Source organism: Plantactinospora endophytica (genome assembly GCF_016862915.1).
Lineage (GTDB): Bacteria > Actinomycetota > Actinomycetes > Mycobacteriales > Micromonosporaceae > Plantactinospora > Plantactinospora endophytica.
In genome coordinates this window covers 1-56,428 of the sequence record NZ_BONW01000011.1, presented here as the reverse complement: position 1 = coordinate 56,428, position 56,428 = coordinate 1, and the positions used below count along the sequence as shown (strand labels likewise).

50 protein-coding genes and 1 pseudogene (1 of these 51 cut by a window edge) are annotated in these 56,428 nt (G+C 73.2%); 22 read left to right on the top strand and 29 right to left on the bottom strand.

Annotated features, from left to right (window positions below; translation table 11 throughout):
* Positions 1-692, top strand: partial view of a LysR family transcriptional regulator gene (locus Pen02_RS11975; RefSeq protein WP_203866053.1) — the 3' portion only. It extends 280 nt beyond the left edge of the window; only the last 692 of its 972 coding nucleotides appear in the window; its start codon lies beyond the left edge, outside the window; it ends in the stop codon at positions 690-692.
* A 139-nt stretch (positions 693-831) separates the two neighbouring features.
* Here Pen02_RS11975 and Pen02_RS11970 read toward each other — a convergent pair whose 3' ends face one another.
* Complete coding sequence (locus Pen02_RS11970; protein WP_203866052.1) at positions 832-2,130, bottom strand: MFS transporter; 1,299 nt, start codon at positions 2,128-2,130, stop codon at positions 832-834.
* A gap of 463 nt (positions 2,131-2,593) precedes the next feature.
* Here Pen02_RS11970 and Pen02_RS11965 point away from each other — a divergent pair, with 463 nt between their 5' ends.
* Both Pen02_RS11965 and Pen02_RS11960 read left to right on the top strand, forming a co-directional pair.
* A complete protein-coding gene (locus tag Pen02_RS11965) occupies positions 2,594-4,090 on the top strand; it encodes a S1 family peptidase (protein WP_239140512.1) in 1,497 nt (498 codons plus the stop codon).
* A gap of 236 nt (positions 4,091-4,326) precedes the next feature.
* A complete protein-coding gene (locus tag Pen02_RS11960) occupies positions 4,327-4,563 on the top strand; it encodes a hypothetical protein (RefSeq protein WP_203866051.1) in 237 nt (78 codons plus the stop codon).
* A gap of 45 nt (positions 4,564-4,608) precedes the next feature.
* Here the strand turns inward: Pen02_RS11960 and Pen02_RS11955 are convergent, their stop codons facing one another.
* The 3 genes from Pen02_RS11955 to Pen02_RS11945 form a co-directional block, all read right to left on the bottom strand.
* Positions 4,609-4,959 carry a DUF3140 domain-containing protein gene (locus tag Pen02_RS11955; protein WP_203866050.1) on the bottom strand — a complete coding sequence of 117 codons (351 nt, stop codon included), beginning with the start codon at positions 4,957-4,959 and terminating at the stop codon, positions 4,609-4,611.
* Positions 4,959-5,126 (bottom strand): hypothetical protein, encoded by a 168-nt coding sequence (locus Pen02_RS11950; protein WP_203866049.1) that lies wholly within the window; start codon positions 5,124-5,126, stop codon positions 4,959-4,961. Before Pen02_RS11950 ends, Pen02_RS11955 begins: the two co-directional genes overlap by 1 nt.
* A gap of 122 nt (positions 5,127-5,248) precedes the next feature.
* Positions 5,249-7,825 (bottom strand): ATP-dependent Clp protease ATP-binding subunit, encoded by a 2,577-nt coding sequence (locus Pen02_RS11945; RefSeq protein WP_203866048.1) that lies wholly within the window; start codon positions 7,823-7,825, stop codon positions 5,249-5,251.
* A gap of 111 nt (positions 7,826-7,936) precedes the next feature.
* On the opposite strand from Pen02_RS11945, the gene Pen02_RS11940 reads away from it, so the two are divergent.
* The 5 genes from Pen02_RS11940 (at position 7,937) to Pen02_RS11920 (ending at position 13,181) form a co-directional block, all read left to right on the top strand.
* On the top strand, positions 7,937-8,341 hold the full coding sequence (locus Pen02_RS11940; RefSeq protein ID WP_203866047.1) for a PIN domain-containing protein: 405 nt from the start codon (positions 7,937-7,939) through the stop codon (positions 8,339-8,341).
* A 238-nt stretch (positions 8,342-8,579) separates the two neighbouring features.
* On the top strand, positions 8,580-8,840 hold the full coding sequence (locus Pen02_RS11935; protein WP_107259179.1) for a hypothetical protein: 261 nt from the start codon (positions 8,580-8,582) through the stop codon (positions 8,838-8,840).
* A gap of 9 nt (positions 8,841-8,849) precedes the next feature.
* Positions 8,850-9,716 carry a hypothetical protein gene (locus tag Pen02_RS11930; RefSeq protein WP_203866046.1) on the top strand — a complete coding sequence of 289 codons (867 nt, stop codon included), beginning with the start codon at positions 8,850-8,852 and terminating at the stop codon, positions 9,714-9,716.
* Positions 9,709-12,516 (top strand): FtsK/SpoIIIE domain-containing protein, encoded by a 2,808-nt coding sequence (locus Pen02_RS11925; RefSeq protein ID WP_239140510.1) that lies wholly within the window; start codon positions 9,709-9,711, stop codon positions 12,514-12,516. Before Pen02_RS11930 ends, Pen02_RS11925 begins: the two co-directional genes overlap by 8 nt.
* Positions 12,513-13,181, top strand: coding sequence for a hypothetical protein (locus Pen02_RS11920; protein WP_203866045.1), 669 nt, complete (start codon positions 12,513-12,515; stop codon positions 13,179-13,181). The genes Pen02_RS11925 and Pen02_RS11920 overlap by 4 nt, the downstream gene beginning before the upstream one ends.
* A 167-nt stretch (positions 13,182-13,348) precedes the next feature.
* On the opposite strand, the gene Pen02_RS11915 is transcribed toward Pen02_RS11920, so the two are convergent.
* From Pen02_RS11915 to Pen02_RS11905, 3 genes are all read right to left on the bottom strand, one after another.
* Entirely contained in the window at positions 13,349-14,728 is a 1,380-nt protein-coding gene (locus tag Pen02_RS11915) for a cupin domain-containing protein (RefSeq protein ID WP_203866044.1), read from the bottom strand.
* Between the two features lie 15 nt (positions 14,729-14,743).
* The gene (locus Pen02_RS11910; RefSeq protein WP_203866043.1) at positions 14,744-15,046 is read right to left on the bottom strand and encodes a hypothetical protein; all 303 of its coding nucleotides are present in this window, start codon (positions 15,044-15,046) and stop codon (positions 14,744-14,746) included.
* Positions 15,047-15,307: 261 nt separating this feature from the next.
* The gene (locus tag Pen02_RS11905) at positions 15,308-16,330 is read right to left on the bottom strand and encodes a LacI family DNA-binding transcriptional regulator (protein ID WP_203866042.1); all 1,023 of its coding nucleotides are present in this window, start codon (positions 16,328-16,330) and stop codon (positions 15,308-15,310) included.
* A gap of 260 nt (positions 16,331-16,590) precedes the next feature.
* On the opposite strand from Pen02_RS11905, the gene Pen02_RS11900 reads away from it, so the two are divergent.
* The gene (locus tag Pen02_RS11900) at positions 16,591-18,123 is read left to right on the top strand and encodes a glycoside hydrolase family 43 protein (protein ID WP_203866041.1); all 1,533 of its coding nucleotides are present in this window, start codon (positions 16,591-16,593) and stop codon (positions 18,121-18,123) included.
* A 12-nt stretch (positions 18,124-18,135) separates the two neighbouring features.
* On the opposite strand, the gene Pen02_RS11895 is transcribed toward Pen02_RS11900, so the two are convergent.
* The 11 genes and pseudogenes from Pen02_RS11895 to Pen02_RS11845 all read right to left on the bottom strand — a co-directional run bounded on the left by Pen02_RS11895 (position 18,136) and on the right by Pen02_RS11845 (position 27,165).
* Positions 18,136-19,113 carry a GNAT family N-acetyltransferase gene (locus Pen02_RS11895; protein ID WP_203866040.1) on the bottom strand — a complete coding sequence of 326 codons (978 nt, stop codon included), beginning with the start codon at positions 19,111-19,113 and terminating at the stop codon, positions 18,136-18,138.
* A 150-nt stretch (positions 19,114-19,263) separates the two neighbouring features.
* Positions 19,264-19,716, bottom strand: a complete 453-nt coding sequence (locus Pen02_RS11890) for a YbhB/YbcL family Raf kinase inhibitor-like protein (protein WP_203866039.1) — start codon at positions 19,714-19,716, stop codon at positions 19,264-19,266.
* 272 nt (positions 19,717-19,988) lie between these two features.
* Positions 19,989-20,459 carry a hypothetical protein gene (locus tag Pen02_RS11885; protein ID WP_203866038.1) on the bottom strand — a complete coding sequence of 157 codons (471 nt, stop codon included), beginning with the start codon at positions 20,457-20,459 and terminating at the stop codon, positions 19,989-19,991.
* Positions 20,460-20,662: 203 nt separating this feature from the next.
* On the bottom strand, positions 20,663-21,838 hold the full coding sequence (locus Pen02_RS11880; RefSeq protein ID WP_203866037.1) for a winged helix DNA-binding domain-containing protein: 1,176 nt from the start codon (positions 21,836-21,838) through the stop codon (positions 20,663-20,665).
* 126 nt (positions 21,839-21,964) lie between these two features.
* A complete protein-coding gene (locus Pen02_RS11875) occupies positions 21,965-22,264 on the bottom strand; it encodes a putative quinol monooxygenase (RefSeq protein WP_203866036.1) in 300 nt (99 codons plus the stop codon).
* Positions 22,265-22,556: 292 nt separating this feature from the next.
* Entirely contained in the window at positions 22,557-23,168 is a 612-nt protein-coding gene (locus Pen02_RS11870) for a dihydrofolate reductase family protein (RefSeq protein WP_203866035.1), read from the bottom strand.
* Positions 23,169-23,458: 290 nt separating this feature from the next.
* Positions 23,459-24,259 (bottom strand): SDR family NAD(P)-dependent oxidoreductase, encoded by an 801-nt coding sequence (locus tag Pen02_RS11865; protein WP_203866034.1) that lies wholly within the window; start codon positions 24,257-24,259, stop codon positions 23,459-23,461.
* Positions 24,260-24,623: 364 nt separating this feature from the next.
* Positions 24,624-25,196 (bottom strand): hypothetical protein, encoded by a 573-nt coding sequence (locus tag Pen02_RS11860; RefSeq protein WP_372445601.1) that lies wholly within the window; start codon positions 25,194-25,196, stop codon positions 24,624-24,626.
* A gap of 182 nt (positions 25,197-25,378) precedes the next feature.
* Positions 25,379-25,699: pseudogene (locus Pen02_RS43215) on the bottom strand (hypothetical protein); the annotation flags it as partial.
* On the bottom strand, positions 25,609-25,989 hold the full coding sequence (locus tag Pen02_RS43210; RefSeq protein WP_203866032.1) for a hypothetical protein: 381 nt from the start codon (positions 25,987-25,989) through the stop codon (positions 25,609-25,611). The pseudogene Pen02_RS43215 and the gene Pen02_RS43210, both read right to left, overlap by 91 nt.
* A 108-nt stretch (positions 25,990-26,097) precedes the next feature.
* Positions 26,098-27,165, bottom strand: a complete 1,068-nt coding sequence (locus Pen02_RS11845) for an Acg family FMN-binding oxidoreductase (RefSeq protein ID WP_307837711.1) — start codon at positions 27,163-27,165, stop codon at positions 26,098-26,100.
* 263 nt (positions 27,166-27,428) lie between these two features.
* On the opposite strand from Pen02_RS11845, the gene Pen02_RS11840 reads away from it, so the two are divergent.
* Positions 27,429-28,067 carry a response regulator gene (locus Pen02_RS11840; protein WP_203856750.1) on the top strand — a complete coding sequence of 213 codons (639 nt, stop codon included), beginning with the start codon at positions 27,429-27,431 and terminating at the stop codon, positions 28,065-28,067.
* 62 nt (positions 28,068-28,129) lie between these two features.
* Here the strand turns inward: Pen02_RS11840 and Pen02_RS11835 are convergent, their stop codons facing one another.
* Positions 28,130-29,758 carry a GAF domain-containing sensor histidine kinase gene (locus Pen02_RS11835; protein WP_203866083.1) on the bottom strand — a complete coding sequence of 543 codons (1,629 nt, stop codon included), beginning with the start codon at positions 29,756-29,758 and terminating at the stop codon, positions 28,130-28,132.
* A 320-nt stretch (positions 29,759-30,078) separates the two neighbouring features.
* Here Pen02_RS11835 and Pen02_RS11830 point away from each other — a divergent pair, with 320 nt between their 5' ends.
* The 6 genes from Pen02_RS11830 (at position 30,079) to Pen02_RS11810 (ending at position 37,202) form a co-directional block, all read left to right on the top strand.
* Positions 30,079-30,852 (top strand): SIR2 family NAD-dependent protein deacylase, encoded by a 774-nt coding sequence (locus tag Pen02_RS11830; RefSeq protein WP_203866031.1) that lies wholly within the window; start codon positions 30,079-30,081, stop codon positions 30,850-30,852.
* Positions 30,853-31,061: 209 nt separating this feature from the next.
* Positions 31,062-32,588: an OFA family MFS transporter gene (locus Pen02_RS11825; RefSeq protein ID WP_203866082.1), complete on the top strand. Its 1,527-nt coding sequence runs from the start codon at positions 31,062-31,064 to the stop codon at positions 32,586-32,588.
* The gene (locus Pen02_RS42520) at positions 32,585-32,707 is read left to right on the top strand and encodes an MFS transporter small subunit (RefSeq protein WP_275413568.1); all 123 of its coding nucleotides are present in this window, start codon (positions 32,585-32,587) and stop codon (positions 32,705-32,707) included. The genes Pen02_RS11825 and Pen02_RS42520 overlap by 4 nt, the downstream gene beginning before the upstream one ends.
* A 289-nt stretch (positions 32,708-32,996) precedes the next feature.
* The gene (locus Pen02_RS11820) at positions 32,997-34,745 is read left to right on the top strand and encodes a hypothetical protein (protein WP_203866030.1); all 1,749 of its coding nucleotides are present in this window, start codon (positions 32,997-32,999) and stop codon (positions 34,743-34,745) included.
* A complete protein-coding gene (locus Pen02_RS11815; protein ID WP_203866029.1) occupies positions 34,742-36,211 on the top strand; it encodes an NADH-quinone oxidoreductase subunit NuoF family protein in 1,470 nt (489 codons plus the stop codon). Before Pen02_RS11820 ends, Pen02_RS11815 begins: the two co-directional genes overlap by 4 nt.
* An 88-nt stretch (positions 36,212-36,299) precedes the next feature.
* Positions 36,300-37,202 carry an inositol monophosphatase family protein gene (locus Pen02_RS11810; protein ID WP_203866028.1) on the top strand — a complete coding sequence of 301 codons (903 nt, stop codon included), beginning with the start codon at positions 36,300-36,302 and terminating at the stop codon, positions 37,200-37,202.
* Positions 37,203-37,267: 65 nt separating this feature from the next.
* Here the strand turns inward: Pen02_RS11810 and Pen02_RS11805 are convergent, their stop codons facing one another.
* From Pen02_RS11805 to Pen02_RS11795, 3 genes are all read right to left on the bottom strand, one after another.
* Positions 37,268-38,962, bottom strand: a complete 1,695-nt coding sequence (locus Pen02_RS11805) for a cholesterol oxidase substrate-binding domain-containing protein (protein ID WP_203866027.1) — start codon at positions 38,960-38,962, stop codon at positions 37,268-37,270.
* Positions 38,963-39,202: 240 nt separating this feature from the next.
* The gene (locus Pen02_RS11800; protein WP_203866026.1) at positions 39,203-40,468 is read right to left on the bottom strand and encodes an MFS transporter; all 1,266 of its coding nucleotides are present in this window, start codon (positions 40,466-40,468) and stop codon (positions 39,203-39,205) included.
* Positions 40,465-41,748: a GH1 family beta-glucosidase gene (locus Pen02_RS11795; RefSeq protein ID WP_203866025.1), complete on the bottom strand. Its 1,284-nt coding sequence runs from the start codon at positions 41,746-41,748 to the stop codon at positions 40,465-40,467. The genes Pen02_RS11800 and Pen02_RS11795 overlap by 4 nt, the downstream gene beginning before the upstream one ends.
* 116 nt (positions 41,749-41,864) lie before the next feature.
* Here Pen02_RS11795 and rnhA point away from each other — a divergent pair, with 116 nt between their 5' ends.
* From rnhA to Pen02_RS11780, 3 genes are all read left to right on the top strand, one after another.
* On the top strand, positions 41,865-42,353 hold the full coding sequence (gene rnhA / locus Pen02_RS11790) for a ribonuclease HI (RefSeq protein ID WP_203866024.1): 489 nt from the start codon (positions 41,865-41,867) through the stop codon (positions 42,351-42,353).
* Between the two features lie 102 nt (positions 42,354-42,455).
* Positions 42,456-43,232 carry a Clp protease N-terminal domain-containing protein gene (locus Pen02_RS11785; protein WP_203866023.1) on the top strand — a complete coding sequence of 259 codons (777 nt, stop codon included), beginning with the start codon at positions 42,456-42,458 and terminating at the stop codon, positions 43,230-43,232.
* On the top strand, positions 43,229-44,533 hold the full coding sequence (locus tag Pen02_RS11780; RefSeq protein ID WP_203866022.1) for an MFS transporter: 1,305 nt from the start codon (positions 43,229-43,231) through the stop codon (positions 44,531-44,533). The genes Pen02_RS11785 and Pen02_RS11780 overlap by 4 nt, the downstream gene beginning before the upstream one ends.
* A gap of 81 nt (positions 44,534-44,614) precedes the next feature.
* Here the strand turns inward: Pen02_RS11780 and Pen02_RS11775 are convergent, their stop codons facing one another.
* Positions 44,615-46,117: a PQQ-dependent sugar dehydrogenase gene (locus Pen02_RS11775; protein ID WP_203866021.1), complete on the bottom strand. Its 1,503-nt coding sequence runs from the start codon at positions 46,115-46,117 to the stop codon at positions 44,615-44,617.
* Between the two features lie 635 nt (positions 46,118-46,752).
* Here Pen02_RS11775 and Pen02_RS11770 point away from each other — a divergent pair.
* Together Pen02_RS11770 and Pen02_RS11765 are read left to right on the top strand one after the other, a co-directional pair.
* A complete protein-coding gene (locus tag Pen02_RS11770) occupies positions 46,753-49,299 on the top strand; it encodes a beta-xylosidase/alpha-l-arabinosidase (protein ID WP_239140506.1) in 2,547 nt (848 codons plus the stop codon).
* A gap of 214 nt (positions 49,300-49,513) precedes the next feature.
* Positions 49,514-50,278: a DUF72 domain-containing protein gene (locus Pen02_RS11765; protein ID WP_203866020.1), complete on the top strand. Its 765-nt coding sequence runs from the start codon at positions 49,514-49,516 to the stop codon at positions 50,276-50,278.
* Positions 50,279-50,395: 117 nt separating this feature from the next.
* On the opposite strand, the gene Pen02_RS11760 is transcribed toward Pen02_RS11765, so the two are convergent.
* The 6 genes from Pen02_RS11760 to Pen02_RS11735 form a co-directional block, all read right to left on the bottom strand.
* Complete coding sequence (locus Pen02_RS11760) at positions 50,396-50,824, bottom strand: DUF2267 domain-containing protein (RefSeq protein ID WP_203866019.1); 429 nt, start codon at positions 50,822-50,824, stop codon at positions 50,396-50,398.
* Between the two features lie 218 nt (positions 50,825-51,042).
* Positions 51,043-51,912: a DUF72 domain-containing protein gene (locus Pen02_RS11755; protein WP_203866018.1), complete on the bottom strand. Its 870-nt coding sequence runs from the start codon at positions 51,910-51,912 to the stop codon at positions 51,043-51,045.
* A 73-nt stretch (positions 51,913-51,985) separates the two neighbouring features.
* Positions 51,986-52,384, bottom strand: a complete 399-nt coding sequence (locus Pen02_RS11750; protein ID WP_203866017.1) for a TraR/DksA family transcriptional regulator — start codon at positions 52,382-52,384, stop codon at positions 51,986-51,988.
* A gap of 195 nt (positions 52,385-52,579) precedes the next feature.
* A complete protein-coding gene (locus Pen02_RS11745; protein ID WP_203866016.1) occupies positions 52,580-53,218 on the bottom strand; it encodes a nucleoside/nucleotide kinase family protein in 639 nt (212 codons plus the stop codon).
* 86 nt (positions 53,219-53,304) lie between these two features.
* Complete coding sequence (locus Pen02_RS11740) at positions 53,305-54,144, bottom strand: ABC transporter permease subunit (protein WP_203866015.1); 840 nt, start codon at positions 54,142-54,144, stop codon at positions 53,305-53,307.
* A complete protein-coding gene (locus tag Pen02_RS11735; protein WP_203866080.1) occupies positions 54,141-55,145 on the bottom strand; it encodes an ABC transporter ATP-binding protein in 1,005 nt (334 codons plus the stop codon). The genes Pen02_RS11740 and Pen02_RS11735 overlap by 4 nt, the downstream gene beginning before the upstream one ends.
* A gap of 114 nt (positions 55,146-55,259) precedes the next feature.
* On the opposite strand from Pen02_RS11735, the gene Pen02_RS11730 reads away from it, so the two are divergent.
* The coding region (locus Pen02_RS11730; protein ID WP_239140503.1) for a sensor histidine kinase at positions 55,260-56,428 on the top strand (1,169 nt) is incomplete at its 3' end.

Genomic DNA, 56,428 nt, shown 5'->3' with positions numbered 1-56,428 from the left:
TGACCCGGTTCCGGTTCGGCGGGGTGAACAGCCCGATCCTCGGTGGACTGGTGCACCGGCTCGCCGCCGACCAGCCACACGCGCAGATCAGCACCCATGCCTCGTGGTCGGTGGACGAGCTGGCCCAGATGGTGCTCAGCGGCCGGCTCGACTTCGTCCTCTCCGGCGTCTGCGGGGACGCCGTTCCGTCGGCGGAGTTCGGGCTGACCTGGCGGGCGGTGGCGGTCGACGCGGTCTTCGTACTGTTGCCGGAGGCACATCCGCTGGCCGCGAACGCCGAGGTGCACCTGGCGGCGCTCGCCGACGAGCGCTGGGCGGCGGCGCCCGGCGACGGCTGCTTCGCCGACTGCTTCGTCGCTGCCTGCGCCCGGGCCGGTTTCACCCCGGCGAAGATCTACGAGACCGACATCCGGAGCTGCATCGACCTGGTCGAGGCGGGCGAGGCGATCGCGTTGGCCCAGGCGACCTTCCGGCCGGTCTCCGGGCTGGTCACCCGTCCGCTGGCGCACACGCCGCTGCGCTGGCGGCTGCTGCTCGGCTGGCATCCGGACGCTCCGGCGGCCGACATCGCCGACCGGGTGCTCGGGCACGCCATCGCCGCCTACACCGACTCGCTGTCCCGCAACCCGAACTACCTCGCCTGGCTGTCCCGCAACCCGAACTTCGGCGCCCAGGACCTCGCCGCCGCCTGACCGCTCGGCCGCGTCGCGGGTCCGTCCGGAGCGGCGCCGCTCCGTCCAGCGTCCGACGCTGCCGGCGCTCCGCCCTCGGCAGTCCGAGGTAGGCGCCGAGGGCCGCCGGCGCGCGGCGGGGCGCGGGGGCCGGAAAGGCTCAGGCCGGCTGCCGGGCCGGGGTGATCCGTCGGGCCAGTCGCCACCAGATCGCGAGTTGGCCGACCGCCAGCGTCACGGCGAACGGCAGCAGGGTCCACACCCCGATCCCCTGGGCGACCGCGCCGGCCAGCCAGGGGAAGACCGCACCGCCGAGCACCGAGACGCCGTTCATCAGGCCGATCGCGGTCGGCACCAGGCGGGTCGCGGTCAGCCGGGGCACCATCGCCATCGCGGTCGGGAAGAGCGGCCCGAGGAAGAACCCGAGCAGTACCAGCCCGACGCTGGCCACCGCCGCGACCGGTACCAGCCAGGCCAGTACCGCGCTGACCGTGACCCCGACCAGGCAACCCATGCTGGTGGCGACCGGGGTCAGCCGGGCCCGGGTGGCCAGCGGACTGATCAGGAACCGGCCCGCCGTCAGGCCCAGCCAGTAGCCGCTGACCGCGTAGCCGGCCAGCACCCCCGACTGGCCGTACCCGTCGACCAGCAGGCTGAAGGCCCAGTTGCCGACGCTGATCTCGAGGCCGACGTAGACGGCGAGGAAGACCGCCGCCAGCACCACCGCCGGCTGCCGCAGCGCCGCGCCCAGCAGGCTGCCGTTGCCGTTGCCGCTGCGGGACCGGCCCGGCGGGGCGTCGGGTGCCGGGGCCGCGCCGTCGGTTGCCGGAGCGCCGGGTGCCAGCCTGCCGTCCGCCGGACCGCCGTCGTCGGCCACCGGGTCCGGTCCGTCGGCGGCGTGCCGGCGCGGCGGGTACGCCAGCAGGAAGCCGGCGACCAGCGGCAGACAGGCCAGCGCGAGTACCAGCCACACGGCCGTCCACGGCAGCGACCGCAGCAGCCAGGCGGCCAGCGCGGGCGCCAGCAACGCCCCGACGCCGAAGAAGGCGTGCAGCCGGTTCAACAGCGTGGTGGCCCCGGACAGCTCGCTGAGGTGGGCGTTGAGCACCGACTCGAGTACCCCGATGCCGTAGCCGGCCAGCACCTGCACGGCCACGAAGGCCAGGAACGGCGGGCGGACCGCCGTGTAGAGACCGGCCAGGACGAAGGCACCGGCGCCGACCGCCAGCGCGGCCCGGGTACCGAGGCGGTCGATCAGCCCGCCGGTGGTGAATCCGGCCAGCAGGAAACCGGCGGAGAAGGTGAAGAAGGTGACGCCGATGGTCGCCTTGTCCACCCCGTAGTCGTCGATCTGGGCCGGCAGCAGTACCCCACCGACCCCAGCGCTCAGGCCGACCAGGACGAACGCGGCGTAGGCCAGCAGGACCACCGGCCGCCGGGCAGGTCGGGGAACGGACACGGCGGCTCCTCGTCGGTGGCGGCGGGGACGCCGGTGCGACCCGGCCGATGGTGGTCGACGGGCGCCAAGATTACGAGGTACCGCCGGTACGCGAAAGCCCTGCCAGCAGGCAGCGGTATGAGCTAGGCGGGATATCCCTCGGTCGATTGTGGCCGGTTACCTTAACCATGCCCTGACCGACCCAGACCCGCTGGTACGGCGACCGTCGACATCGCCACCACCGGTGGGGCTGACCCCCGGTCGGCGGGGCACCGGCCACCGTGCGCCGTCCGGTTCCGGGCCGGGCGGTGCACGGGCCGCCCGGCCTTCTGCTGACTTCCGGCACCCCCGGAGCACGCCGTGTCGTGCCCGTGGGTCGGCCGGCGCTGCCGTTCGCCGGTACGTCCCACCCCGGCCGGCCCGACCCCCGATCACCTCCCGGGCCGGCCGTCCCCCACCGAAACCCCCCCGAAGGAGACTCCGGATGAGACGAAGACTCGCCACGTTGGCGGCGGTGACCCTGCTGCCCGTGGGGATCATCGGCGCCGTGGCCACACCCGCCGCCGCGGCGCCCGACGGCACGATCCCGGCCCCGGCGCCGGCCACCGCCGAAGCCGCCGCCCCAGAGATGCTCGCCGCGATGCAGCGCGACCTCGGACTCACCGCCGCGCAGGCCAAGACCCGGATCAGTCGGGACGAACAGGCCAGCCGGACCGACGCCGGGCTGCGCAAGTCGCTCGGCCGGGCGTACGCCGGCGGTTGGATCGCGCCGGGCAGCGGCGACCTGGTGGTGGCGGTCACCGACCGCGCCCAGGCCGCCCGGGTGACGGCGGCCGGGGCCCAGCCGAAGTTGGTCGCCCGGAGCGCCGCCCAGCTCGACGGGATCAAGTCCGCCCTCGACCGGGCCGCCGCGAAGGCACCCGCCAAAGCGGTCCCCGGCTGGTACGTCGACGCGCCCACCAACAGCGTGGTGGTACTGGCCAGCGGCGGTACGGCCACCGCGACCGCGTTCGTCGCGGCCAGCGGGGCGGACGCGGCGGCGGTACGGATCGTGGCGAGCACCGAGGCGCCCCGGCTCTACTACGATGTCCGGGGCGGCGACGCCTACTACATGGGCGGTCGCTGCTCGGTCGGCTTCGCCGTCACCGGTGGCTTCGTCACCGCCGGCCACTGCGGGACGACCGGTACCGCCACGCAGGGCTACAACCAGGTCGCCCAGGGCACCTTCCGGGGCTCGTCCTTCCCGGGCAACGACTACGCCTGGGTGCAGACCAACAGCAACTGGACGCCGCAGCCGTGGGTCAACAACTACGCGGGCGGCAACGTGACGGTCGCCGGCTCGACCGAGGCCGCCGTCAACGCCGCGATCTGCCGGTCCGGTTCCACCACCGGCTGGCGCTGCGGCACCGTGCAGGCGAAGAACCAGACCGTCAACTACGCCGAGGGTGCGGTCACCGGCATGACCCGGACCAACGCCTGCGCCGAGCCGGGTGACTCGGGCGGCTCGTGGCTCTCCGGGCAGCAGGCCCAGGGCGTCACCTCCGGCGGCTCCGGCAACTGCTCGTCCGGCGGCACCACGTACTTCCAGCCGGTCAACGAGATCCTCTCGGTGTACGGGCTGACCCTGCGGACCAGCGGAGGCGGTCCGGGTGAGCCGCCGCCGACCGGCACCTGCACCGGGTACGCCAGCACGTTCAGCGGCTCGCTGGCCGCCGGCGGGGTGCAGTACCAGCCGAACGGCAGCTACTACCAGACGACCCGGTCCGGCACCCACCGCGGCTGCCTCGACGGGCCGTCCGGAGTGGACTTCGACCTCTACCTCCAGCGGTGGAACGGCAGCGCCTGGGCGACCGTGGCCCAGGGCACCTCGGCCGGGCCGGACGAGACGGTCTCGTACTCCGGCGCGGCCGGGTACTACCGGTACGCGGTCGACGCGTACAGCGGGTCGGGCAGCTACACCCTGGGCGCCACCGCGCCCTGACCGGCGGGCCGGGTGACCGCCACCGGCGGTCCCGCCCCGATCGGACCGGGCTCCCCGCGCGCGCCACGCGGGGAGCCCGGCGGCGTTCCCGGAGCCCAGCAAGGTCGACCGGGCGTGGCCACGTCCGCCATCTCGACCGGACACGGCCGGTTCAGCTGGTTCGTGGCAGGCGTGGTTCGGGCAGCTACCTCGGTCGGGTCGGTGCGAAGCGGCGGGAAGCGGGTACCGGTAGCGGTATGACCGACATGATCCCGCCGGCGGACGACCGGGAGACCGCACGGCAGATCGCCGCCGCGCACACCGCCGCCTCCCGCGACGTGGAGGCCTTCCTGCGTCAGGTCCCGGAGCTGCCCAGCCCGGAGGACGTCGCCGAGTACGCGGCGCTGCTGGCCCGGGAGGAGGCGCTCCGCACCGAGCGGACCGACGCCGCCGAGGCGGCCGGACTGGGCGTCCCGACCATCGGCGGCGCGTAGGCAGGTACCGGAAGAGGCCGGCCGGCAACCCGCCGGCCGGCCCGGCTAGCGTGCGGTCAGCGGGTCGTGCCCGAGGTCGAGCAGGGACCGGCGCCAGTTCTCGTCGGTCAGCCCGCCGTCCGGCCGGGTGTCGAGCAGGTCCTGGATCTCGTCGACCGTCTCCCGCATCACCTGGATGTCGTCGCCGGTCAGGTCGACCTTGCGCTTGCCGAGGATGGCGAGGATCCGCCGGCCCGGCTCCGGCAGCCCGAGATCCGGGTCGGCGCCGAACGCCTGCTCGCCCGACCCCTGGGTGAGCAGCCAGCTACGGAGCTGCTCCGAGGTGACGTTGACGCGGGCGTGGAAGTCCTGCCACAGCTCCTCCACCTCCGGCTCCACCCGTTGCTGTCGGGCCATCACGCCTCCTCCTCCGGCTGCGACGCGGGCGGGGTCGGCTCGTCGGCGGTACGCGGCCGGGTGCCCTGCGGTGGCCGGGGCCGCGCCGGCCCGGGGGTGGCGGCCGGTGGTCGCAGTACGGCGTCGGTCTTGGCGCTCTTCTCGCGGTTCTCCTCGGGCTGGCTCACGCCACTCCCCTCCTCTCGTCCCGGCGGGCTACCGGGATGACTCGGACCGCTGCCGGGACGGCTCGAACGGCTACCGGACGGCTCAGGCAGCCGCCGGGGTGACCGTCCGGCGCCGGGGCGGCTCAGCGGCCGTGCGTCGCGGTGGCCGGGCTACGGCCGCCGGACCGCTCCTCCGTCGACACGTCGAAGGTCAACTCGCCCTGCCGGGCGCCGACCGTGACCCGCTGTCCCGGCGTCACGGTGCCGTCCAGCAGCATCCGGGAGAGCCGGTTGTCGACCTCCCGCTGGATCGTCCGGCGCAGCGGCCGGGCGCCGAACTGCGGCTCGTAGCCGTGCTCGGCGATCCAGTCCACCCCCTCGGTGGTGAACTCGACGCCGATGTCCTGGGCCCGCAGCCGCCGCCGGGTCTCGCCGAGCAGCAGTTCGGTGATCTCCCGGAGCTGCTGCTCCTCCAGCCGACGGAAGATGATCACCTCGTCGATCCGGTTGAGGAACTCGGGACGGAACTGCTCCTGCAACCGGCGCATCAGCCGGTCCCGCAGCTCGTCGTTCTCCTCGTCGGCGCCGCCTCCCGCACCGCCGCCGAAGCCGACGCTGCGCTGCGTACCGGTGATCAGCTCGGAGCCGAGGTTGCTGGTCATGATCAGCACGCTGTTCCGGAAGTTCACCGTCCGGCCCTGGCTGTCGGTGAGCCGCCCGTCCTCGAGTACCTGCAACAGGATGTTGAAGACGTCCGGGTGCGCCTTCTCGATCTCGTCGAGCAGCACCACCGCGTACGGGCGGCGCCGGACCGCCTCGGTGAGCTGCCCCGCCTCCTCGTACCCGACGTAGCCGGGCGGAGCCCCGACCAGCCGACTCACCGTGTGCCGCTCCTGGAACTCGCTCATGTCCAGCCGGACCATCCGGTCCTGCTCGCCGAAGAGCGCCTCGGCCAGCGCCCGGGCCAGTTCGGTCTTGCCCACCCCGGTCGGGCCGAGGAACAGGAAGCTGCCCATCGGCCGGTCCGGGTCGGCCAGCCCGGTACGGGACCGCCGGACCGCCTCGGCGACCGCGCTCACCGCGTCGTCCTGACCGACCACCCGCTCGTGCAGGTGCCCCTCCAGCCGGAGCAGTCGGTCCCGTTCCTCCTCGGTGAGCTGGCTGGCCGGGATGCCGGTGGCCCGGGAGACCACCTCGGCGATCTCCTGCGGCCCCACCTCGGGCACCGCCGGCTGGTCGCCGTTGCCGTTCGCCGTGTGCAGCCGCTCGCGGATGTCGTGCAGCCGGTCGCGCAGGTCCGAGGCGCGCTCGTACTGCTCGTCGGCGACCGCCTGGTCCTTCTCCCGCCGTACCTCCTCCAGTTCCCGTTCCAGCTCGCGGACGTCTCCGGCGGGTGTCCGGGTACGCAGCCGGACCCGGGCACCGGCCTGGTCGATCAGGTCGATCGCCTTGTCCGGCAGGAACCGGTCGGTGACGTACCGGTCGGATAGTTCGGCGGCGGCGACCAGCGCCTCGTCGGTGAACCGGACCTGGTGGTGCGCCTCGTACCGGTCGCGCAGCCCGCGCAGGATGGCGACGGTGTCGTCCACGGTGGGCTCCGGCACCAGGATCGGCTGGAACCGCCGGGCGAGGGCAGCGTCCTTCTCGATGTTGCGCCGGTACTCGTTCAGCGTGGTGGCGCCGACCACCCGCATCTGGCCTCGGGCCAGCGCCGGCTTGAGCATGTTGCTGGCGTCCATCCCGCCCTCGGCACCGGCCCCGCCCGCGCCGACCAGGGTGTGCAACTCGTCCAGGAAGATGATCAGCTCGTCGCTGTGCGCCCGGATCTCGTCGAGCAGCTTCTTCAGCCGCTCCTCGAAGTCGCCCCGGTAGCGGGTGCCGGCCACCAGCCGGGCGAGGTCCAACTGCACCACCCGCTTGCCGATCAGCGTCTGCGGTACGTCCCCGTCGGCGATCCGTTCGGCGAGTCCCTCGACGATCGCGGTCTTGCCGACCCCGGCCTCGCCGATCAGCACCGGGTTGTTCTTGGTACGCCGGGACAGGATCTCCACTGCCTGCTCGATCTCGTCCATCCGGCCGATCACCGGGTCGATCTCGTCGGCCCGGGCCAGGTCGGTGAGGTCCTGGCCGTACTGGTCGAGGGTCGGGGTGCCCCGGTCCGGCTTCGCACCGCCGTTGCCGCCGCCGCCACCGCTGGCGCTGGCGGCCTGCAACGACTGCGGCTGGATCCGGCCCGCCGCCAGCATCCGGCCGGCCGGTGACTCCGGGTTGAGCGGCAGGGCCATCAGGATGTGCTCCGGCCCGATGTAGGAGGCGCTCATCGCCCGGGAGAGCTGGTGCGCGTCGAGCAGCGCCCGCTTCGCCGCCGGGGTGAGCGACATGTTCGACGGCACCTGGCCGTGCTTGGCCGGCCGTTCCACCCGCTGCTCGCCGCCGAGCGCGCCGAGCAGCGCCTCCGGGTCGGCGCCGGCCCGGCTTATCAGGTCCCGCAGCGGTTCCCGTTGCAGGGCCGCCCAGAGCAGGTGGTCGGTGTCCAGGTCACTGCTGTTGGCCTGGGCCGCTCGACGTGCCGCGTCCGCCAGCATCTCCCGCGCGTCCGCCGTCATCAGCCGGGTGATGTCCACCCGCTGCCCCTGCCGGCGGTTCTCCCCCCGGCCGAAGTACCGGGCGAGAAACTCGTCCCACGGGTCGGGGCCGAGGTCGCCGGGTCCCTGCGTCATCTTCGTCCCCCTCACGGGCGCGGGCGCTGGCGTCACCTCGGCTACCCGGCGGAAGGCCCGACAAACGCGGCGTAACCACAGGTGCGGCGGTCGGGGTGGCAGGCTGGGCGGATGGTTGCCGAACCTCTCCTCGTCGTGGACGCCGCCAACGTGGTCGGCTCCCGGCCGGACGGCTGGTGGCGGGACCGGGCCGGGGCGACCGTCCGGCTGCGGGACCGGCTGGCGCCGATCTCCCGGTACGGCCTGCCCGGGCTGGCGCCGCCGGTCGAGGTGGTACTGGTGGTGGAGGGCGCGGCCCGCCGGGTGGAGCCGGCCGAGGGGGTCCGGGTGGTCGCGGCGGAGGGCTCCGGCGACGACGCCATCGTCGGCCTGGTCCGGGCCGAGCGCGCCGACCGGAGCTGCGTCGTGGTCACCGCCGACCGGGCGCTGCGGGACCGCGTCACCGCCCTCGGTGCGCAGGTACGCGGACCGCGCTGGCTGCCCGACCGGCCGACCGGTACGGCGACGCCGGAGTGATCCCGCCAGCCGGAACTTCCACGGTTGAGCCGGATCTCGCCGGTTCGGCCAGACAACTGTCAGGGATCCGACTGAGTAACCGCCCGGTGGCCCAAAGTGGGAGGAAGGTCGGCCTATGTCCGCTGTCGGCCGGACCACCTGGGATCGGACAGCCGGGCAGCAAACGCCCGGGGCGCTGTGGACCGCTGATCGGGATAAGCTCTAATAAGAGCCCTCCCCGCCCCCTGGAGGTTTCGCCGTGGCGAGTGTCGCCGAGCTGAAAGCGGCCATCGACGCCGCACTGCAGCAGATCGGTGACGGCCAGGCTGCGGTGCAGGCCGCCAGCGACAAGCTCGCCGAGGCGCAGCAGACCCTGGCCGGGGCGTTGGAGGGAAGTGGACACTCCACTGTCGACGCCGCGCAGGCGTCGCTCTCGCAGGCCGCCCAGGAGTTGGAGGAGTGCCTCGCCGCGACGCTGGCCGCCGTCGAACACGCCCAGCTCTACGTCTCGACGCTGTAGAGCACGCGGATGTCCATCATCGAGGAGTTGGGCGCCCGGGTCCGGGCCGCCTCCGACGAGCTGCCGGTCGAGTTGGTGATCAAGGCACTCGACCACCTCAAACTCGCCTCCGAGCGGCTGCGCTGGGTCCGGCAGGAGTCGGCCGACCCGATGGGCGTACCCGAACTCTCGGCCGCCACGGAGCACCTGGAGACCGCCGGTCACGCCCTGCGGCTCGCCCAGGACCAGTTCGCGACCTACCTGGCGGCGATCGGCCTGGCCCGGGACGGCAGCCCCGCCCCCGGGCCGGAGCGACCGCCGCCCAGCCGCGGCGCCGGTACCGCCGACGACTCGTCCGGGCCGGTCCGCAAGGTCGCCCCGGCGGCGACCGGCGGCTGGTGGTCGGTCCGGGTGGCCGAGCTGTTCGACCGGCGGGACACCCCGGCACCGAAGCCGGACCACGAGATCACCGACGCCGAGGAGTTGCTCCGCCGGGTGACCGACGGGGTCCGTTCCGGCGACCGGACCCGGCTGCACACCGAGCTGCGGGCGGTGGAGGCGAACGTCGGGCTGGGACTCGCCTCGGTGGCCCCGCCGATGCTCCGCGACCTGGCCGGCGCGCTGCTCGGCCACCAGCCCCGGGCGGCCGACCTGCCGAGGCTGCGCCGCGAGGTCACCGGGCAGGTCCAGGAGCTGGTGCCCAACCTGCCGCCGGGGGTGCTGGACACCCTGCTCAGCCGGGTCTGCCGGATGCCGCCGCCGAAGGAGCCGGTGGAGCAGCCGCATCCGGCCGATCCGGCGGTCGCCGCCGGGGTCCTCACCGGACTGCTGATGCGCCGGCTCGGCGTCGACCAGCGTCCGGTCACCGCTCGCGCACCCCGGGACACCCATGCCTGACGTACGGACCCAGCTCGTCGACCGGGTCCGCACCATGCTGTCGCACGCGCTGGGCGCGTCCCGGTCCCGCCTCGCGGCGGCGCGGACCGAACTCGGCAGCGCCGAGGAGCGGCTGCGCCGGATCCGGGACGCCGCCACCCGGGTACCCGCCCGGGTCGGTGCGGAACGGGACCGCCGGATCGCCGACCTGGCCGACCGGTACGGGGCGGAGATCACCCGGCTCGCCGCCCGGGCCGCCGACGCCGCCACCCGGGAGGCACCCGGCGCCGCCGGCACCGACTGGCAGGGCTGGCGGCCCACCCCCGTGGTCCGGGGCGAGGCACCGGGACCGTTGCGGATCGGCACCGTGCACCTGCCCGGCAGCGTGCCGGTACCCGCGCTGGTACCGCTGCTCGACGCCGGGCACGTGCACCTGTCCGGGGCCGACCGGGCCGGCTCCGACGCCGTCGTCGCCGCGCTGCTGCTCCGGTCCCTCGGCCGGGCCGATCCCGGCTCGGTACGCCTGGTCGGCTACGACCCCGAGCACCTCGGCGGCGGGCTGGCCGGGTTCGCCCCGCTCTCCACCGCCGGGCTGCTGACCTTCGTCGGGCCGGGCGGGCTGGCCCGACTCCTCGACGACCTCGTCGACCAGATCCGCCGCATCAACGAAACCGTGCTGGCCGGCGAGTACGCCTCGCTGCGCGAGCTGGCCGCCGCGACCGGCCGGCGCCCCGAACCGTGGCGGGTGGCGGTACTGCTCGGCGGCGACGAGTTGTCCCGGCACGAACGGGGGCAACTCGACCGGGTGGCCCGGACCGGCGCCGCCTGCGGCGTACACCTGGTGGTACGCGGCATCGCGCTGCCCGACGAGCCGGACGTGCACCGGGCGGTGGTCGACGGCGACGGCGCCCGGCTGGACACCTGCCCCGACCTCCTCGTCCGCCCCGACCCGGCGCCGCCGGCCCACCTGGTCACCGAGACCTGCCGGGAGGTGGCGACCCGGGTGAACGCCGGCCCGCCGCCGACCCCCTTCACCGACCTGCTGCCGCCGCTCGACGAGATGTGGCGGGAGGACTCTGCCGTCAGTCTGGTCGCACCGATCGGGGACGGTCCGCAGGGCCGGCCGGTGACGCTGACCCTCGGCGACTATCCGCCGCACGCGTTGATCGGCGGCCCGTCCGGCACCGGCAAGACGAATCTGATCTTCGCCTGGATCGGCTCGCTCGCCTCCCGCTACTCCCCAGCCGAGCTGGAGTTCTATCTGCTCGACTTCAAGGAGGGGGTGTCCTTCGCCCGGTTCGCCCAGGGCCGCCGCGACCCGAGCTGGCTGCCGCACATGCGGCTGGTCGGGATCAATGTCAACACGGACCGGGAGTTCGGGCTGGCCCTGCTGCGGTTCCTCGCCGAGGAGCTGCGCCGTCGGGCGGACGCCGCCAAGCGGCACGAGGTGACCAAGCTGTCCGAGCTGCGGGCGGTGGACCCGACCGGCCGCTGGCCGAGGATCGTCGCCGTGGTGGACGAGTTCCAGATGCTGCTCGCCGGCCGGGACGCGGTGGCCCGGGAGGCCGCCGACCTGCTGGAGGACCTGGCCCGGCGGGGCCGCTCCCAGGGCATCCACCTGGTGCTGGCCTCGCAGGACGTCCGGGGCATCGAGGCGCTGTGGGGCCGGCCGGCGCTGGTCGCCCAGTTCACGTTGCGGATCGCGCTGCCCAAGGCACTGCGCATCCTGGCCGAGCGCAACGACGCCGCCCAGGTGCTGCCCCGGCACCACGCGATCGTCAACGCCGAGTCCGGGATGGCCGAGGGCAACCAGGTGGCCCGGATCCCGGCGGCCAGCGACTGGGGTACCTGGAGCGATCTCCAGCACCGGCTGTGGCGGATGCGACCGCCGGACGCGGCGCCGGCCCGGCTCTTCGACGGCGACGCGATCCCCCGGCTGGACGAGGCACCGGACTTCGTCGCGCTGCGTCCGGCCGGCGAACCCGTACCGGCCCGTGCCGGCGACCGCGCGGCCGGCGGGGCGATCTGGCCCGAGGGGGTGGGGCCGGAGCACACCGCACCGCCGACCGGCGCCGACCGGCCCGGCGGACCGGAGCGGACCACCGGCGGGGCGCGCGGCCCGGTGGCGCTGCTCGGCGAGATCATCGACGTGCAGGCCAGGTCGGCCGGGCTGCGGCTGCCGCGGGCACCGGGACGGAACCTGGCGGTACTCGGCACCGGAGTGGACGAGGCGTGCGCCGTGCTGGACGCGGCGGCCCGGTCGCTGCGCCGCCAGCACCGGCCCGGTACCGCCCGGTTCTCCATCGCCTGTCTGGACCCGGACGCCGACACCGCCGCCCGGGCACTCTACGAGGCGCTCGGCACCGACGCCGCCTGGTACTCCGAGGACGACATCGGCGAACTGATGGCCGAGACGGCCAACGGGCTCGGCTCCGGCAGCGCCCCCGGCGAACCGCACTACCTGCTGCTGTACGCGGTCGACGCGGCAGCCGGCCAGCTCGGCACCAGCGTCGGCGGGCGCTCCGGACTGGACCACCTACGGCACGTGCTGCACAACGGGCCGGAGCGGCGTACCCACACGCTGGCCTGGTGGCGTGGGGTGGCCCGGATGCGGGTGGACCTCGGCGGCCCGGCGTCGCGTACCGACCAGATCGGTGCCTGGGTGGCGCTCGACGTGCAGGGTGCGGAACTCACCTCCGCGCTCTACCCGGGAGCCGGCGGCGGCCCGGACTGGTACCCACGGCCGTGGCGCGGGCTCTTCTTCGACCGTTCGGTGCACCGCACCGGCCAAGTGATCATCCCTTATGGACCGTCCCGATGAGCGGTGACCTGGAACGCGACCTCAGTTACGCCCGGGCGATCCGGCGGCTCGCCGAGCTGACCGGCCGGGCCGAGGCGGAACGCGCCGAGGCGGACGGCTGGTACGACCGCCAGTGCGCCGCCGCCGACCGGGCGGTGCACGACGCGGAGCAGTCGGTACGCCGGGCCGAGGCGGAGGTGTCGGCGGCCCAGGAGGAGGTCGACCGTACCGAGGCCGAGTCGGTGCACCTGTGGAGCATCCTGCGCGGCCAACTCGGTGCGAACGACCGGCGCGTCGGCGAGCCGCCGGTGCCCCGCAACGGCGTACCGGCCGACGTGGAGGCGCTGCTCGACGGGGTACGGGAGCTGTTGGACCGGGCTCGGAACCCGGGCGAGCTGCCGCCGGCCACCCGGCCGTTGCTGGCGCTGTTCGGCGTGCTCGGCGCCGCCGCCGCGTACGCCCTCGGGTTGGCCGCCCGGGCGCTCGGCACCCGGTACGGCGGCGACCTGGCGGTGGCGATGCCGGTGCTCGGACTGCTGGTGACGCTGGTCGGCCCGGTCGTCGGGCTGGCGCCGGCCCGGGTACTCGCCGACCGCCGGCACGCCGGCCTGGACGTACGCTCCGCCCTGACGGTCGTGGTCGCCGGGCTGGTCACCACCGGGGCGCTGTTCGGCCTGCTCCGCTGACTGCCACGCGGCGCACGGCCGGCCCGGTTTGCCGAGGTCGAGGCCGGCCGTGCAAGGCGGGCCGGCACGGTCGCCCAGGTCGAATCGGACCGGTTGCCCACGCCGGACGGCACGGCGGGTCGGGCCGGCTGCGCACGGCGGACGGCACCGCGGGACGGCACGGCGGCTCAGGTCGGGACGGCGACCGCCTCGCGGAGCAGGCGCCGGGCCAGCACGATCCGGTCGGCGTCGTCGTCGAGTCCGGGCAGGTCACCGACCCGGTGCACTCCGCCTGCGAGGAACGCCCGGACGGCCAGCGCGCACTGGGCCGGAAAGGTCAGCGTCCGGTCGAAGAGCGCCAGCAGCACCTCACCCGGGCCGTCCGCCCCGTCCGGCGGCTGGGCCGTCAACTGCCAGCGCAGGCCCTCCCGAGGGGCGATCCGGGTGTCGACGTGCAGCGTCCGGATCGCCGCCGCCTGGGCGAGTGGACGGATCGGCGCGGGGCGGGCCGCCGGCCAGGCCCGGTTCCGCAGCCGGGCGGCGACCGCGGCCGGATCGGCCCGGAGCAGCCAGTCCCGCAGCGCCTCGACGGTCTCGGTGAGTTCCGGTTCGACCTGGTCGACCTCGGCGACGTCCATCCCGAACGGCAGCGGGGCGCGCAGTCGCCGGTCCTCGGCGGCCAGTTCCAGCAGCGCCTCGACCATCGCGTACCGGGTGAGTGCCCGGACGCCGACGGTCAGGTGCAGGCTGCTGTCGTCCTGCGCCCGGGCGCTGTGCAGCCAACCCCGGGGCAGGTAGAGCGCGTCACCGGGGCCGAGTACCACGTCCAGTGCGGGTGGCCCGTCGGCGACCGCCCCGACCTCGTCGGCCCGGCCGCCCCACGGCTGCCGCTCCAGCGGGTCGGGCAGCACCGGCTCGTGGATCTGCCAGTGCTTGTGCCCGTCGACCTGGAGCACGAAGACGTCGTGGGTGTCGTAGTGGGTGGCGAAGCCCTGGTTTCCCGGCGGGGTCAGGTAGGCGTTCACCTGAAGCGGTTGGCCGAGGACCAGGCTCAGCTCGCGGGTGAAGTCGATCAGTGGCGGCCAGGTCCGGTGCAGTCCCTGGAGCACCAGCGTGGCGCCGTCGGCGTAGAGGCCGAGGACCCGCTCGTCGAGTACCTGGTCGGCGATCTCGGCCCCGGCACCGCCGCTACCGGTGTACTGCCCGGTCGGCAGCACCTGCCCGTTCTTCGCCGCCCGCAGGAACGGGGTACGCAGTCCGCGCCGGCTGAGCAGTTCGTCGGCGTCGGCCGGGCCGAGCAGGTCGGTGAACCCGTCCGGGTTGCCGAGTTCGGCGGCCCGGGACAGCAGCGGCGCCCGCCCCCAGTACGCGGCGGCGAACTTCGTCGGCTCGACCGCCACGCATCGGGCCAGCGCGGGTCGACCGGGGCCGGTCCGCACGGCCGGGCCGGTGGACCGGGACAGTAGGGGTACCCGGTCCACCGACAGCGCGTCCGGCAGGCCCGCCTGCGGCGCGTCCGGCGGGCGTTCTTCCGCGACCGTGCCGGTCGACCCGTCGTACTCGGTCATCTCGGGTGGCCGGCGTTACCGGGCGCCGCTGTCGGCGCCGCCGTCCTGCCGCCCCGGGGTCGCGCCCGCGTCGGCCGGGCCCTCGGCGCTGCCGTCCGCCCCGCCGTCGTGCTGGCCCGGGGTCGCGCCACCGTCGGCCGGTCCTTCGGCGCTGCCGTCGGCTCCGCCGTCGTGCTGGCCCGCCGTGGCTCCGGCGTCGGCCGGACCCTCGGCGGCACCGTCGGCGCCACCGTCCCGGCCCATCGGGTTGGCCCCGCCGTCGGCCGGACCCTCCCCGCCGCCGCCCGTGGTCCGGATGTCGTCGTCGTCGAGTCTCATCGGGTGCTCCCTCGGGTCCAGCGCCCGCCTTCGCGCGGCCGGGCGTCGCTACGGCGGTGGTGGTACCCCGCGCCCGATCACCTCTAACCCGGCAAACCGGTCCGCTCCGCTGCTGGGGTGACTCCGCGACCCAGCGGACCGCTGGCGGGTGCCGTGGTACGGCAGACAGCACGGTCCGGGGCAAATGGCATCCCGAGTTCTACCGGAAATCTCCCGGTAATTTGATCCACGGCCGCCGGCACCGGTCCGGCGACGCCGGGATCACTTGCCGGCGTACGGCGCCGAGCTGTCCCGGACGACCAGGTCGGTGGAGAGTTCGATGCGGGGGGTGTCGAGCGACTCGCCCTGGGCCAGCCGGAGCACCGTGCGGGCGGCCAGCAATCCCATCTCGGCCAGCGGCTGCCGGACGGTGGTGAGCGGGGGTGACGCCCAGCGCGCCTCCGGCAGGTCGTCGAAGCCGACCACGCTGACGTCGTCGGGAACCCGGAGCCCGCGCCGCCGGACCGCCTCGTACGCGCCGAACGCCATCTGGTCGCTGGAGGCGAAGATCGCCGTCGGCGGCTCGTCGAGGTCGAGCAGCGCGGCGCCGCCGGAGTATCCGGACTCGTGGTAGAAGTCGCCGGGCACGATCAGCTCGTCGCGCATCGGAATGCCGGCGGCGTCCAGGGCGGCCCGGTAGCCGTCCAGCCGGGCCCGGCTGCACAGCAGTCGCGGCGGGCCGGCGATGAAGCCGATCCGGCGGTGCCCGAGCGAGAGCAGGTGCTCGGTGGCGCGCAGCCCGCCGGCCCAGTTCGTCGCGCCGATCGTCGGTATGTCCAGATTGGGCACTCCGGCCGGGTCGACGAGCACCATCGGCACGTTCAGCCGACGCAGCTCGGCGTGCACCGGCGGGGCGAGATCGCTGGCGACCAGGATCACGCCGTCGGTGGCCCGGGTACGCAGGTTCTGCAACCACTGCCGGGTGGAGGTCGACCGGCGGTGGATCGCCGAGACAACGGTGCCGACCCCGGAGGCGTGCGCGACGTCCTCCACACCTCGGATGATCTCGACCGCCCAGGGGCTGTCCAGGTCGTTGAAGATCAGGTCGATCAGGCTCGCGCCGGCCCGGGGTCGGGTCGCCCGACGGCGGTAGCCGTGCCGGCGGAGGAGTTCCTCCACCCGTTCCCGGGTCTGCGGCGCCACGTCGTTGCGGCCGTTGAGTACCCGGGAGACCGTCGGCACCGACACGCCCGCCTCCTGGGCGATGGCGGTGATGGTAATCCTGCGTCCTTCGTCGACCGTCACGAGGCAGCTCCTTCGTTGAGGCTCCAGCCTACGACCGAAACAATTTCGAGGCTGCACCGGCGTCCGTCGCGCGCCCTCCCAGTATTTTGCCCCAGATTCCGGGGTTGACTGACCGGACGGAGGGCCATAACGTTCCGATCGAGTTACGGAATAGTTCCGGAAAGTTTTCGCCGGAGAGGATCGTCAATGCACCCTCCCGCCGCCGCGCCCACGATCGCACCGGCCCGGACGACCGACGATCCGGCCGAGTCCGACATCTGATGGCGACCTCCAGCGAGCCGGTCGTCGCCGGCTTCTACCCGGACCCGAGCGTCTGCCGGGTCGGCGACGACTACTACCTGGCGTGCTCCAGCTTCGAATACTTCCCGGGCGTACCCATCCTGCACAGCCGGGACCTGGTCAACTGGACCCAGCTCGGCAACGCCCTCGACCGGCCCAGCCAACTCGTCCTGCCGCCCGGCACCCCCTCCTCCGGCGGGGTCTACGCGCCCACACTGCGGCACCACGACGGCCGGTTCTGGCTGATCACCTCGAACGTCCCGCACGGCGGCACCCTGCTGGTCACCGCCGAGGACCCGGCCGGTCGCTGGTCGGAGCCGGTGCACCTGCCCGACGTGCTCGGCATCGACCCGGACCTGGCCTGGGACGACGACGGCACCTGCTGGTGCACCGTCGCCGGCATCGACCAGTTGCGGATCGACCCGGTCCGGGGGACGGCGCTGAGCCGACCGAAGCGGATCTGGTCCGGCACCCCCGGCGCGCAGGCCCCCGAGGCGCCGCACCTCTACCAGGTCGACGGCACCTGGTATCTGCTGATCGCCGAGGGGGGCACCGAGCGCGGCCACGGCATCTCGGTGGCCCGGGCGCCGGCCCCGGACGGCCCGTTCGAGCCGTGCCCGGCCAACCCGATCCTCAGCCACCGCAGCACCGACCACCCGATCCAGAACACCGGACACGGCGACCTCGTCCAGGCCGCCGACGGTTCGTGGTGGCTGGTCTTCCTCGGGGTACGCGCCCGCGGCGGCACGCCCGGCTGGCACGTACTCGGCCGGGAGACCTTCCTCGCCCCGGTCACCTGGTCCGACGGCTGGCCGGTGGTCGGGCCGATCGCCACCGGGCCGCGTACCCCCGCCCGGTTTCCCGCGCCGGTGGGTGCCGCGCCGGCGCGGGACGACTTCGACGGCCCGGACCTGCACCCCTGTTGGATCTCGGTCCGGACCCGACCGCCGGAGGACGTCTCGCTGATCGAGCGCCCCGGCTGGCTGACCCTGCGGGCAAGGGGTGGATCGCTCGACGACCCGACGGTGACCTTCCTGGGACGCCGGCAGGACCGGCACGACGTCCGGGTACGCGCACTGGTCGACCCCGGGGCCGGCCGGGGTGGCCTGGCGGTACGCCTCGACGAGGCGCACCACTACGCCGTGGAGCTGGGCGGCGGCAAGGTCTGGGTACGCGCCCGGATCGGGCCGCTGTCCCAGCGGATCGGGAGCCGTCCGGTCGACGGTCCGGTGGTGCTGCGCGTCGAGACCTGGTCCTCGGGGCCGGGGATGGACCATCCCCGGCAGGAGCCGGACGTGGTGCGGCTCGGCTACGAGGCCCCGGACGGCGGGTTCGTCGTCCTCGCCGAACTCGACGGCCGCTACCTCTCCACCGAGGTCGCCGGCGGCTTCACCGGCCGGGTGATCGGCTGCTACGCGACCGTCGACGCGATCGGAGTCGACTGGTACGACTACCGCTGCCTCGGCTCGCTGGACCGGGCCGAGGTGGTCGACGACGACCTCGTCGACGCCTGACCCGAGCCGCTCCTACCCGGCGTCGGGGACGGCCGCGCGCACCGTCCGTTCGAAGACGACCGCCTCGTAGAGCGGAGTCATCCCCACCGACCGGTAGAGCCGGACTGGTTCGACCGGGTTCGCCAGGTCGACGCCGAGCCCGGCGTACTCCCGGCCCTTGCCGGCGTAGCAGGCGAACGCCCGGGCGAGCAGCGCCGCGCCGACCCCCCGCCGCCGGTACGCCCGCAGCACCGCCAACTGTTTCACCCAGCCCTCGTTCTGGTCCAGGGTCTGGTCGGCGGACTGGAGGATGCCCACCGGCTCGCCGTCGACCTCGGCCACGAACCACTCGTCCCAGGCGACGCTCGGCAGTGCGGCCACCTGCGCCCGCCACTGCTCGTAGCTGGCCGGCTGGTAGTCCGGGGTGTCCCGAAAGGCGGCGTCCAGAATCCGGTGGAAGGTCCGCAGCTCGGCGTCGTCGGTCGGGCGCACCGGCCGGACCAGTACCCCGGGCGGCGGGGGCGGCGGCTCGGCGGTCACCCCGGCCAGCGGCCGGCGCATCCGGGCGTACCGCTTGACGAACTCGAATCCGGCGTCCCGGAGTACCCCGATCCAGCGCTCCTCGGTGGGCAGCGCGAGGGCCCGCACGGTCAGCTCGGCGAGGCCGAACTCGGCGGCGCGCTCGGCGGACCGGGCGAGTTGCATGGTCAGCAGCGGCACCTGGGCCGGCAGCCCGTGCTCGGGGTGCACGTACACCTCGACAGTCTCCCGGGGCCCCCGGTTGGAGTCCTCCAGGTAGCTCCAGCCGCGTACCTCGCCGGCCGGGTCGAGCGCCAGCCAGGTGTCCCGGGCCAGGTCGAGGTCGGGCGCGGTCAACACCTCGCGTACGTCTTCGGCGCTGAAGTCGGGACGGCCGAGCGCCGCGATGTCGCTGGCGTGTACGACGGCCAGGATCGCCGGCACGTCGTCGAGGGTAGGGCGGCGCACCGACCAGCCCGGGGGCAGTTGCATGCCGAGCATCTAACCCCGGGCGCTCGCGCTGCGCCGCTGATTTTCGCGCCTGCGGGGCGTCGCCGAGCGGCGTCGTTCGAGCGGCGTCGTTCGAGCGGCGTCGTTCGAGCGGAGCGAGCCGAAATGAACGAGCGGGATCGGCTGGTGCTGTCAGCGGGCGAAGGTGCCGACCATGTTGCCGCTGGCCAGTTCCAGCTCCTCGATCGCGGCGTGCACGTCCGGCGACTGCGGTGCGCCGGGCAGCTCCAGGGGGCGGTTCACGGCGTAGAGCCGGAAGAAGTACCGGTGCGGATCGTCGTTCATCGGCGGATGCGGGCCGGCCCAGCCGGCCGTACCGAAGCCGTTCGTCCAGACTCGGCCACCCGCCGGCGTCTGACCCTCGTCGACACCGCCGGAGGTCGCCTCGATGCCGGTCACCAGCCAGTGCAGCAGCGGAGTCCGGCCCGCGTCCCGGTCTTCGACCAGCAGGATCAGCTCGGTCGCCTCCTCGGGAACGTCGGACCACTCCAGCGGCGGCGAGATGTTGCCGCCGGACCGGGAGAACCTGTCCGGCAACCGGTCGTGGTCGTTGAAGGCGCGGCTGCGCATCAGAATTCCGGCCATGGCTCGCCCTCCTCCCGGTCGAAGACCTTCCCAAACGCCCACCGGCGGACCGCGCCGCTGGCGCCGCTCGGCCGCAACTGGCGAACCGCGCCGCCATACCTGACGCGACCGCACCGCTCGGCCTTACCCGACGAGAACCGCTCGGCCGTGCCTGGTGCGAACCGCGCCGCCGTGCCTGGTGCGAACCGCGCCGCTCGGCTGTGCCTGGCGCGTACCCGGAGCAGCCGCGTCGAAACAGGCGCCGGACGGGCTCGGCCGGCTCGCCGCCCCCGTCAGCCGCGACGCCTTCCGCATCGGCGGGCGATCTGCCGCCCCAGGCCCCGGCGCCGGCCGGCCATCCGGCCGAGTACGTCGTCGAGCAGCAGGGTGAGGCCGGCCCCGATCAGCCAACTGTCCTTGGCGAACGGCACGCCCTGCTGGGTCGGCCGAGGACTGCCCGGCTCGTGCATACCGGGAGTAGCCCAGTAGAGCCGCATCAGCCCGCCGCCGAAGCCGAGCAGACCCAGACCCGCCAGCGCGGACGGGACGAACGGCAGCAGCAGGGCGGTGCCGAGCGCCAGTTCGGTCCCGGACAGCAGCCTGGCGAACTCGCTCGGCGGTACCCGCTTGAGCGGCGGGATCGCCGCGACCGCCATCCCGTGCATGCCCGCCGCCCCCTCGCCCTCGAGGTTCCACTTCGACACGCCCGAGTTCAGGACGAACGCGCCGATCGCGACGCGCAACGGAAGATGGGACACGTTCATCGGTCGCTCCGCTCTGCCGGTGCCACTGTCGTGCGGCGCACACCCGCCGGACGCTGTCGTGCGGCGCTCACCCGCCGGACGCCGTCGTCCCGGCACGCCTGCCCGGGTCGCTGTGCGGGGCACGCCTACCCCGATAGTCCGGCCGCACACCGGCCCGGTCCGGTCCGGCCGCATCCGCGCCGGGTCGTCCCGTGTACGACGGGTCAGGCGGAAAGTTCCCGCTCCAGCGGGGTACGGAACTGTGGCGTGATCCGGGCCTCGCCCAGCCGCCCGTGCAGCTCCGCCGCCGCCATCTCGATCGCGGCGACCGCCTCGGCGCCGACGTCCTCGAGAAGCTGGTACGCGATCTCGCCGTTCCCGCGCTGGGCCCAGCCTCCGACGATCCGGCCGTCCCACCACACGGTCGGGCCGATGTTGCCGTTCCGATCGAAGAGCCGGGGTCCGTACCCGCCGAGGAACCAGTCCCGTCGCGACCAGCCCATCGGGGTCGGATCCAGGCCGGGCAGCAGCGCGGCCCACGGCTCGACCGGAGGCACCGGATCGAGGTCGTCGGAAAGCAGCAGTCCGGTGCCGCCGTCCAACTCGACCTCGACGGGCTTGATCCCGGCCAGTGCCCGACGTACCTGCCCGACCGTCCACCCGGTCCACCAGCGCAGATCCTCGGCCGGCGCCGGCCCGTACCGGGCCAGCCAGCGTCGGGCCAGTTCGACCTCGGCGTCCTCTGCCGACCACGGCTCAAGCGGCCCGGGATACCACCGCTGCGCCAGCGACCACCGGTACGGGCTGTACCGCCAGGTGCTGCGCGGCCGGCCCCGGACGATCCGACCCTCGGCGGCGAGCAGCAGGAGCAGTCGGGCGACCACCCGCTGCCGACCCTCGTACGACTTGCCCCTGGCCAGTACCAGCGGCTGGCGGAGCCGCTCGTCCTCCTCGGCCAGTTCTGCCGAGGTCACCTCGCCGCGTACCTCGATCGCCCGCAGCGCCACCGCCTCGACCTCGGCGAGCCAGCGTTCGACGTCGTCGGCCACGCCCGCCTCGGCGAGGAATCCGAGCAGCTTGCGGCGTTCCCGGCCGGCGACGGTGCGCGCCGCCGCCTCGTGCAGCAGCGGTACGGCCTCGACGGGGGTCACGAACATGGTCCGGCGCATCGCGAGCATCCGGACCAGGGTCCGGTCCTCGTAGAGCGCCCGGTCGACGGTCTCGACGTCGGCGTTGGCCGCCATCCGGGCGAAGAGCGCCAGGTAGACCGTGGGCGGGTCGGAGGCGTGCAGTGCCACCAGGTCCCGGGCCACCTCGACCGGGTCGTCGGCCCGAGCCGCGGCCGCCAGTCGGTGCCGCCGGCCGATCCTGGCCCGCCGCTGACTCACCTCGATCCGCACCGCCACTCCTCGTCGCCCGCCGCCGCCTCGTCGTTCCCCGCCTCGTCGTCCCTCGCGTCGTTGTGCCCGCCTCGTTGTCCTCTGCGTCGTCGTCCGCTACCTCGTTGTCTTCTGCCGACGACGACGCTACCCGGCAGCGGGTACGTCGTAGGTGTCGACGACGCGACGCTCCAGGCGCGGCACGATCTGGTCCAGCGCCAACTCCTTGAAGTGGGGCGTGTCGCGGTGCGCCTCGAACGCCTCGCGGGACGCGTACCGCTCGATCAGCACGATGGTGCGGGCATCGTCCAACTGCTGGTAGCCGACGAAGGAGATACAGCCCGGCTCGGCGTTGCTCGCCGCGAGGAACTCGGGCAGTAGTCCCCGGACCGTCTCCTCCTGCCCAGGGGCGATCGTCCAGTGCGCGATGACTAGCAGTTCGGTCATGACAACGTTCCCTTCGCAACGGCCCGAAGACTCGGTCGGCGAGGTCTCGGCGCCGATGGTCATCCTCGTCCACGACCATCGGCACCGAGACCTCGCCCCCGAACCGCCCACGGTGCACGCGCCGCCGGACCGGGCGCACCGCCGCCAAAGCTGCCGGTACCAGGACTGCTGGCTGCCAGGACTTGCCGGGTGCCGGGGCCGGCGGCGCCAGGGCCGGCGGTCACGCGAGTGCTCATAGCGTGGCCGTTGGGACCCGCCGCTGCCGGAATCGGCGCTGCTGGTGCCGCGCGGATCAGTCCTGCCCGAACGTGCCGATGGCGAGTTCGCCGGCCGGCTCGTACCGGCCGATCATGGCGCCGCTGGGCGTGACCGTGCTGTGCACCAGCTTCAGGCCGGCGGGTACGGTGCCGTCCGCGAAGAGCCGCTTGCCCGCGCCGAGGACGACCGGGAAGATCAACAAGCGGAACTCGTCGACGAGGTTGTGCCGCAGCAGCGTCTGGATCAGGTCGGCGCTGCCGTGCACCTGTAACTCGGGTCCGTCCTCCTTCTTGAGCGCGGCGACCGACTCGGCGACGTCGCCCTCGAGCAGCACGGACTTGTCCCAGCTCAGAGTGGGGCGACCCCGCGAGGCGACGTACTTGGTGGCGCGGTTGAGCGGCCCGGCGCCGTCCTCCTCCGAGGCGTGCGGCCAGTACGCCGCCAAGATGTCGTAGGTCCGGCGACCGAGAACGAGGTCGAACGGCTTGCCCATCAGGTCGGTCATGGCCTCGCCGACCTGGTCGTCCCAGTAGTTGACCATCCAGCCCCCGTACGCGAAACCGTTGTCGTCGTCCTCGCCCGGCCCACCCGGCGCCTGCACGACGCCGTCGAGGGTGACGAACGCGCTCACGACCAGCTTCCTCATCTTCGGTCTCCTCTCATCGGATCCCCCGGCCGTGCGGCGGATCGGCATCTCTCGGCTCTCGGCAGAACGAACGTGGGACCGATCGCCCGGTGGCGGGGACCCGCACCGCGCTCTCGCGTCCGCCGACAATCCTGTAGCCGACGGCTTCTATTGTCAAGACAGAAAATTTTGTCGGTGATTGGATGACGGGAGCCCGATGCAGGAGGCACGGACCACGGCCGGTGTGAGGGTGGGTCAGCCTCGCCGGCCGGTCACGGTCACCGGCAGGCGATGCGGCTCCGGATGCCGGGCTAGGGAACGATGGCGTCGACGTACCCGCCGTCGACGCGTACCGCCGCGCCGGTGGTGGCCGAGGCGAGCGGCGAGGCCAGATAGGTGACCATGTTGGCGATCTCGACGGGCTCGATCAGCCGCTGGATCAGCGACTGCGGCCGGTGCAGCCGCATGAACTCGCGCTGCGCCTCGTCCCACGGCAGGCTCCGGTCGACGAGCTGGTAGACGAAGTCCTCCACACCCCCGGTGTGGGTCGGGCCGGCGATCACCGAGTTGACCGTCACGCCGGTACCGGCGGCGGCCTTGGCGAACCCTCGGGAGACGCCGAGCAGCGCCGTCTTGGAGACCCCGTAGTGGATCATCTCGGCCGGGATGACGACTGCGGAGTCGCTGGCGATGTACTGCACCCGGCCCCAGCCCCGCCCGATCATGCCCGGCAGGTAGCTGCGGGTCAGCCGTACGGCGGCCAGCACGTTGACCTCGAAGTAGCGGCGCCACTCCCGATCGTCGATCTCCAGTGCCGGCCGGGCCTCGAAGATTCCCAGGTTGTTGACCAGGATGTCGACGGTGGGCAGCAGGGCGAGGGCGTCGGCCGTACCCTGTTCGGTGGCGACGTCGGCCGCCACCTCGACCACCTCGGCGCCCGGCACCTCGGCCCGCAACTCCGCCGCCGCCCGCGCGACACTGTCGGAGGTACGCCCGTTCACCGCCACCCGGGCGCCGGCCCGGGCCAGCCCGGCGGCGATCGCGGCCCCGATGCCCTGGGTCGAGCCAGTCACCAGCGCGGTACGGCCGGTCAGGTCGATCTGCACGGTCATCCGATTCCTTCTCCTCGCATCGGTCAGTCTCTTCGACATCGATCGGTCTCCTCGACGTCGGCCCGTCGCTTCGACGTCGTCCGTCCCCTCGACGTCGTCCGTCCCCTCGACATCAGTCCGTCGCGTCGACAACGTCCGTCTCCTCGACGTCAGTCCGTCGCTTCGACGTCGGACCGTGCCGGGCTGGACCTGCACGCTTCCCGCCAGACCAGACCGTAGCGCTCACCCGGTCGATCCTGCCCCGACCAGTTTCCAGCAGCGAGCGGGCTCACACCCCGACGACGCGGCGGGTGCCACACCTGCCGGTGGCACCCGCCGTAATTCACCTATCGGCTTCGGTTCGCCGAGGCCAGTCGCTCGGCCCTCACCTCAGCCAGGGTTGACGGCGCACGATCGGCAGTCGCGCCCAGATCCGGCCGAGTCCCCAGGTGTCGCCCGCGCCGACCAGTGCCAAGCCTGCCAGCAGCGCGGCGTTGACGAGGTGCTCGTCCAGGACCGGGTTGTTCTCCGGAGGCAGCACGACGGTCCACATCAGCACGTACAGCAGGCCGCCGGCCACCGCCGCGACGCGGAGACCGATCCCGGCCAGCAGCGCGACGGCGATGGCGGCGAGACCGACCATGAACAGCACGTCGGCCCAGGCCGTACCGGCGATCCCGTGGTAGAAGCCCTGGAACGGCCCCTCCGCCCCGAACGCCAGGAAGCCCTTCGTCGGGCTCCCACCGTTGATCCAGGCCGCCTTGCTCTCCGTAGCGTGACCGAGCCCGAGGGTCTTGTCGAGGAACGCCCACAGGAAGGTCCAGCCCAGGGCCAGCCGGATGCCCGCGAAGACGTACCGGGTGGCACGTCGGGCGGCGGTCTCGGCACCGACCGGAGCAGCCGTCGGGGCGGTCTCGCCGGCGACGGGCGGGTGGCGCAGCGCCATCATTGTCGTCACGTCCTCTCGTGTCCTCCGCGCTGTTCCCTCGCGGCTACCTCCATTCGACGCCGCCGACCACCGGTCGGGGCAGGGCCGGCGGACCGCTCTCCGTCGGGACCTTCGACCTGTCCTCACAGGACACACGGCGCGGGTCGTCCTGCGACACACGCTGCGCGTCATTCCAGGACACACGCTGCGGGTCATCCCGGGACATCCGGAGCGGGCGCCCAGGGTGCGGGTCCGGCCCGGGACACCCGGCGCGGTGCCGGGGGCCCGAGCAGCGGGCCCGGGCCGGGGTGCCGGTAGCCGATCCGCAGCACCACCTGCGGCCAGCCGAACCGCCCGAGCGCCAGGCGGACCTGCTCGCGGGCCGCCGGTACCGCGATCACCTGTGTCTGGAGGCACGCCGTCAACCCGGCAGCGGCGGCGGTCAGCAGTACGCGCTGCAACGCCTGCCCGGCGCGCACCTGATCGCCCGGGGTGTCCGACGAACTGCCGAGTACGGCCACCACCGGCTCGGGCGCGCCAACAGGTCCGGCTCGTCGTGGTACGGGCGCAGTCGTACCAGCGCCGGCCGGCCGGACGCCGCCAGTGCCAGTCGTACGTTGAACAGCCCGGCTCCGCCGCCGAGCCGAGCGACCCGAGCGCCCTGGGCGGCGGCCGGTCCCGCCCCGGGCGGCGTGACCAGCACGTCGATGGCGCCGTCGCGCAGCCGCAGCCACGGCCGCCCCTCCTCCGGACCGGTCGCCCGGGACGCGGCGGCGATCGCCCGTTCCAGGTCTGGCCGCAGATAGCGCGCCGGACCGCCCATCGCCTTCCTCCTCGCTGTCCCGACGGTGGCAACGACCGCTGCGTCGACCTTCCGATGATCGAGATCGTTGGCCGTGCCGTCCCGGAGCAGTTCGGTGGTACGCCGGCCTCAGTCGGCGTACTCGATCACGTCGTCCGGGTGCCGCCGCAGGACCGGCGGAAGCGGGGTCGGGTCGGCGGCGAAGCCCAGCCGGACCACCACGTACGGCTCACCGACGTCGGCGAGCAGGTTGCGCATCAGCCAGCGCGGCCACTCCAGCTCGATCGGGTCGCTCAGCGGGGCGGTGGCGAGACCGTCCGCGACGGCGCTCAGCAGCAGCGCGGAGAGGGCCTCACCACCGGCGAGCAGTTCGTCGGGCGCGTCGCCACGACCGAACAGGATCGCGTACGCGGCACCCCGGTCCATCGCGTCGCCGACCTCCAGGCCGGGCGTGCCGCCGAGCGCGTGCTCGCGGATCGGCACCCTACGCACCCCGGGCCGGACCGCCGAGGCGGCAGGTACGCCGTCCCGGCTTCCCGGCGGACGATTGGTCCATCGGTGCAGGTCCGACCGGTACGCGGGGTCGTCGAGTTCACTCGTGGCCGCGTGCGCGGTCGCGACGGCCAGCATCGGCATCTGGTCGTCCCGGACCAGGTGCAGGAAGGCACCCTCGGCCTCGACCACCTCGCGGAGCCGGTGCAGGGTCTGCACGGCCACGGGCCGGTCGCCGAAGGCCCGTCGGTCGGTGCGGCGCCGCAGGCCCGCCCCGTGCTGTCGCCGCTGCTCCGGATCGGGTTCCTGCCGCCCGGTCACCGTGATCCGGGCCAGCAGGTCCGGCTCGGCGGCGCCGTCCGGGAAGCGGACGACCTCGGTGCGGTAGCCGGAGACGGCGAGCGCCAGCCGGGCGTGGTGCAGGGCCGCCCCGCAGCTCACCAACAGCAGCCGCCGATCCGCGTCGACGCTGTCGACCTGCCGCGACGGGTCGGCCCGCAGGGTCAGCGCCGGCCCGGGGCCGATCCGCCAGCGCCAGGGCTGGGTGTTGAAGACCGAGGGCGCCAGCAACGCGTACCCGGCGGCGTCCTCGAACGCGGCGCGGACCTCGACGACCGGCACGGGCGCACCGTCGGCGGCCCTCGATCCGGGGCTCGGTCCGGCGCTCGATCCGGCCCTCGGTCCGGCGCTCGGGTTGGTGGTCATCGCACTCCTCCTCGTCCGCTGGCTGCGTCCACCACGATGTGTCGAGGCCCGGCCGCCCCGGCAGGGCCGCAGGTCCCGTCGTCCCGGGCCGCAATCCCCCGCTCCGGGGCGGGCCGTTCGGGAACAGGTCGAGGCAGTCGACGGCCGGTGGGCCGTGGATGACCTCGATCTGTGCGACGGGTGGCGGTGCCGCTTCGGCCGGGTCGGCCGTTCGGGACCTTCGGCCCTGTCCGCCGGGGCCGTGGAGCGGATAGGAAGGAACGGTGATCAGAGTCTTCCTGCTCGACGACCACGAGGTGGTCCGGCGCGGCCTGGCGGGTCTGCTACAGAGCGACGGTGACATCGAGGTGGTCGGCGAGTCCGGCTCCGCGCAGGAGGCGGCACGCCGGATCCCGGCGCTCCGCCCGGACGTGGCGATCCTGGACGCGCGGCTGCCGGACGGCAACGGCATCGACGTCTGCCGGGACGTGCGGGCCGTCGACTCCACGATCAAGGGCCTGATCCTGACCTCGTACGAGGACGACGAGGCGCTGTTCGCGGCGATCATGGCCGGCGCCGCCGGGTACGTCCTCAAGCAGATCCGCGGCACCGACCTGGTCGACGCGGTCCGCCGGGTGGCCGCCGGCCAGTCGCTGCTGGACCCGGCGGTCACCGCCCGGGTGCTGGACCGGATCCGCACCGGCGTCGAGCAGCCCCGCGAGTTCCAGTCGCTGACCGAGCAGGAGCGGCGGATCCTGGAGTACGTCGCGGAGGGGCTCACCAACCGGGAGATCGCCGGCAAGATGTTCCTGGCCGAGAAGACCGTGAAGAACTACGTCTCCAGCCTGCTGGCCAAGCTCGGACTGGAACGGCGCACCCAGGCGGCGGTGCTGGCCACCCGCCTGCTCGGCGAACGCCACTGACGGGTAGTCGCCGAACGCGGAGCGCCGGACAGGTAGTCGCGGGGCGGGTGGGCGCCGGACAGTCAGTCCCGGAGCGGTACCCGCCACTCGATCGTGGTGCCGGTCGGCTCGGTACGGGCGATCTCGAACGCGCCGCCGTGCCGTTCCGCACGCTCCCGCAGGTTGACCAGCCCACTGCGGGCCTGTGCCGGATCGGTGCCCACCCCGTCGTCGACCACCCGTACGCACAACTCGCCGTCGCGTACGTCGACGGTGACGGTGACCCGGGTCGCCCGGGCGTGCCGTACGGCGTTCGAGAGCGCCTCGCCGAGCACCGCCAGCACGTCCGGGCGGGTCCGGTCCGGCACCGCGCTGTCCACCGGGCCGGTCATCTCCAGCCCCGGCCGGAACCCGAGCGTCTCGGCGGTACCGGCGACCAGGTCCCGGATCTCGGTACGCAGCGCCGCCGTCATCGGGGTACGCAGTTCGAAGATCGCCCGCCGGATGTCCCGGATGGTGGAGTCGAGGTCGTCGACGGCGTCGTTGAGCCGCTGCCGGACCTCCGAGCGGCCGGCCAGCGGCACCACCGTCTGCAACTGGAGCCCCATCGCGAAGAGTCGCTGGATCACCACGTCGTGCAGGTCCCGGGCGATCCGCTCCCGGTCCTCCAGCACCGCCAGCAGTTCCCGCTCCTCCTGCGCCCGGGCCCGTTCCAGGGCCAGTGCCGCCTGCCCGGCGAATGTCGCCAGCAGGGTGCCCTCGGCGTCGGCACCCGCCTGCTGCCCGGCCGGATAGCCGACGACGAGCACCCCGTGCAGGGCGTCGCCGGCGGTCAGCGGGGAGATCAGGCCCGGACCGCTGCCGACCGCCACCGGCCAGGGTGCCGCCTTGGCGAGGTTCTCCGCCACGGCCTGCCGGTGTCGGGTCACCGGCTCGACGAACGCCGTGTCGGCGGCGGCCAGTACCGCGCCGACCAGGTCGTCGGCGGTCGTGTCACCGGTGTCGGCGACCTCGACCGTGAACTGCCCGGCATCCTCGTCGTAGAGCAGCACCATCGCGACGTCCGCCTCGGCGACCTCGCGGGCCCGGCGGGCGATCAGCCGCAGCGCGTCGGTACGCCGCACCTCGCCCAGCAGCACCCCGGTGATCTCGGCGGCGGCGGCCAGCCAGCGTTCCCGCCGGTGCGCCACCGCGAACAGCCGGGCGTTCTCGATGATCACCCCGGCCGCTGCGGCGAGCGCGACGACGATCTCCTCGTCGTCGTCGGTGAACTCCGCCGCACCCTGCTTCTCGGCCAGGTAGAGGTTGCCGAAGACCTGGTCACGGATCCGGATCGGCACGCCGAGGAAACTGTGCATCGGCGGGTGGTTCGGCGGGAAGCCGTACGACTGCGGGTGCCGGGTGATGTCCGGCATCCGTACCGGCCGGGGATCGGCGATGAGCAGCCCGAGTACGCCCCGCCCGTGCGGCAGGTCGCCGATCCGGGCCCGGGTCGCCGGGTCGATGCCGTGCGTGATGAACTCGGTCAACTGCCGGTCGGGGCCGACGATGCCCAGTGCGGCGTACCGGGCACCGGCCAGCCGGCAGGCCGCCGCGGCGATCCGGTCCAGGGTGCTGTGCAGGTCCAGGTCGGTGCTGATCCCGACCACCGCGTCGAGCAGCGCCCGCAGCCGTTCCCGGCTGGTCACCACCTCGCCGACCCGGTCCAGCATCTCCTGGAGCAGTTCGTCCAGCCGGACCCGGGACAGTGGCGTGATGCCCAGCGACGGGCCGGGGAAGCCCGGCCCGACGGGCGGCTCCGACTCGGTCACCCGGCGATGCTATCGCCGTGACCGGCCGCCCCGGCAGACTGTCGGCTCGTCCGTGATCCAGGAGAGTTCGGCCTGCCCTGACGAGCCAAACCCTCCTGGACCATGAAGAAGCGCGACCAACGCGCGACCACCGCACGGCCATGCGTTCGTCGGCGGAGCGCGTCGAGCGGGCCGGTAATCACGTCGCCCTCGTCGGGCACTCCCGCCTAGCATCGCCGGTCATGGACGCTGTGGAGATCCCCGACTGGTGCCGGGACGTACGCCGGGTGGCGGTGCTCACCGGGGCCGGCATCTCCACCGACTCCGGCATTCCCGACTACCGTGGACCCGACGGTGTCTGGACCCGGGATCCGAAGCTCGCGGACGCGTTCACCCGTGACCGGTTCATGGCCGACCCGCAGGTACGGGCCCGGTTCTGGCACACCTATCTCGGGCATGCCGCCTGGCGGGCCGAGCCGAACGCCGCGCACCGCGCGCTCGCCGAGCTGGACCGGGCCGGGCTGGCGGTGCGGATCCTGACCCAGAACGTCGACGGCCTGCACCAGTTGGCCGGGATCGCGCCCCGCAAGGTGTTGGAGTTGCACGGCAGCATGCGTTCGGTGGTCTGCACCGGCTGTCGGGCGCGGTCGGACGCGCAGGCGACCCTGGACCGGGTGGCGGCCGGCGAGTCCGATCCGACCTGCCGGGACTGTGGCGGCATCCTCCAGCTCGGCGTGGTGCTGTTCGGGCAGTACCTCGACGAGGACGTTCTCGACCAGGCCCGGCGGATCGCGGCGGCGAGTCAGCTCCTGCTCGCGGTCGGCAGTTCGCTGCTGGTCGAACCGGCCGCCTCGCTCTGCGAGGTCGCGGTGCGGGCCGGTGCCCGCCTGGTGGTGGTGAACCGGGATCCGACGCCCTACGACGGGCTGGCCGCCGAGGTGGTCCGGGAACCGATCGGTACCGCGCTGCCCCGGATCGCCGCCGCCCTCACCGCGTCCGCCACGCAGAGGAACTGACGACCGCGTACGGTATACGAACGACCGTTCGTCTCAGCCGATCGACCGTCCGGCGATCGACGCGGCATCGATGATCAAGGGGGCTCGACCCGAGGACTAGGTTCCGGGCGGAAGAGAAAGCCACCGCGGCTCCGTCGACGCGGGACGACCCACCCGTACGTACCACCGCGCCACGCCCGCCCTGCCCGCAAGCGAGGTACGTCGTGCCGCTGCTGTCCGCACTCGACCACCAGCACACCGTCGCGCCACCGGGGTACAGCCGCTGGCTGATCCCGCCTGCGGCGCTCTCCGTGCACCTGTGCATCGGCCAGGCGTACGCGACAAGCGTCTACAAGAACTCGCTGATCGCGCACTTCGACGCCAGCCAGACCGCCATCGGGGTCATCTTCAGCATCGCCATCGTGATGCTCGGCCTGTCGGCGGCGCTCGGCGGTACCTGGGTGGAGTCGAACGGACCGCGCAAGGCGATGTTCGTCTCGGCGTCGTTCTGGGCGGCCGGCTTCCTGGTCGGCGCGCTCGGCATCGCGACCGGGCAACTGTGGCTGGTCTACCTCGGCTACGGCTTCCTCGGCGGCATCGGCCTCGGCATCGGGTACATCTCGCCGGTCTCCACGCTGATCAAGTGGTTCCCGGACCGCCCCGGCCTGGCGACCGGCCTGGCCATCATGGGTTTCGGCGGCGGCGCGATGCTGGCCAGCCCGCTGTCCCGGCAGTTGCTCTCGTTCTACGACCCGAACTACGACCCGACCAACTCCGCCTCGGTCGCCTCCGGCGGCGCCCTGGTCGGGCTCTTCGTCACCCTCGGCATCGGCTACTTCGCCATCATGATGTTCGGGGTGTTCAACGTCCGGGTGCCGGCGCCGGGCTGGCGCCCCGCCGGCTTCGATCCGGGTACGGTGGCCGCCAAGCCCCTGGTCACCACGGCGCACGTGTCGGCGTCGAACGCGATCCGCACCCGCTCCTTCTGGCTGCTCTGGGTCGTGCTGTTCTGCAACGTCACCGCCGGGATCGGCATCCTCGAACAGGCCAGCCCGATGATCCAGGACTTCTTCCGGGACGGTGGCACCTCGACCGTCACCATCGCGGCGGCCGGCGGCTTCGTCGGACTGCTGTCGCTGTTCAACATGGCCGGCCGGTTCGTCTGGTCGTCCACATCGGACGTGATCGGGCGTAAACCGATCTACATGGTCTACCTCGGCGTCGGCATGGTGCTGTACGCGCTGCTGGCCGTCGTCGGCTCCACCGCCACCGCCCTGTTCGTGCTGCTGGCCTGCGTGATCCTGTCCTTCTACGGCGGCGGTTTCGCCACCGTGCCGGCGTACCTGCGGGACCTGTTCGGCACCTACCAGGTCGGTGCGATCCACGGGCGGCTGCTGACCGCCTGGTCCGCGGCCGGTATCGCCGGACCACTGATCATCAACGGTTTCCTGGACGCCCAGGGCAAGCCGGGTACCCTCACCGCCTCCGCCTACCAACCGGCACTGTTCACCATGGTCGGCGTACTGGCCATCGGGTTCGTGGCGAACCTGCTGATCCGCCCGGTGCCGGACCGCTTCCACGAACCGGCCACCGCGACCGACGGACCAGGCACTGCGCCCGACGGACCAGGCACCGCGACCGACGGACCAGGCACCGCGACCGACGGACCGGGCAACCCGATCACCGGACCGGGCACCGAGACGGTCGCCGTCACCAGCGGCGATGCGACCGACACCGAGAGGAGCACCACCCGATGACCGGGCAACCGAACGGCCAGTCCGGCCGCCTCTGGATCTCGTGGCTACTGGTCGCGGCACTCCTCGGGTACGGCGTTGTACAGACTGTCATCACCGCGGCGAAACTCTTCACCGGTTAACGCCGGATTGCCCACCCCCAGGGGGAGCCAACTCCACCGATCGTGAAACATAATCGGCACGGGACTCATCCCCCCGGCCCGTTTTCCCGTACCTGATGGGGGTCGGACCGCCGTCGAGTGACGCGCGGCGGTACGACTCCGCCCAAAGTGGCGCGATCGGGACGGGGCACAATAGGCGGCCGTGCTCGTCGCGCGACGAGCGGCAGGCGGGGCGCGGTGGTGGGCGCCGAGGCGGAAGATCGAGGAGCAGATGGCCCGGACGAGACAGATTCAGCGTGCCAGTGTCCCCATGAGCTTCACCAGCCGGGGAAGCACACATAGGCCGCAGGGTGCTGCCGCCCTGCTCGTCATCTCGATGCTGGCGGCGGTGTGGGCGACGGCGATGTTGAGCCCGATCGGTGGGCTGATCAACGCCTACATGTTCGTGTTCCTGACATTCTTCGCCGGGCCGGCCACCCTGGTATCGCTGAGCCTGACCGTGATGATCGGTCTGGTGGCGACCGACCGGATCGTCCTGTTGATCCGGCACCGGGTACTGCTCCAGTCGGCGCACCGGTCGATCGGGATCGTCGCTGTCTTCTCCCTGGTGCTGCACGTGCTGACCAAGATCTCGGCCGGGCACGTCAGCGCGAACAAGGCCCTGTTGCCGTTCATCAGCGGCGGCGACGTCTATGTCGGGCTCGGCACCGTGGCCGGGGCGATGATGGTGGCCGTACTCTGGACCGGCCTGGTCCGGGCCCGGTTCGCCGGGGTCGGCAAGCCCTGGCTGTGGCGGGGACTGCACAGCATCTCGTACGCCGCCTGGCCGGTCGCGCTGGTGCACGGCCTCCAGGCCGGTCGGGCCGCACCCACCTGGGTAACGCTCAGTTACCTGCTCTGTATGGCCCTGGTGTTGGCGTTGCTGGGTGTCCGGCTCTCGGTCACGCTGGGTCGCAAGCGCGAGGAGCAGGGCCAGACCAGCGCCGCACTCTCCCCCGTCGGCCGCCCCGGCAAGCCGGGCCGGGGCGGGAAGCCGAGTGCCTCCGGCCGGACCAGCTCCATGGCGCCCGCCAAGCGCCGTACCGCCGACGAGATCCGGGCCAGCCGGGCCAGCTCCGGCGGTCGGGACAGCGGCCGGAGCAGCCGACGCAGCCGGTGGGACGAGGACACCTCCGCCGGCCGGCGCAGCGGTCGGGACAACCGCTGGGACGACCAGGACGCCGCCAGCGGCCGGCGCGGCGAGTGGGGGGCCCGGACCACCGGCCGTGACACGTCCGGCGGCCGGATGGACGACACCCAGGGCGGCGGCCGGCGGCGTCGGGAGAGCCTCACCGACCTTCGCGGCGGCTCGGAGTCGGCGATCGACGCCTGGGCCCGGGCCGGCGAACTCGACAGCACCTACGCACCCCGGAGCCGGTCCGACCGGTCCGACCGGTTCGCCGTACCCGAGGTGCCGCCGCCCGGAAGCATGTCGGGCGACCGGGACGACGCGGTTGGCAACGCCGAGCTGCCCTGGGACAGCCCCCGACGGTGGGCCGGCGACGAGCCGGACGAGGGCCCGCAGCGCGGCACGGACGAGGTGTACCGCCGCCCGCGCGCCTGGGACGACACGTCGGCCGGTACCGACCGCGACGAACCCGGTGAGGGCCGGCGGTCGCGACGGGACAACACCGACGGATCGGGCCGGCGGTCGTGGCGGGAGCCCGAGGACGAGCCGACGACCGGTGCCACCCGGGCCGGCCGGCGGCGGGCCGCCGACGAGGACCCGGCCGCAGACCGGTCGACCGAACGCTCCGGACGGCACAGCCGGGGCCGGAAGGACGCCGACGCCGACCCCGAGGAGAGCACCGCCGAGTGGGGTCGGGCCGCCCGGTACGAGCCCAACCTGGTGGCCGGGGCGGACGACGACGATGACGACAAGCCTGCCCTGATCGACCTCGGCGCCCGGCGGACCCGCCGGTCCGACGACCCGCCCAGCCGGTCCACCCGGCGGAAGGATTCGGGCGACGAGGCCGAGGAGGGCGCGTACTGGACCAGCCTGAAAGGTGAAGCGCGGTGAGCCTGACCGCCGTACCCCCGGTCGCCTGCTTCGGCGAACCCCGGCTCACCGCCGGGTTCGACGAGTTCGGCCGGCTCGACCTGACCGCGCACGAGATGGTGCACGGTGCCGTCAACCCGCTCTCCCCGAAGGGGCTGCTGCGGCTGGTCGAGGGGATCGAACTCAAGGGCAAGGGCGGCGCCGGGTTCCCGTTCGCGCGCAAGTTCCGGGCCGTACTCGAGTCGGCGGACCGGCAGGACCTGCCGACCGTGGTGGTGGTGAACGCGACCGAGGGTGAGCCGGGTGCCTGGAAGGACAAGGCGCTGCTCACCCGGGCGCCGCACCTGATCCTCGACGGTGCCGCGATCGCCGCCTACGCCCTGGACGCCGACGAGATCGTCATCGGGGTCGCCGACGACGGTATCGGCGAGGCGTCGCTGACCGCCGCGCTCGCCGAGCGGCGGATGCCGGTACGTACCGGCATCGTCACCGTGCCGCACCGGTTCATCTCCGGTGAGGGCGGCGCACTCGTCCGGGGCATCAACGGTGAGGCGCACATCCCGCCGGGGCGCAAGGTGCGGGCCAGCGACACCGGGGTGGGCGGGCTGCCGACGCTGCTCTCCAACGCCGAGACGTACGCACAACTCGCGCTGGCCGCCCGACTCGGCCCGTACGAGTACGGCACGGTCGGCACCGCCGACGAGCCCGGTACGGTGCTGCTCACCGTCACCGGAGCCGCCGGCCGGCCGGCCGTCGTGGAGTGCCCGACCGGGATACCGCTGAAGGACGTACTCGAACTCTGCGAGGCGCCGGAGGGTCCGGGCGTACTCACCGGCGGTTACCACGGCCAGTGGATCAGTGCGGAGGGTGCTGCCACCGCCGAGGTGTCCCGGGCCGGGTTCGCCAAGGTCGGCGGCTCGCTCGGTGCCGGCATCATCATGCCGCTCAGCGCCGAGGTCTGCCCGCTCGGCGAGGCCGCCCAGGTCGTCACCTACCTGGCCGGCGAGTCGGCCGGGCAGTGCGGCCCGTGCCGACTCGGCCTGCCGGACCTGGCCCGGTCGCTGGACCTGATCGTGGGCGGCAGCGCCGCCGCCGAGGTGGTCCGGGCGGCGGCCGGTGCGGTGAAGGGACGTGGCGCGTGCAGCCATCCGGACGGTACCGCCCGGTTCGCCACCTCGGCACTGGAGATCTTCACCGAGGACCTGGAGGCGCACGCCGCCCGGGGGACCTGCGGCAAGAAGGTGAAGGGCGTACTCGGGCTGCCCAACGCGGCCGACGCCCCGACCTCGAAGCTGCTGGTCGACTGGTCGCGGTGTGACGGGCACGGACTCTGCGCCCACGTGGCACCGGAGTTCATCCGGCTGGACGCGAACGGCTTCCCGTCGTTCCCGTCCACCCCCGTACCGACCTGGCTGGAGGCGGGCACCCGCAAGGCGGTACGCATGTGCCCCGCCCTGGCGCTGCGGTTGACCTCGGCCAACGGCTGAGTCGTCGGCGTTCGTTCACCGGTGCGGAGGGCTCTCTTCCGCACCGGTCCGCCACCCGGCCGCGTCCCGGACAGCGGTACCGGCAAGGATGGATCCCGTGGAAGACGATCTTCTCCTCGCCCGGCACGCCGCGCTGACCGGCGCCGCCGTCGGCCTCCGGTACTTCGCGGACCTCGGTCGGCTCGACCGGGAGCACAAGTCGGACGGCAGCGTGGTGACCGAAGCCGACCGGGCGGTCGAGGCCGCGATCCGGGACGTACTGGCCGGCGCCCGGCCCGACGACGCGATCCTGGGCGAGGAGGTCGGACAGACCGGCCGGGCCGACCGGCGCTGGATCGTCGACCCGATCGACGGTACGGCGCAGTTCGTCGCCGGTGACGACCGCTGGCTGGTACTCGTCGCGCTGGAGCAGGCCGGCGAGATCGTCGTCGGGGTGGCCGTAGTGCCGGCGCAGGGGCGGATCTGGTGGGCCCGGCGCGGCGGCGGGACGTACGAGGCCGAGATCTCGGCGGGCCGGGTGACCGGTGAACGGCGTCTCGACAGCCGCACCGCCCCGATCGACCGGCTCTCGGGCAGCGAGCTGCGCCGCACCGATTCGGTCGACCTGCTCTCCGGCAGCCGGCTCGGCGTGGTGCCGCCGGACGAGCAGGTCTATCCGGCGGAACGCGAGATGATCGCACCGCTGGCGGCGGTCAGCACCGTCACGCCGTGGCGTACCCACGCCGCGTTGCTGGTGGCGCGCGGCGAGCTTGACCTGGCGGTGCAGACCCGGGGACAGGTGTGGGACTTCGCCGCCACCTCGCTGATCGTCGCCGAGGCCGGCGGCCGGTACAGCGGATTCGACGGCCGGTCCCGCCCGGCGCCCGGACCGTCGCTGTTCGCCCGGACCGGCGAGCTGCACGACGCCGCACTGCGGGTGCTCGGCACCGACCACCGCCCGACCGCCGACCGCCCGGCCAGCGACACCGACACCGACACCGACGGCGCATGAACGGTCGGCGGTGGGCGCAAGCCGGCCGGGGACACCAGGGGCGCGGTGCTACCGGATCGAGGGGATCAGGGTGTACCGGGTAGCAGGACGTCGAGGAAGGCGTTGCTGAACACCCGGTGCGGGTCGAGGTCGTTCAGTTGCCCGACCGCCTGGTCCCAGGTCGGATCGGGTGCGTGCCGGTAGGAGTCCGGCACCGTCCTGGTCAGCATGGTCGGGTCGGCCCAGGCGGCGGAGTCGGTGTAACCCCAGCCCTTCGACCACTCGACCCGGCTGGCGGCGTACGAGCCGGTGTAGTTGGTGAAGAAGAAGACCTCCATCTCCCGGTAGAAGGCGTGCGCCCGGGGCGCGGTCGGGAAGGTGAGCACGTCGAACCAGACGACGCAGTCCCACTCCGGGTGGTCGACCCGGGGCCGGGCCGCGGACAGTGCCGGCGGCTCCGCCCCGGGTACGCCGACGTCGGCGGCCCGGTCCACCCCGGCGACCCGGATCTCCACCTGACCGGTGACCGGGAACTCGCCCCGACCCTGGTAGGCGGCGAGCTGCCGCCGGTAGAACACGGCGAACTCGTGCACCACCCGCTGCACCGAGGCCCGGCTGGTGTGCACCGCGTACCCGTTGGCGGTCTCCCGCAGCGTGGTCGGCTTGACGTAGAGCAACAGGTTCTTCGACGGCCCCCACAGGTCGCCCGCGAGCGTGCCGGTCAGCCCGGCGGCGGCGGTGGTGTACTGCACCTGCCCGAACGTCGGGGTCAGCGCCCACGCTCCGTTCAGGAGTTGCTCGGCCAGTTCGGAGACCGGCTCGGGGACGTTGTCGGAGAAGACGTAGTTGTACGGCGTGACGACCGGCCGGGAGGTCAGCGGTCGGGTCGGCCTGACGCTCCAGACCTTCAGCCACGGGTTGTCGGTGAAGGCGAACCAGATCGCCTCCACCCGGCCGGCCGCCGCCACGAAGCTGGTCAGGGTACGGCCGCCGGTGCCGGGCGCGGCGAAGAGTTCGGTGGCGGGGATGTCCACCCGACTGACGCACCGCAGATTCTGGTTGGCGCCGACCCGCAGCGTCACCTCGGTGACGAACGCCCGGCCGACGTGGGTGAGCAGTGCCGCGCAGTCCGGGTCGGCCCGGTCGAAGGTACGCAGCACGTAGCCGCCGGCCGCCGCGTCCCAGACGACGGCGGTGAGCGAGAGGATCAGGTTGCTCAGCGAGCCGTAGGTGTGTCCAGGCGCCCGGGTCTCGCCGTCGGCGGGGACGCTGGTGCCGTGCCCGTTGATCGCCAGCACTCCGCCGACGCTGAGGTCGCCGGGGGCGGGGGTGTTGGTGACGCCGAGCCCGTGCTGCTCCAGGAAGCCGAGGAAGTCCTCCATCGACGCGCCGGTCTGCACGCGTACCGCTGCGGCGGGTGCGGCGGAGAGCACCGTCATCGAGGTCAGGTGCCGGGTGGTGTCCACCAGGATGGTCCGGTCGGCGGCGCCGTCGGCCGGTACGGTCAGCGGCGCCCAGGTGTGCCGGTAGCCCCGGGCACGTACCGAGTAGCCGTGCCGGTACGCCCAGTTGGTCACGGTGACGACGTCGGCCGCCGTCCTCGGGGTGCAGGTCCAGACGCCGTCGGCCTGGATCTCGCCGGCCCAGTTGCGGTACGCCTCGCGCTCGACGGGTACGTCCGCCGGAAAGTCCGGCGGAGCCGGCCGGCTGCCGGGCGTCCACAGTGTGCCGAATGCCGTCACGGCGGACGCTTCCAGGAAGCCGCGTCGGGTGAGAGCCATCTCGATCCCCTCTGCTCGGAGGTACCGCTGGCGCGTCGGAGGTACCTCCGGCGCGAAATGATCGCCCGATACCCCCGGGCGGAGGCGACGGAACTCGACATCGCCATTGATCAGGATCACTGATCAAACCGACAACGCCGGGCACACCACCGCCAACACCGGCACACCATCGTCAATCCGACGGTCCCGCCGGCCGCTCCCCCACGGCCCCGAGCCGGGAGCGATCAGCGGACAGCGCAGTCAGCGGACGGAACGGATCCGTAGCACGAACACGCTGCCCAGCAGGGTGACCCCGGCGGTGAGGGCGTACAGGGTCGGGTAGCCGCCGAGGTGCACGACGACCGGGGTGGAGATGGCCGGCCCGAGCACCTGGGGTGCCGAGTTCGCGATGTTGATGACGCCGAGGTCCTTCGCCCGGTCGGTGGCCTGCGGCAGGACCTGGGAGACCAACGCGGCGTCGACGGAGAGGTAGACGCCGTACCCGGCGCCGAGCAGCACGGCGGCGACCATCGCGGTGGGCCACAACGGCCAGATCGCGAGCAGCAGCGCCGCCAACGCCATGATCGCGCCGGACCAGACGACGAAGATTTTGCGGCGGCCGGACCGGTCGGACAGCCGGCCGGCGGTGACCGCCGTGGCCATCATGCCGGCGGTGTAGATCAGGATGAGGACGAGCAGGCCGTTCTCGGGGTCGGCGTACCGCACCCCGTCCTTGAGGAAGTAGAGCAGGTAGAGCGTGCCGAGCGCGTTGCCGACCTGGACGAGGAACCGGGTGCCCCAGGCCCAGGCGAAGTCGGGGTACCCGCGCGGGCTGATCCACATGCTCCGCAGCAGTGCGGCCGGGCGGATCGGACTCCGGTGCGTACGCGGCAGCACGTCGTCCGGGGTGACCAGCGCGAACGGCAGCGCCAGCACGAGTACGACCGCCGCCGTGGCCAGGTAACCGGCCGCGTTGCCGGTGAACACGGCGGTGACCAGCACCGCCCCGACGACGAGGCCGAGCGACTGCGGGATGCCGACCCAGCCGGAGACCCGGCCGCGTTGTGCGACCGGCACCCGGTCGGGTACGGCCGCGGTCAACGTGGCGAGGGCGGCGTTGAAGCAGATCTGGGCGAGTACCCAGTACACCGCGACGCCGACGATCGTGCGCTGCTGGCCGAGGAGCGCCAGCGACACCGCGCCGAGGATCGTGCTGGACAGTGTCCAGACGTGCCGCCGGCCGTACTCGCGGTCGCCCACCCGCAGGCAGGTACGGTCGGAGAGCGCGCCGACCAGCGGGTTGGCCACCACGGCGGCGAGTGCGCCGAGGCCGGTCACCAGGCCGAACATCGCCTCCTTGTCGGCCGGGGCGATCGACTCGACCTGGGTGGGCAGCAGCACCTGGAGGGGCGTGTAGAAGGCCATCCAGACCCCGAGGTTCGCGCCGAAGAACAGCGTGATCCAGCCGCGCCGGACGGGTGCGGTGGGCTCGGCGAGCGCCGCCGGGAGCGGGACCTCGACCCTCATCGGGAGGCTCTGATGAGATCCCGGTACCAGGCGTACGAGGTCTTCGGGGTACGCACCTGTGTCTCGAAGTCGACGTGTACCAGCCCGAACCGTTTGGTGAAGCCCTCCGCCCACTCGAAGTTGTCGAGCAGGGACCAGACGAAGTAGCCGCGTACGTCGACACCGGCCGCCATCGCGGACCGGACGGCCCGGACGTGACCGTCCAGATAGCTCACCCGCTGCGGGTCGTCGACGCCGTCGTACGCGCAGCCGCTCTCGGTGACGTAGATCGGCGGCAGGGCGTCGCCGTACTCCCCGGCGAGTCCGAGGAGCAGTTCGGTCAGCCCGTCCGGGACGACGGGCCAGCCGAAGTCGGTCGTCGGATAGCCGGTCAGCGGCACGATCTCGAACGGCATCGGGCTCTCCGGGGACGACGGCGCCCGGATTCCGGTCGGGTTGTAGTAGTTGACGCCCAGCATGTCGAGTGGCGCGGCGATGAGGTCGAGGTCGCCGTCCCGGACGACCGGGGCGTCGAGTCCCAGCGCGGGGTAGCCACGCCCGAACAGCGGGTCGGTGCAGAGCCGGTTGTGCAGGGCGTCGTACGTCGCCGCGGCGACCAGGTCGGCCTCGGTCTCCCCCTGCGGCCAGACCGGCGTGTAGTTGTTGGTGATGCCCACCGCCGCCGCGCCCCGGTCCCGCAGCGCGGCGACGGCCAGCCCGTGGCCCAGCAGTTGGTGGTGGGCCACCGGCAGCGCGTCGAAGAGGTGCGTGTGGCCGGGGGCGTACTCGCCGGTGCCGTAGCCGAGGCTCAGGTGGATGAACGGCTCGTTGAGCGTGATCCAGAGCCGGATCCGGTCGCCGAGCGCCGTCGCGACCAGTCCGGCGTAGTCGGCGAAGCGGTACGCGGTGTCCCGGTTCAGCCAGCCGCCGTCGGCTTCCAGCGCCTGCGGCAGATCCCAGTGGTAGAGGGTCAGGACCGGGTCGATGCCGTTGGCCAGCAGGGTGTCCACCAGCCGGTCGTAGAACGCCAGGCCCGCCGGGTTGGCCGGGCCGGTGCCGTCCGGCTGGATGCGCGGCCAGGCGACCGAGAACCGGTACGCCGACACGCCCAGTCCGGCCATCAGTTCGACGTCGTCGGCGTACCGGTGCAGGTGGTCGCAGGCGACGTCGCCGGTGCTGCCGTCGCGCACCCGGCCGGGCCGGTGGGTGAAGGTGTCCCAGATCGACGGCCCGCGACCGCCGACGGTCACCCCGCCCTCGATCTGGTACGCGGACGTGGAAACGCCCCAGGTGAACGCCATTCACCACCCCTAGGACATGAAAGTTCCTCGCACTGTAGTCCGCCGCGCTCCACCCGGGAACCCCCGCGCGGACGGGCACCCGACCCCGTCCGGAGCGGACTGGGTATCGTGCCGGGGTGACAGACCACGGGGCCGAACAGGTCGTGCAGATCTACACCGACGGCGCGTGCAGCGGCAACCCCGGCCCGGGCGGCTGGGGCGCGGTGCTCCGGTACGGCACCCGGGAGCGGGAGATCTGCGGTGGCGAGGCGACGCCCACCACCAACAACCGGATGGAGCTGATGGCGGCGATCCAGGCCCTGGAGAGCCTGACCCGCCCGGTGTCGGTGCAGATCTACGTCGACAGCACGTACGTGCGGGACGGCATCACCAAGTGGCTGCCGAACTGGAAGCGCAACGGCTGGCAGACCGCCGCGAAGCAGCCGGTCAAGAACGCCGACCTGTGGCAGCGGCTGGAGGCCGCCGCCGGCCGTCACCAGGTGCGCTGGCACTGGGTGAAGGGGCACGCCGGGCATCCCGAGAACGAGCGGGCGGACCAGCTCGCCGTCCGGGGGCTGCGGGAGGCGTCCGCCGGGCGGCGGGGATCGTCCGTCGTACCTGCCTGACTCCGGGCGGCAAGGGGTCGTCCGTCCTACCGGCATGACTCCAGGACTCGCATCGTCAACCACGGGTTGACGATGCGCCTGTCGTCAACCTACGGTTGACGCATGGAGCGACTGCCGGTACGCCTCGACGACCTCATCGCGTACGTCCGCCGCCAGCACCCCGGCGGCGACGCCCTGGAGCGGCTCACCGACGCGGTGCTGGTCGGCGAGTACCTCGGCGATCTCGCCGACCACCTGATCGGACACTTCGTCGACCAGGCGCGGCGTTCCGGCGCCTCGTGGACCGAGATCGGCCAGCACATGGGCGTCACCAAGCAGGCCGTGCAGAAGCGCTTCGTGACCCGGAAGTCCGAGCAGGACGAGCCGATCCCGGCCAGCGCCTTCGCCCGGTTCACCGACCGGGCCCGGCACGTGGTGCGGCAGGCGCAGGCCGAGGCCCGGAGCGCGGGCGGGGCCGAGGTCGGCACCGAACACCTGCTGCTGGGCATCCTGCACGAACCCGACGGCCTGGCCGGTCGGGCGATCACCGCGCTGGGCGTCTCCGCCGCGCAGATCCGGGCCGGCGTCTCCAGTGCCACCGGCCGGGCGAGCGCTACCGAGCCCGGCTCCTCCGCTACCGACCAGCCCGACTCCGCTGTTCCCGACCACCTGCCGTTCTCCCCGGGGGCCAAGCGGGTCCGGGACCGCACCTTCCAGGAGGCGCTGCGGCTCGGCCACAACTACGTCGGCACCGAGCACCTCCTGCTCGGCCTGCTGGCCACCGAGGACGAGCCGGGCGCCCGGATCCTGGTCGGGCTCGGCGTGACCCGGGACCGAGCCGAGGAGTGGATCGTCGACACCCTCCGTGGCCTGCCCCGGTCGGCCAGCTCCGGCAGGTGAGCACCGCACCGCCGGGCGCCGGGGCACTGCGCCGCCGCGACTTCCCGCTGTTCTGGGCCGGGCAGGCGCTCTCCGCCCTCGGCGACTCGTTCTCGCTGCTCGCCGTACCGCTGCTGGTGCTGCACGCGACCGGGTCGGTGGCCCGGATGGGGCTGCTGACCGGGCTGGTCGGGGCGGCGTCGGTCGGGGCCGGGATCTTCGCCGGCTACCTGGTCGACCGGGTGGACCGGCGGCGACTGCTGCTCGGCTGCGACCTGTTCCGGGCGGTCGGGTACGCCAGTATCCCGCTGGTCTGGCTGTTCGGGCCGCAGCTCTGGCTGCTCTACCTGGTCGCGCCGGCCTGCGCCGCCGTCGGGATGGTCTTCCAGGTCGGCTACGTGGCCGCCGTCCCGGCACTGGTCGCCCCGGACCGGATCACCCGGGCGAACGGCCAGCTCTACGCCAGCTACGCGGCGGCCGGGATCCTCGGACCGGTACTGGCCGGACTGCTCTCCGCCGCAGTCGGGCCGGCCACCGCGCTCGCCGTCGACGCCGGCACCTTCGCCCTCTCCGCGCTCGGCCTATGCCTCGTCCGACTCCGCGCCCCGGCAACCCCTCCGGCCGATCACGCCGACGAGCCCGCCGGGGCGGACGGGGCGGATCGGGCCGGTCGGAATTGTCGGGCCGGCTGGTCGGATCTGCTGGTCGGGGCGCGGTTCCTCTGGCGGCATCCGGTGCTGCGGGCGCTGACGGTACTGCTGTCGTTCCTGACCTTCCTCACCATCGGGTTGACCGACGTGTTCATCTACCACGTCAAGCACGACCTGGGGAGGTCGGACGGCGCCGTCGGGCAGGTACTCGCGGCGGCGGCCGGCGGCACGATCGTGGCCGCGCTACTGGTCGCGCCGGTACGCCGGTCGCTGGGCTTCGGCGCCTGCTGGATCGGGGCGTACGCGCTGAGCGGACTGGCGGTGGCCGGGGTCGGACTGACCCGGGACGTACCGGCGCTGGCGCTGCTGGTGGCCGGGTACACGTTCGGCACCAGCCTGGCCGGGATCTGCTCGATGTCGCTGCGCCAGCAGGTCACCCCGGACCGGTTGCTCGGCCGGGTGACCTCGGCGTTCTGGACTCTGCACTCCGCGCTCGGCCCGCTCGGCGCGGCCGTGCTGACCGGTGCGGTGGCCCGGTACGGCACCGCGCCGGTCTGCCTCGCCGCCGGCCTGGTCTGCCTCGGCATCGCCGCCGTCGCCACCCGCACCCCGATCCGCCAGCCCCGCCCGGAACTCGTCCCGGTAGGGGCGGCGGACTCCACTGTGGGATGACGGCGGTCCCGGGAAAGCGCGGGTGCGGGGAACCGACCGGTCGGCGGTGGCCGGTCGCCCAGACCACCGCCGACCACGTTCTCAGGGGCTGGTACAGGTGATGTTGGTCGGCGGGGTGTTCGTCCCGGTCCACGAGCCGTTGAAGCCGAAGGTGGCCGAGCCGTTGGCGCCGAGGGTGCCGTTCCAGCTCACGTTCCGGACCGTGATCGAGGAACCGCTGGCGGTCAGTTGGCCGCTCCAGAGCTGGCTGATGGTCTGGCCGTTGGCGAAGGTCCAGCGTACGGTCCAGCCGTTCAGCGTGGCGGTGCCGTTGTTGCGTACCGTCACCTCGCCCTGGAAGCCGCCGTTCCACTGGTTGACCTGGCGGTAGGTGGCGGTGCAGGCACCGCTGGTCGGCGGCGGGGTGGTGGTCGGCGGCACTGTCGGCGGGACGCTCGGCGTCGGCGAGGTGGTCGGCGGCCGGGTGGGCCCGGTCGGCGTCGGGGTGGCGCCGACCGGCGGGAAGCGGAGGATCCGGTCGTCGGTGGCGGCCGGCGAGCCGCGACCGTCCCGGTTGCTGGTGGCCACCCAGAGCGAGCCGTCGGGGGCGCGTTCGACGGTACGCAGCCGACCGTACTGGCCGGTGAGCTGGGCGGTCGGGCTGCCGGCCACCCCGCCGCTGCCGTTGAGCGGTACCTGCCAGAGCCGGGTGCCGCGCAGCGCGGCGACGAACAGCATGTTGCCGTCGATGGTGGCACCGCTCGGCGACGCCTCGGCAGTCGTCCAGGTGACGATCGGGTTGCGGAACCGGGGGTCGTTGCCCTGGCCCTCCACTGTGGGCCAGCCGTAGTTGCCGCCCGGCACGATGTAGTTGACCTCGTCCCAGCTGTTCTGCCCGAACTCGCTGGCGTAGAGCCGGCCCTGGGCGTCCCAGGCGAGGCCCTGCACGTTGCGGTGGCCAAGGCTGTAGACCAGCGACCCGGCGGTCGGGTTGTCCGGCGGTGCGCTGCCGTCCGGCCGCATCCGGAGGATCTTGCCGTTCCGGCTGGACGGGTTCTGCGAGTTGGCGGTCTGGCCGGCGTCGCCGACACCGGCGTAGAGCATGCCGTCGGGGCCGAACGCGATCCGGCCACCGTCGTGGAAGTTGGCCCGGGCCAGCCCGGTGAGGATCGGCGTCTGGGTCTGCGGGGCGTCGAGCCGGAACCGGACGATCCGGTTGTCGCTGGCCGAGGTGAAGTACGCGTACACGTAGCGGTCGCTGGCGTAGGTCGGCGAGACCGCCAGGCCGAGCAGCCCGGCCTCGCCGCCCGGCGAGACACCGGAGATGGTGGCCACCTGCTGTGCCGTCTGCCCGGGGCGGACCTGCACGACCCGGGCGGTGTCCCGCTCGGCGACCAGCGCGCTGCCGTCCGGCAGGAAGGCCATCCCCCAGGGCGCCGCGAGGTTGGTGGCGACGGTCTGCGGGCGGCTGAAGTCGAACTCGCCGGCGGCCAGCACCCCCGCTCCGCCGCCGGGCCCGGACGTGGTGTCCGCGACGGCGAATCCGGCGCCGCCGAGTACGACGGCCAACGCCGTACCCGTGACGAGAAGCCGACTACTCCTCATGCCGCACCTCCAGGCGGACTCTTCCGCAGGCACCACTGCCCGACGAGATAGAGATGACTATCAATGTATCACCGCCGTCGGGGGCGGTCTAGATCAGCTCCACCGAGGGCGGGCGAGCCAGTCCCCGCCCGGCCGACTCGCCCGCGTCCTCGGCGGGTTCCCCCGCCCGCCCGTCACCGGAGCACGGCCACGCCCCACCTGAAGGTGTTCAGACAGGACGCCCGCCCGATCGATCGGAGATGATCATCACTCTCGCCGAGCCGGCTCGGTGGGATACGGTGCTGCTGTTCCCGAGGTCGTCGCATGAGCCGTCATCCCTTCCGAGCACCGCCGCGAGTGCGAGGCGCTCGTGGCACCCGGCATCGCCCGGACCGGGCGGAGTCGAACGATCCGCAAACTTTCGGTGTCGGCCCGATAATTCGCCGTGATGCGGCGCACGCTACGACTCTGTGAACGAACGGTCAAGGGCGGCGTCCTTCGGAAACTTTGCGAGCTACTTTCGGTCTGAGTACCCTCTCGACGCGGGCCGGACTTTCCGGAAACATGTCGGAAGTAACGTGCGCCCGCGTCCACATCCTCACAACGACGTGCGGCGGATCTTGAAGAGGTCAGCAACAAGCGACAGGAGGCTGCTCGTGAGCAGCAACCGCAACGCCGCCGACGCCCGTCGGACCACGACCGGGGTCGAGCGGCTTGAGGTCACGGGGGTGCACGACGGGCATCCGCACGACGGACCGCTCGGCACGGCCGCGGCCACCCCGGCGGAGAACGTAGCGCCCGGCGACAGCCCCGCTCCCGGCGCCCCGCCGTGCTGGCAGGACCCGCGCCTGCCCGTGGCGCGGCGGGTCGAGGACCTGGTCACCCGGCTCTCGCTCGAAGAGAAGATAGCGCAGTTGTACGCCGTCTGGGTCGGCGGCGACTCGACCGGCGAGGACCTGGCGCCGCACCAGCACGAGATGACCGACGGGGCACCCGAATGGCGCAGCCTGATCAGCGCCGGCCTCGGCCAGCTCACCAGGCCGTTCGGCACCGCTCCGGTCGACCCGGCCCTCGGCGCCCGGGCGCTGGCCCGGATGCAGGAGGAGATCGTCGCCACCAGCCGGTTCGGCATCCCGGCCATCGCGCACGAGGAGTGCCTGACCGGCTTCATGACCTGGAAGGCGACCGTCTACCCCACGCCGCTGGCCTGGGGCGCGACCTTCGACCCCGAGCTCGTCGAGCGGATGGCCGGGCAGATCGGCTCGGCGTTGCGGGCGGTCGGCGTACACCAGGGGTTGGCGCCGGTGCTGGACGTGATCCGGGACCTGCGTTGGGGGCGCTGTGAGGAGTCGATCGGCGAGGACCCCTACCTGGTCGCCACCATCGGCACCGCGTACGTCCGGGGGCTGGAGGCGGCCGGGGTGGTCGCCACGCTGAAGCACTTCGTCGGATACTCCGCCTCCCGGGCGGGCCGCAACCACGGGCCGGTCGGCGCCGGTCCCCGGGAGCTGGCCGACGTGCTGCTGCCGCCCTTCGAGATGGCGCTGCGCGACGGCGGCGCCAGGTCGGTGATGCACGCCTACAACGAGGTCGACGGCGTCCCGCCGGCCGCCGACCCGGAACTGCTCACCGCGCTGCTCCGGGACCGCTGGGGCTTTGCCGGCACCGTCGTCGGCGACTACTTCGCGATCAGCTTCCTGCACCGGCTGCACAAGGTCGCCGCCGACCTGGGCGAGGCCGCCGTGCTCGCCCTCACCGCCGGGGTGGACGTCGAACTGCCGGCGGCACACGCCTACGGCGAACCGCTGATCGAGGCGGTCCGGGCCGGCACGGTGCCGGAGTCGCTGGTCGACCGGGCGGTGACCCGGGTGCTGCGGCAGAAGTGCGAACTCGGTCTGCTCGACGCCGGCTGGTCGCCGGTGCCGCCCGCCTTCGCCGACGTCGCCGGGCGGAGCAACGGCGACCTGCCGGACGTCGTCGAGGGCTCCATCGACCTCGACCCGCCGGCCAGCCGGGCCCTGGCCCGGGAACTCGCCGAGGAGTCGGTGGTGCTGCTGGCCAACTCCGGTGCGCTGCCGCTGCGCCCGGAGAGCCGGATCGCGATGGTCGGGCCGCTCGCCGACAACATCGCCGGGATGCTCGGCTGCTACACCTTCCCCGGTCACGTCGGTCCGCAGCATCCGGAACTGCCGGACGGGGTGGAGATCCGCACCCTGCTGGCCGCGCTCCGGGCCGAGCTGCCGGAGACCCCGATCAAGTACGCCCCCGGCGGCACCGTCGACGGCCCGGCAGAGCTGGACGCCGAGGCGATCAGCGCGGCGGTGGCGGTGGCCGCCGAGGCGGACGTCTGCGTCGCGGTACTCGGCGACCGGGCGGGACTCTTCGGCCGGGGTACCTCCGGCGAGGGCTGCGACGCCGACGACCTGCGGCTGCCCGGCGCCCAGGCGGACCTGCTGGCGGCCCTGCTGGACACCGGTACCCCGGTGGTGCTGGTGCTGCTCGCCGGCCGGCCGTACGCGCTCGGCGACACCGTCGACCGGCTGGCAGCGGTGGTGCAGGCGTTCTTCCCCGGTGAGGAGGGCGGGCCGGCGGTGGCCCGGGTGCTCAGCGGCGCGGTCTGCCCGTCCGGGCGGCTGCCGGTGAGCGTGCCGCGCACCCCGGGCGGGCAGCCGAACACCTACCTCAATCCGGTGCTGGGCCAGCGCACCGAGGTCAGCAGCGTCGACCCGACCCCGCTCTTCCCGTTCGGCCACGGCCTGTCGTACACCGAGTTCGCCTGGCCGGAGGTCCGGGTGGACGGCGCGGCACCGGTCGCCGACCAGCCGGTGCAGGTGCCGACGGACGGCGCCGTCACCGTCTCGATCGCGGTCCGCAACGACGGCGACCGGGCCGGCACCGAGGTGGTGCAGCTCTACCTGCACGACCCGGTGGCCCAGGTGACCCGCCCGGTGGTCCGACTGATCGGGTACGCCCGGGTGCCGCTCGAGCCGGGCCAGACCCGGCAGGTCGACTTCCGGGTGCACGCCGACCTCTCCTCGTTCACCGGCCGGCTCGGACACCGGGTGGTCGAGCCGGGCGACCTGGAGTTGCGGGTCTCCGCCTCCAGCGCCGAGCACCGGCACACGGTCCCGGTCCGGCTGACCGGGCCGGAGCGCCGGGTCGACCACCACCGGCAACTCGTCGCCGAGGTGACGCTGCGCTGACAGAGCCTGCCCGGCGCCCCGGTGGTCGGCGGTCGGTGCGCCGGGCATCTCCTCGTTCCGACCGCCGCTCCGCCGACCGGCGCTCAACGACCTCCGAACCGCCGCTCCGCCGACCTTCGAATCGTTGCTCCGCCCACCTTCGAACCGGTCGCTCTGCCGGGCTCCGAACCGGTCGCCGGGTGGATCCGGCGCCGAGCCGGCATACTGGCCGGAGATGATCCTCGTCGGCACCTCCGGGTGGCAGTACCGCGACTGGCGGGGCCGGTTCTATCCAACCGGCCTGCCGCAACGGCGCTGGCTGGAGCACTACGCCGAACGCTTCGGCACGGTCGAGGTGAACAACGCCTTCTACCGGCTGCCCGAACGGGACGTCTTCGCCGGCTGGCGCTCGCGTACCCCGGACGACTTCTGCGTCGGGGTGAAGATGAGCCGGTACCTGACGCACATCAAGCGGCTGCGGGAACCGGCCGAACCGGTGGCCCGGTTCCTCGACCGGGCCGGGGCACTCGGTGACCGGCTCGGTCCGGTGCTGCTGCAGCTGCCACCGAACCTGCCGGCCAACCCGGCGGCGCTGGCGGAGGTGCTGTCCCGGTTCCCGGCCGAGGTGCGGGTGACCGTCGAGCCGAGGCACGCGTCCTGGTGGACGGCGCAGACCCGGCAGGTGCTGGAGCGGCACAATGCGGCGCTCTGCTGGGCGGACCGGTGCGGCCGGCCGGTCACCCCGCTGTGGCGGACCGCCGACTTCGGCTACCTGCGGCTGCACGAGGGCCGCGCCAAGCCCTGGCCACGGTACGGCCGCACGGCGCTGCGCTCCTGGCTCGACCGGATCGGCACGGCCTTCCCCGGCTCGGCCTCCCCGGGCGGCGAACCGGTCTTCGTCTTCTTCAACAACGACCCCGGCGGGGCCGCGATCACCGACGCGAGCACGTTCGCCGCGACCGCCCGGCGCCGGGGCGTACCGGTCAGCCGGGCGCCGTGACACCCGACCGGCGCGTGGCCATCCGGGTCCGGCTCGGGGTGCTGGCCACACCCCGCGTCCGGTTACCGGGACGGCGGCACCCGGTCCGGAATCGGACCCGCTCCGGTGCGACCCCGGCTACGGCATGATCGTGGTCAGGTCCTTCGGCATGGTCGACCTGACGTCGTCCCACTCGCCGTCGGTGACGTGCCGCCGCAACGCGTTCAGCACCGTGTTCACCACGGTCGCCGGGCCACCCTCGACGTCGAACGGGAAACCGGCGCGTACCTCGTAGAGGAACTCCTCCCGGTTCAGCTTGATCGGGACGACGCTCGGATCCCAGCCCTCGAAGTAGATCCCGCGCACCAGCGCCGGCAACTGGGCCGCGAAGTGCGCGCTCTCCTGCACCGGCAGCCGGTCCCGGAGCAGGTGCAGTACGGTCCGCAGGGCCGCGTACGACTGGTTGCGGCGCTCCTTCGGCCACCCGTACGCCTGCTCGATGTCCTTGAGGATGAGGTTGGTCTTGTCCAGTGACGACTCGAAGACCGAGTACGAATTGTTCGGCACGACTGATCCCCCGTCCCGTCTCGGCTACTGCCCACCCTTGCCATGCTCGCCGTTCCCGGGGTGAGGCCCATTCACCCCGGACGGGTGAATCCGCACCCGGGACCGGACCGTCCAGCCGTCCAGCCGGTCCAGCCGTCCAGCCCCGTTCAGGGGTCAGCAGGGTCAGCGGAGTCAGCGGGGTGAGCGGGGTCAGCGGGTCAGGGGTCAGCGGCCAAGGGTCAGCCGTTGAGGAGATCGTTGAGCTGTTCCGCGTTCGTCTGTGCGTAGTCGCGGTAGCAATTGTTGAACAGGACGTGCGTCTCGGCCGCGTCGTCGGCCAGTTTGCGCAGTTTGGGGGCCCAGTCCGCGATCTCCCGCTGCGAGTAGTGGTAGCCGAACTTCTGGTAGATGTCCTTGCTGGTCCACTTGTCGCTGTGCCCGTGGAACCGGACCACCGCCAGGTCGGCGGTGGCGGCCAGCACCGGCGGTATCGAGGAACGGTGCCCCTGCGGCATGTCGACCGAGACGTACGCCAGCTCGTGCTTGCGGAGGAAATCCAGCGTCTCGTCCCGGTTGCCCTCGGCGAACCAGGAGGCGTGCCGGAACTCGAAGACCGGCCGGAGCGGGCCGCAGCGCCGCCGCACCTCCAGCAGGTACTGCTTGTTGTCCCGCCGGATGGTGAACCAGGGCGGGAACTGGAACAGCAGCGCGCCGAGCTTGCCCGCCTCGGCCAGCGGCTCCAGCGCGGAGAGGAACCGCGTCCACACCTCCTCGTACGCCTGTGCCGGCAGGTCGCCCGGGTAGACGTTCTTCTTCTCCGTCTCCGGCCGCAGATCCTTGTAGAGCGCGGAAACCCGGGTCGGGTGCCCGGTGAGCAGGCTGAACGCCTTGACGTTGAAGGTGAACCCGCCCGGGGTACGCCCGACCCACAGTTCGGCGGTCCGCTCGGCGGGCGGCGAGTAGTAGGTCGCGTCGACCTCGACCAGCGGAAACCGGGTGGCGTAGTGGGCCAGCCGACGCTCCGGGGTGTCCGCGTTCGCCGGATACCAGCCCGACTCCAGCAGGGTTCGATCGGTCCACGACGCCGTACCGACCTTTATGTTCCCCATGACTCCAGTTCACCCGCCCCGGACGGGGCGGGCAAGCCGGGCGGGATTCACCTGCGTGGTCAGGCCGACGTGCTCAGGCCGCCCGGCGTTCCCGCGACTGCTTGCAGGTGACACAGGTGGTGGCGGACGGGAAGATCTCCAGCCGTTCCACCGGGATCGAGTCGCCGCACCCCTCGCACCAGCCGTACGTGCCGTCGGCGAGCCGGTTCAGCGCGTGCTCGAACTGGGCCCGCCGGTCCAGGATCGTCCGGAGCAGTGACTGTGCGGTGTCCCGCTCGGCGGTCTTCGTACCGCTGTCCGCCTGGTCGTCGCCGGCCGTGTCGCCGACCTCCACCAGCCGCAGTACCTGGCTCTGCGTCAACGCCTCGTCGTACTCGACGGTCAGCTCGTCGTAGCGCGACTGGAGGGCGCGGCGGATCTGGTCGCTGTCGACCGCCGAGCGGCGGGTGCCGACTGCCTCGTTGACGAGCATGCGCTGCCTGCCTTTCCGTCGTGGGAACGGATCTGCGGTGCTGGCCGGTTCTGTCCGGGTCGCTCCGTTCTGAGCAGCGCGATTACCCCATCGCCGTCGCCGGCAAACCGCCGGTTTTTCCGCCCCTCGGGCCTGCCGTGGACCCTGCCTGTGCTGCCCCGCTCCGCGCCCCGCCGACAGCACGGTCGGAACGCGTCAGCCGACGGTCTCCGGTTCGACAAGTGCGGGATGCCGGGGGTCGTCCAGCCGGACCACCACGTCGGCGAAGCTCGCCGGTCCGACCTCGTCGGCGTACCGGGCGAACGCCGGCAGGGTCCAGCGCTGCGCCGCGGGCGTACGCCGGGCCAGCGCGCCGGGCGAGAGCACCAGGTGGACCGCGAGGTCGAACGGGAGGGCCCCGCCGAGCAGCAGCGGGCCGCTGACCAGCAGCACACCGTGCGGCGGCAGCACGAGGTAGTCGGCCCGGGTGGCCCGGTCGGTCTCGGCGTTCCACAGCGACGGCAGGATCCGTCCGGAACCGTCCGGCCCGGCGGGATCGAGTACCTCGCGGCGCAGTCCCGCCTCGTCCAGCCAGCCGAGGTAGTACGCGTCGGGGTTGGTCCGGCCCTGCTCGTAGCGGAGCGACGCCGGCCGGAGGAAGTCCGCCGCGTCGATCCGTACCGCCGGACGGCCCCGCACCCGCAGCGGGTCGACCAGCGCGTCGGCGAGCCGACCCGGCTCGGCGGCGGGCGGGCCGTCCACCGCGACCCGCAGCCAGCCGTCGCCACGTTCACCGGCCAGCCGGCCGGCCAACTCCTCCACCAGCAGTTCGGGCGTGATCGGGCGGACCCTCATCCGCCCATCCTGCCCCGGCCCGGTCCGGCCCCGGGCGCCCGGGGCCGGCCTTGTCGGGTTTCCGGGCTCCGGTGGAACCGGGCCGGTCAGGCGTCGCGGCGGCGCAACACCAGGTAGCCGCCGAGCAGCGAGGCGGCGGTCCAGAGCACGAGGAGGCCGAGCCCGGTCCAGGGGCCGTAGTCCCGGGCCCAGCGGGCCTCGTCCTGCGACCCGGCCAGGTGCAGCAGCACCCAGCTCGTCTGGTCCGGCAGGTACTGAGTAACGGTGCGTACCCCGGGGACGTTGCCGAGGCCCTGCGAGCCGAGGAAGAAGACCGGCAGCAGCACCGCCAGCGAACGCACCGGGCTGCGCAGCATCGCCGCCACTCCGAGGGCTAACAGGCAGAGCAGCACCAGGTGCAGGTAGCCGCCGAGCAGCGCGGGCAGCGCGCCCTCCGCGCCGAGGCCGACACCGTACCGGCCGAGCGCGGCCTGGGCGGCGAGGAAGCCGACCAGCACCGTGGGCAGCGCGACGGCGGACGCGAACAGGGCGGTGGCGAGCACCTTGCCGGCGTAGCAGCGGCCCCGGCGCGGCACCGCGACCAGGGTGGCCCGGATGGTGCCGGAGCTGTACTCGCCGGCCATCACCAGCGCCCCGAACACCACCAGGGGGAGTTGCCCGAGCGTCAGGCCGTAGAAGGCGGGAAACAGCGGGTCGAAGCCCTTTTGCTGGTCCGGGGACTGGCTGGCGAAGCTGAGCCCGGCCAGCAGGCTGATCCCGACGCCGACCACGAAGGTCGGCAGCAGGGTCCAGACGGTCGACCGGACGGTACGGATCTTCGTCAGCTCGGCCCGCAGCACCGCGCCGAGTCCGGCCGTGCCGGTCGTGCCGGCCCCGCCCCGCGCCGGGTCACCCGCCGCCATCGTCGGTTCCGTCGCCGCCGTCACCGCCGCGCCCCGCCGGCCGGTCGACCCGAGCCGCCGACGGAATCCCCGTCGCCAGGTCGATCCAAGTCTCCGACGGCATTCCCGCCGTCGCGTGGATCCGACTCCGCCCGGTGGTGCACGGCCGAGGCGGTGAGCCGCATGAACGCCTCCTCCAGGGAGGCCCGCTGCACGCCTACCTCGTGCACGGTGAGCCGGTTGGCCGCGATCAGCTCGCCGACCCGGGCAACCTCGCTGTCGTACGCCAGCAGCGTCCCGTCCGGCGCCGCCTCGACCCGGACACCGGCCGCCACCAGTACCGCCCGCAGCCGGTCCGGTTCCGGGGTACGGATCCGGACGGTCGAGCCGGAGTTGGCCTCGACGAACTCCCGCATCCCGGTGTCGGCGAGCAGCCTGCCCCGACCGATCACCACCAGGTGGTCGGCGGTGAGCGCCATCTCGCTCATCAGGTGGCTGGAGACGAAGACCGTACGCCCCTGCGCGGCGAGCCCTCGCATCAACTCGCGGATCCACCGGATGCCCTCCGGGTCGAGCCCGTTCACCGGCTCGTCGAAGAGCAGCACCGGCGGGTCCCCGAGCAGCGCGGCGGCGATGCCGAGCCGCTGCACCATGCCGAGCGAGAAGCCGCCGACCCGCCGCCTCGCCACACTCGCCAGGCCGACCAGGGTCAGCACCTCGGCGACCCGGGAACGGCCGATCCCGTTGCTCTGCGCCAGCCACAGCAGGTGGTGGTACGCGCTGCGTCCCGGGTGCGCGGACCGGGCCTCCAGCAGCGCGCCGACCCGGCGCAGCGGGGTGCCCTGCTCCGGATAGCGAACACCGTCGATCAGTACCCGTCCGGCGCTCGGCCGGTCGAGGCCGAGCATCATCCGCATGGTCGTCGACTTGCCCGCGCCGTTCGGTCCGAGGAAACCGGTCACCTGACCGGGTCGGACCGTGAAGGAGACGTCGTCGACCGCACGGATCCGCCCGTACCGTTTGCTGAGATTGCACACGTCGATCACCCTCGTCACGCTAGGCACCGCTGGTCGCCGGGACAGTCCTCGAAAGTCGCCGGCCGCGTTCACCAATGTCGACGGCCGGTGCCGGCGGTGGTCGACCGACGTAGCCTGCTTGGCATGCGCCGACACCTGCTGGCCGGGCTGGTACTGCTGGCCGAGACCGCGATGCTGCTGGCCGGCGGGCGGGCCGGGGTCTCGCCCTGGACGATCGTCGGGCACGCCGCGCTGGTGGCGCTGGTCGTCCTGGTACGCCAGCGTGCGCCGGTCGCCGCGCTGATGGCCGCGCTGCTGCTCGTCGCGCTCTCCGACGGCGGGTACGTGCTGCTGCTCTGGGCCGCCTACCAGGCGGGTCGGGAGTCGTTGACCCGCACCGGCACCGGGATGCTGGCCGGGGCGCTCACCGGATCGCTCGCCGTCCAGTTGGTGACCTCGCCGGCCGATCCCCGGACGATCCCGAACCTGCTCTCGACGTACCTGGTCTTCGCGGTGCTACCGGTGCTGGCCGGGCGCTACCTGGCCCAGCACGAGCGGCTGGTGTCCACCCTGGACCGGCACAACCGGCAGCTCCGCCGGGAGCGGGAGCTGCTGGCCGAGCAGGAGCAGCTCCGGGAGCGGCTGCGGATCGCCCGGGACATGCACGACTCGCTCGGACACCGGCTCAGCCTCGTCTCGGTGCAGGCCGCCGCGCTGGAGGTGGCGGAGCTGCCGCCGGTGCAGCGGCAGGCGGTACGCCAGCTCGCCGGCGCCGCGCGTGGCGCGCTGGACGAACTCTACGAGTTGGTCGGTGCGTTGCGCGGCGGCCACGGGACCGACCAGCGGTCACCGGGCCTGGCCGGGATCGGCCCGCTGGTGGCGGAGTTCCGGTCGGCCGGGATGCCGGTGACCCTGCACCAGGCCGGTACGCCCGGTCCGCTGCCCGGTCCGGCGGGTCAGACGGCGTACCGGGTGGTCGAGGAGGGGCTGACGAACGCCCTCAAGCACGCCCCCGGCCAGCCCGTGACGGTACGGCTCCAGTGGGAACCAGACGCGCTGCTGCTCACCCTCGACAACCCGCTGCCGCCCGGGGCGCAGCCGGACACCGGACCGTCGGCGGTACCCGGACACGGGCTGGCCGGGCTGCGGGAACGCGCCGACCAGGCGGGCGGCCTGGTGGCGTACCGGATCGTCGAGGCCGGCGAGGACGACGGTCCGGACGGGATCGTCGGGGCCGGCGAGGACGACGGTCCGGACGGGATCGTCGGGGCCGGCGAGGACGGCGGTCCGGACGGGATCGTCGGGGCCGGCGA

Excerpts from the sequence above, each read along its gene's own strand:
- Pen02_RS11960 (WP_203866051.1), top strand. The coding sequence starts at position 4,327 with ATGACCGACATGATCCCGCCGGCGGACGACCGGGAGACCGCACGGCAG.
- Pen02_RS11955 (WP_203866050.1), bottom strand. The coding sequence starts at position 4,959 with ATGGCCCGACAGCAACGGGTGGAGCCGGAGGTGGAGGAGCTGTGGCAG.
- Pen02_RS11745 (WP_203866016.1), bottom strand. The coding sequence starts at position 53,218 with ATGAGGGTCCGCCCGATCACGCCCGAACTGCTGGTGGAGGAGTTGGCC.
- Pen02_RS11885 (WP_203866038.1), bottom strand. The coding sequence starts at position 20,459 with ATGAACGTGTCCCATCTTCCGTTGCGCGTCGCGATCGGCGCGTTCGTC.
- Pen02_RS11820 (WP_203866030.1), top strand. The coding sequence starts at position 32,997 with ATGAGCTTCACCAGCCGGGGAAGCACACATAGGCCGCAGGGTGCTGCC.
- Pen02_RS11930 (WP_203866046.1), top strand. The coding sequence starts at position 8,850 with ATGTCCATCATCGAGGAGTTGGGCGCCCGGGTCCGGGCCGCCTCCGAC.
- Pen02_RS11875 (WP_203866036.1), bottom strand. The coding sequence starts at position 22,264 with ATGACCGAACTGCTAGTCATCGCGCACTGGACGATCGCCCCTGGGCAG.
- Pen02_RS11925 (WP_239140510.1), top strand. The coding sequence starts at position 9,709 with ATGCCTGACGTACGGACCCAGCTCGTCGACCGGGTCCGCACCATGCTG.
- Pen02_RS11865 (WP_203866034.1), bottom strand. The coding sequence starts at position 24,259 with ATGACCGTGCAGATCGACCTGACCGGCCGTACCGCGCTGGTGACTGGC.
- Pen02_RS43210 (WP_203866032.1), bottom strand. The coding sequence starts at position 25,989 with ATGGGCGGTCCGGCGCGCTATCTGCGGCCAGACCTGGAACGGGCGATC.
- Pen02_RS11945 (WP_203866048.1), bottom strand. The coding sequence starts at position 7,825 with ATGACGCAGGGACCCGGCGACCTCGGCCCCGACCCGTGGGACGAGTTT.
- Pen02_RS11890 (WP_203866039.1), bottom strand. The coding sequence starts at position 19,716 with ATGGCCGGAATTCTGATGCGCAGCCGCGCCTTCAACGACCACGACCGG.
- Pen02_RS11940 (WP_203866047.1), top strand. The coding sequence starts at position 7,937 with ATGGTTGCCGAACCTCTCCTCGTCGTGGACGCCGCCAACGTGGTCGGC.
- Pen02_RS11900 (WP_203866041.1), top strand. The coding sequence starts at position 16,591 with ATGGCGACCTCCAGCGAGCCGGTCGTCGCCGGCTTCTACCCGGACCCG.
- Pen02_RS11895 (WP_203866040.1), bottom strand. The coding sequence starts at position 19,113 with ATGCAACTGCCCCCGGGCTGGTCGGTGCGCCGCCCTACCCTCGACGAC.
- Pen02_RS11915 (WP_203866044.1), bottom strand. The coding sequence starts at position 14,728 with ATGACCGAGTACGACGGGTCGACCGGCACGGTCGCGGAAGAACGCCCG.
- Pen02_RS11870 (WP_203866035.1), bottom strand. The coding sequence starts at position 23,168 with ATGAGGAAGCTGGTCGTGAGCGCGTTCGTCACCCTCGACGGCGTCGTG.
- Pen02_RS11785 (WP_203866023.1), top strand. The coding sequence starts at position 42,456 with ATGGAGCGACTGCCGGTACGCCTCGACGACCTCATCGCGTACGTCCGC.
- Pen02_RS11755 (WP_203866018.1), bottom strand. The coding sequence starts at position 51,912 with ATGGGGAACATAAAGGTCGGTACGGCGTCGTGGACCGATCGAACCCTG.
- Pen02_RS11845 (WP_307837711.1), bottom strand. The coding sequence starts at position 27,165 with ATGACCACCAACCCGAGCGCCGGACCGAGGGCCGGATCGAGCGCCGGA.
- Pen02_RS11800 (WP_203866026.1), bottom strand. The coding sequence starts at position 40,468 with ATGAGGGTCGAGGTCCCGCTCCCGGCGGCGCTCGCCGAGCCCACCGCA.
- Pen02_RS11965 (WP_239140512.1), top strand. The coding sequence starts at position 2,594 with ATGAGACGAAGACTCGCCACGTTGGCGGCGGTGACCCTGCTGCCCGTG.
- Pen02_RS42520 (WP_275413568.1), top strand. The coding sequence starts at position 32,585 with ATGACCGGGCAACCGAACGGCCAGTCCGGCCGCCTCTGGATCTCGTGG.
- Pen02_RS11775 (WP_203866021.1), bottom strand. The coding sequence starts at position 46,117 with ATGAGGAGTAGTCGGCTTCTCGTCACGGGTACGGCGTTGGCCGTCGTA.
- Pen02_RS11750 (WP_203866017.1), bottom strand. The coding sequence starts at position 52,384 with ATGCTCGTCAACGAGGCAGTCGGCACCCGCCGCTCGGCGGTCGACAGC.
- Pen02_RS11810 (WP_203866028.1), top strand. The coding sequence starts at position 36,300 with ATGGATCCCGTGGAAGACGATCTTCTCCTCGCCCGGCACGCCGCGCTG.
- Pen02_RS11835 (WP_203866083.1), bottom strand. The coding sequence starts at position 29,758 with ATGCTGGACCGGGTCGGCGAGGTGGTGACCAGCCGGGAACGGCTGCGG.
- Pen02_RS11830 (WP_203866031.1), top strand. The coding sequence starts at position 30,079 with ATGGACGCTGTGGAGATCCCCGACTGGTGCCGGGACGTACGCCGGGTG.
- Pen02_RS11805 (WP_203866027.1), bottom strand. The coding sequence starts at position 38,962 with ATGGCTCTCACCCGACGCGGCTTCCTGGAAGCGTCCGCCGTGACGGCA.
- Pen02_RS11910 (WP_203866043.1), bottom strand. The coding sequence starts at position 15,046 with ATGAGACTCGACGACGACGACATCCGGACCACGGGCGGCGGCGGGGAG.
- Pen02_RS11795 (WP_203866025.1), bottom strand. The coding sequence starts at position 41,748 with ATGGCGTTCACCTGGGGCGTTTCCACGTCCGCGTACCAGATCGAGGGC.
- Pen02_RS11920 (WP_203866045.1), top strand. The coding sequence starts at position 12,513 with ATGAGCGGTGACCTGGAACGCGACCTCAGTTACGCCCGGGCGATCCGG.
- Pen02_RS11765 (WP_203866020.1), top strand. The coding sequence starts at position 49,514 with ATGATCCTCGTCGGCACCTCCGGGTGGCAGTACCGCGACTGGCGGGGC.